The following is a 57,671-nucleotide window of genomic DNA, read 5'->3' on the forward strand; positions in this document are numbered from 1 at the left end:
AAGACGACGTCGGCACGCCCGGTCAGGCGGCCGAGCAGAACGCCCCACGCCGTCTGGACCAGCGTGTTCAGGGTGACGCCGCGCTCTCTGGCGAGCGCCGCGAGCGAAGCGGTGACGGGTGCGGGCAGCTCGTGCTCGGCCAGCTCCGGCACGATCGGCTGGCGCTGCTGGTCGATCGGGGCGAGCCGGGTCGGTTCGCCGAGCCCGCCGAGCGCCTCCGCCCAGGCCCGCTCGGCGGCGGTGCGGTCCTGCGCGGCGAGCCAGCCGAGGAAGTCGCGGTAGGCGGGCGGTGGCGCGAGCGGCTGCGTACCGGCCTCGTAGAGCGCGGAGAGCTCCGCGATGAGCGGCCCGCGGGACCAGCCGTCGAGCAGCAGGTGCTGGTGGGTGAGGACGAGCCGGTGCCGCTCCGGTCCGACGCGCACGAGGAGCAGCCGCAGCAGGGGCGCGACCGCCGGATCGAAGCGGCGCTCCTCCTCGGCGAGGCAGCGCTGCCACGCCTCTTCCCGCGCGTCGGTGTCCAATCCCGACAGATCCGCCTCGGCCCAGGGCAGCACGACACCGCGCGCCACGACGGCGACGGGACGGCCGGAGGCGAGGTGCCGGAACCCCGCGCGCAGGTTGGCGTGCCGCTGGAGCAGCGCCTGCCCGGCCGCGCGCAGCCGGAACGCGTCGACGGGCCCGTCGAGGTCGAAGACCATCTGGACCGTGTAGACGTCGACCCCGTCGGCGTCGAACGACGCGTGGAAGAGCAGCCCCGCCTGCAGCGGAGAGAGCGGCAGCACCTCCTCGGCATCGAGGGCGGCGAGTTCCCGGGCCTCGTCGTCGGTGAGGTCGGCGAGCACGGGTGCGGCGGCCCGCACGCTGTCGCCGCTGGTCACCCCGGCCGCCTCGGCGAGCGCGGCGGGCGTGCGGAGCTGGAAGACCTGCCGCGGCGTGATCGTCAGCCCGGCCGCACGGGCCCGGCTGACGAGCTGGATGGAGACGATGCTGTCCCCGCCGAGGGCGAAGAAGTCGTCGTCGGCACCGGCCGCGGGCACGCCCAGCAGGTGGGCGAAGAGCTCACAGAGCAACTGCTCCCCGGGGGTACGCGGGGCGCGGCCGACCGCCACCGCCGCGAAGTCCGGCGCCGGAAGTGCTGCCCGGTCGAGCTTGCCGTTGACGGAGACCGGCAGCGCGTCGAGGACGACGAAGGCCGACGGCACCATGTGGTCCGGCAGCTCCCGTGCGAGAAACGCCCGCAGGTCGTCGACTCCGTCGAGCGCGCGAATAGCACCAACTCTTGAAGAGTTGCGCCGATCTTGGTCCTCGGTGGGAGCGCCCGGGACGACATACGCCACGAGGTGCGCCGCGCCTGGGCGGTCCTGGCGGAGGGTGAGCGCCGCCTGGCGTACCCCCGGATGTCTGGTGATGACCGCTTCGATCTCGCCCAGCTCGACCCGCAGGCCTCTGATCTTGACCTGGCCGTCGGCGCGGCCGACGAATTCGAGGACCCCGTCGGCGGACCAGCGGACGACATCGCCGGTGCGGTACATCCGCTCGCCCGGCCCGCCGAACGGGTCGGCGACGAAGCGCTCCGCCGTCAGTCCGGCCCGGTGGAGGTAGCCGCGAGCGAGCTGCACCCCGGCGAGGTAGAGCTCGCCGAGGGCGCCCGGCGGGACCGGCAGCAGCCCGCTGTCGAGCACGTAGACCCGCGTGTTCCAGACCGGCTGCCCGATCGGCACCGAGCCGGTGCCGGTACCCGCGGCGGCAGGCCAGGCGGTCACGTCGACGGACGCCTCGGTGGGGCCGTAGAGGTTGTGCAGTCCGGCGCCGAGCACCGCGTGCCACCGTTCGGCGACGTGGGTCGGGAGCGCCTCGCCGCTGCAGATGACGCGCCGCAGCGAGCCGCAGTCGGCCGCCGTCGGCTCCTGGAGGAAGATGTCGAGCATCGACGGTACGAAGTGGACCGTCGTGATCCCGCGCTCCTGGATGAGCCCGGCGAGGTAGGCCGGGTCGCGGTGCCCGTCGGGGCGGGCGACGACGAGCGCGGCCCCTGTGAGCAGCGGCCAGCAGAACTCCCAGACCGAGACGTCGAACCCTGCCGGCGTCTTCTGCAGCACCCGGTCGTCGCTGGTCAGGCCATAGGTCTCCTGCATCCAGAGCAGCCGGTTGACGATCCCCTCGTGCGACACGACGACACCCTTGGGCACACCGGTCGACCCCGACGTGTAGATCACGTAGGCGGGGTGCTTCGGCCCGGCTGCGATGAGTTCCGCCTCGACGGTCTCGATCGGCGACCCGTCGAGCACGATCGTCGGCACGTCCAGCGTCACGCCGGGCGCGACGAGTGCCAGCACCGGCCGCGCGTCGGCGAGCATCGCGGCGATCCGGGCGGGCGGGTGGTCCAGGTCCAGCGGCAGGTACGCCGCCCCCGCCCGCTGCACCGCATGGATCGCCACCACCAGCTCGATCGATCGGGGCAGCGCGAGGGCGACGATCGATTCCGGTCCCGCTCCCCATGCGGCGAGGACCCTGGCGAGCCGCTCGACCCGCTCCCCGAACTCGGCATAGGTCAGCTCCGCCTCGTCGAAGGCGATCGCGAGGGCCTGCGGTGTCCTCGCGATCTGCGCGGCGAGCAGCTCCGGCACGGTCGTGGCGGGCACGGACCGCGCGGTGTCGTTCCAGCCCTCGACGATCGCTTGCCTGGCGGCGGGTCCGAGCAGGTCGATCCGGCCGACCGCCCCGTCCTCGGCGAGCGCCTCGAAGGCCCGCACGAGCTGAGCGGCGAGCTCCTCCACGAAGGAAGGCTCGAAGGCGTCCGCGCGGAACTCCAGCGCGAGTTTGAGCTGCTCGCCGGGCTCCGCGATAAGGGTCATCGGATAATGAGTGGCGTCGTGGCCGTCGCTGTCGGCGATCGGCAGCCCGCCGCTGCCCGGCTCGTCGCCGTCGGGGTAGTTCTCGAAGACGAGCAGCGTGTCGAAGAGCTCGCCGACCCCGGCCGCGCGCTGGATGTCGGCGAGCCCGAGCACCTGGTGGTCCATGAGCGCCGACTGCTCGTCCTGCAGCCGCGCCAGCATCGCCGCGATGGGCTGGGCGGGGTCGAGGCGTACGCGTACCGGCACGGTGTTGATGAACAGCCCGATCATCGACTCGACGCCCGGCAGCTCGGCCGGCCGCCCGGAGACGGTGGCACCGAAGACGACGTCGTCCCGCCCGGTGACCCGCGCCAACACCAGCCCCCACGCCGCCTGCACGACGGTGTTGAGCGTCACCCCTCGCCCCCGCGCGACGGCCCCCAGCCGTGCGGTCAGCCCTTCCGGCAGACAAATCTCGTTGATCAAGGGAAGACTCGCCATCTCGGGTGCCCGATCTGCGGCGAGTCTTCCCTTGATCAACGCGAATTTCAGGGGTGCGGCGTCGGCGAGAGCGCGGGTCCAGGCGCGGCGTGCCGCACCTGGGTCCTGTGTGGACAGCCAGGCCAGGTAGTCGCGGAAGGGGCGGATCGGCGCGGGAGTCACCCCCTCGTAGAGGGCGGACAGCTCCGCCACCAGCGGTCCCCTCGACCAGCCGTCGAGCAGGACGTGGTGGTGGGTGAGGACCAGGCGGTGCCGGTCGGCGCCCGTGCGGGCGAGCGCCATCCGGACCAGCGGCGCCGCGGTCGGGTCGAACCGGCCGCCTTCGCTCGCGAGCAGGTCGGTCCAGCCGCTCTCATCCGATGTGGAGAGGTCGACCTCGGTCCACGGGAGCACGACGCCGCGCGCGACGACCGCGACCGGCCGGCCGGACCGCAGGTGCCGGAACGATGCGCGCAGGTTGCCGTGCCGGTCGAGCAGCTCCTGGCCCGCCGCGCGCAGCCGCGCCGCGTCGATCGGCCCGGCCAGCTCGAACGTCATCTGGACGGTGTAGACGTCCGGGCCCGCCTCGTCGAGGAGGGTGTGGAAGAGCAGCCCCGCCTGCAGCGGCGAGAGCGGCAGCACCTCCTCCACGTCCAGCCCGAGCGCGATGAGCTCGGCGCGGTCCGCGTCGGTCAGGGTCACCAGCGACACCCCGGCCGCGGGTCCGGTCGCGCCGGTCACGACACCGGCCACCGGGATCAAACCCGCGGGGGTACGCCGCTGGAACACCTGCCGCGGCGTGATGACGAGACCGGCTGCTCGGGCCCGGCTGACGAGCTGGATGGAGACGATGCTGTCCCCGCCGAGGGCGAAGAAGTCGTCGTCGATGCCGACCTGCGGTACTCCGAGCACCTCGGCGAAGAGGTCGCAGAGGACGCGTTCGCGTGGCGTACGCGGAGCACGGCCGGAGGTGACCGCCGCGAAGTCGGGTGCGGGCAGCGCGTCCCGGTCGAGCTTGCCGTTGACGGAGACGGGCATGACATCGAGGGGCACGATCGCGGCCGGGACCATGTAGTCCGGGAGCAGCTTCGCCACGTGGGCCCGCAGCTCGGCGGGGTCGATCGGAGCGGCGGCAGGGACGGCGTAGGCGACGATGCGGCGTACCCCCTCGTCGCGGACGACCACCGCGGCCTGGCGGACCGACGGGTGAGCGGCGATGACCGCTTCGATCTCGCCCAGCTCGACCCGGAACCCGCGGATCTTGACCTGGTGGTCGACCCGCCCGGCGAACTCCAGCGCGCCCTGAGGCGTCCAGCGCACCAGGTCGCCGGTGCGGTACATGCGGCTGCCGCCCCCGGCGAACGGGTCGGCGACGAACCGCTTGGCGGAGAGGTCCGGCCGCCCCAGGTAGCCCCGGGCCAGCCCCGACCCGCCGAGGTAGAGCTCCCCCACGACACCCGCCGGGACCGGTCGCAGCCCGGCGTCGAGCACGTAGGCGAGCGCGCCCGGATCCGGGAACCCGATCGGCACCGAGCCCGCACCCGGCGAGCACTCCCAGAGCGTGGCGTTGACGGTCGCCTCGGTCGGGCCGTAGGCGTTGAACATCCGGCGCCCCGGCGCCCAGCGCTCGGCGAGGCGCGCCGGGACCTCCTCCGTGCCGACCAGCATGCTCACCCCGAGCGGCAGGTCGCAGTCGGCGGGCATCGCGGAGAGCACCGACGGCGGCAGCGCGAGCTGGGTGATGCCGTGCTTGCGGATGTAGTCGGTCAGCTGGTGGCCGGGCAGGCGCCGCTCGGCCGGGACGACGACGAGCGCGCCGCCGCCGAGCAGCGCCTGGCAGATCTCCCAGAACGCGAGGTCGAAGCTGGGCGAGGCGAACTGCAGCACCCGGCTGTGCTCGTCGACGCCGAGCCGCCGCACCTGCGTGGCGAGCAGCTTCCCGATCCCCTCGTGCGTGACGACGACCCCCTTGGGCCGCCCGGTCGACCCCGACGTGTAGATGACGTAGGCGGCGTCGAGCAGCTGCGGCAGCTGCGGCTCCGCCTCCGCATCGTCCTCGCCCGCCTCGTCGAGGAGCAGCAGAGACGTGCCCGCGGGCAACTGTCCGATGTGGTCGCCGGTGGTGATCACGCAGCCCGGCGCGGCGTCGTCGAGCATGTAGCCGAGCCGCTCGGCCGGGTAGTCCAGGTCCAGCGCCAGATAGGCGGCACCGGCGCGCATCACCGCGACGAGCGCGACGATCAGATCGGCGGAGCGCGGCAGCGCGACGGCGACGACCTGACCGGGACCGGCCCCCCGGGCGGCGAGCCGCCGGGCCAGCACCGTTGACTGCGCGTCGAGCTGGGCGTAGGTGAGCTCCACGTCCTCGCAGACGATCGCGACGGCATGCGGGCGGGCGGCGGCCTGCTCGGCGAACCGCACCGGGAAGGTGACCCGGTCGAGCCCAACGGTGCTGCCGTTCCACTCGGTGAGGATGCGGCCGTGCTCGGCGTCGCTGAGCACGTCGACCCGCCCGACCGGCAGGCTCGGGTCGGCGGCGATCGCGGTGAGCACGCGGCCGACGCGACCCAGCATCGCCGCCGCGGCCGGATGGTCGAGCACGTCCTCGCGGTAGCGCAGCTCCAGGTTGATCCGCCGTCCGGGCTCCGCGACGAGCACCACCGGGTAGTGGGTGGCGTCCACGTCCTCGGCCTCGCTCATCCGCAGCCCGGGGGCGGGCCGGCTCCAGCCGTCCTCGTCGAACGGATAGCTCTCGAAGACCATCAGCGTGTCGAAGAGCTCCCCGAGCCCGGCGGCGCGCTGGATCTCGGCGAGCCCGAGGTACTGGTGCTCCATCAGCCCCGACTGCTCGTCCTGCACCCGGCCGAGCAGGTCCACGATGGACTCGGCGGGGTCGGTGCGGACGCGTACCGGGACGGTGTTGATGAACAGGCCGATCATCGACTCGACGCCGGGCAGCTCCGGCGGGCGGCCCGCGACGGTCGCGCCGAACACGACGTCGCCGCGCCCGGTCAGCCGCCCCAGCACGATCCCCCACGCGACCTGGACCAGTGTGTTCAGCGTGACGCCGCGCTCGCGGGCCAGCACCGCGATCCGATCGCTCAGCGCCTCCGGCAGTGCCGTCTCCACCGACGCCGGCACGACCGGTTCGCGCGGCAGCTCGGTCGGCGCCAGCCGCGTCGGCTCCGCGAGCCCGGCCAGCGCGCGGCTCCAGGCAGCGCGGGCACCGTCGCGGTCCCACCGGGCCAGCCACCCCAGATAGTCCTTGTACGGCGTGACCGGCGGCAGCTCCCGTCCGGCGTAGAGGTCGAAGAGCTCCCGGACGAGCAGCGGCGACGACCAGCCGTCGAGGAGGATGTGGTGGTGGGTGATGACGAGCCGGTGCTCCTGCTCGCCCAGCCTCACCAGCGACATGCGCAGCAGCGGCGGCCAGGTCATGTCGAACCTGGTGTCGAGGTCCACCTGGGCCAGGCGCGCCACCTCGTCCCGCTGCGCGTCGACATTCAGAGTGGACAGGTCGTGCTCGGTCCAGGGCAGTGGGCAGCGGCGCGGGATCGCCGCCACCGTCTGGCCCTTGCCGGTGCGCCGGAAGCTGGCCCGCAGGTTGGCGTGCCGGTCGAGCAGCGCCTGCCCCGCCGCTCGCAGCGACGCCGCCTCCAGCGGGCCGCGCAGGTGCAGGGCACTGGAGACGGTGTAGATGTCGGGGCCCTGCTCGTCGAAGAGCGCGTGGAAGAGCAGCCCCTCCTGCAGCGGTGTCAGCGGCAGAACGTCCTCAAGCCCCGGCTTCGTGCTCACTGTGTCTCCCATTCGGACTCGAGGTCGGCGAAGTCCGCCGCCAGGTCGTCGATGTCGTCCTGGCTGAGGCTGACCAGCTCCAGGTCCGACGGTGTCCAGCCACCGGCGTCGGGGGTGACCGCATGCGTGGCGAGCGCGTCCAGGGCGGCGAACCAGCAGGCGGCGAGCTCGCCGACCGCCTGCTCGGTGAGGACTCCGTGCGGCCAGGACCAGGTCACGCTCAGGCGGGGTCCGCCGGGGTGGTCCTCGGTGACCGCGTTGACCTCCAACGGGTACTCCAGCGGCATCGCGTCGTCGGCGCCGCCGCCCCAGGCGTCCTGATCGGCGACCGGCTGCCACGGCGCCTGCCCGTCGTCCCCGCCCACGGCGAAGCGCCCCAGGTAGTTGAATCCGATCAGCGGCCTGGGCAGCACCGACAGGGCTGCGGCGGTCCTGGGGTGGAGGTGCCGCAGCAGGCCGAACCCCATCCCGTTGTCGGGAACGGTGCGCAGGCGCTCCTTCACCGCCTTCAGGGCCTGCCCGGCGGCCGGGCCACCGGCGAGGGCCTCGTCGAGGTCGGCGCCACCCACGTCGAGGCGGACGGGGTATTCGCTGGTGAACCAGCCCACGGTGCGCGAGAGCTCGGCACCCGCGACGAGCTGCTCTTCCCGGCCGTGCCCCTCCAGGGCGACGAGCCAGCCGTCCCGGCCGGACCAGCGCCGCAGGGCGAGCCCGAGCCCGGTCAGCAGCACGTCGTCGACGCCCGCGTGGAACGCCGCCGGAACGGTCGTGAGCAGCGGCTCGGTTCGTTCGGCCGGCAGCTCGACGGTGAGCTCTCCGGTTCCGCCGACCGTGTCGACCGCGGGATCCAGCGGGCGGGAGCCGAGCACGGGTGCCGCGCCGTCGAGCACCCCGGTCCAGTAGGCGAGCTGCGACTCGCGCAGCCCGGCGGCCTCGACGAGCCCCTGCGACCAGCGGCGGTATGACGTACCGGCGGGGGGCAGTTGTGGTGGAGCGCCACGGGACACCGCTCGCCACGCGTCGGCGAGGTCGGGCAGCAGGATCCGCCACGAGACGCCGTCGATCGCGAGGTGGTGCACGAGGATCAGCACCCGGCCGCCGATGCCCGCGCCCGCGTCGAACCAGACGACCTGGACCAGCACTCCGGCCCGCGGCGCGAGCCGGTCCCGGGCGTCGGCGGTCCGCGCGGTGACGAGCTGCCGCAGCTCGTCACCGATGAGGCCGGCCGCGTCGACCCGGGTCACGCAGGAGTCGGCGGTGAGCGCGCCCGGCGGCGGGATCTCCAGGGTGCGCTCTGCGGTCAGCCTCGCCCGGAGCAGGTCGTGCCGGTCGATGACGGCTTGGACGACGGCGTGCAGCCCGGCGAGGTCGAGGTCGGCCGGGGTCTGCAGCAGCATCGACTGGTGGTAGCCGTCGATCGGTCCGCCGAGCTCGCAGAGAGCGTGCATGACCGGGGTGAGCGGCGCGGTCCCCCACGCCGCCTCGGGCGCTTCGGTGACGGCGCCGTCGGCGATGCGGGCCGCCGCGGCGAGCCCGGCGGGTGACTTGTGGCGGAAGACGTCGCGGGGGCTCAGCAGCAGCCCGGCCGCGCGGGCCCGGCTGACGAGCTGGATGGAGACGATGCTGTCGCCGCCGAGGAGGAAGAAGTCGTCGTCGACGCCGACGCGCGGCAGGCCCAGCACCTCCGCGAAGAGCCCGCACAGGATCTCTTCGCGGGGCGTACGGGCCTCGCGCCCACCGGCCAGCTCCGCGAAGTCGGGCGCGGGGAGTGCGGCGTGGTCGAGCTTGCCGCTGATCGTGCGCGGCAGGGCGGCGATGGTGACGAAGGCAGCCGGAACCATGTAGTCCGGCAGCGCCCGCGCGACGAACTCCCGCAGCTCCCCCACTGCCGCGCCCTCCCCTGGCGCAACCTCCCCCGGCGCAACTCTTGAAGAGTTGGTGTTATCGGGGGGCGCGACGACGTAGGCGACGAGGCGTTTGACCCCGGGCGCGGCTTCGCGGACGACGACGGCGGCCTGGGCCACCGCCGGGTGCGCCGCGAGGGCCGCCTCGATCTCGCCGAGCTCGATCCGGAAGCCACGGACCTTGACCTGACCGTCGGCCCGCCCGGCGAACTCCAATGCACCGGTACCGGTCCACTTCGCCAGGTCGCCGGTCCGGTACATGCGCTCGCCGACTGCGCCGAACGGGTCGGCGGTGAAACGCTCGGCGGTGAGGGCGGGGCGATTCAGGTAGCCGTGGGCGAGCCCGGCACCGGCGATGTAGAGCTCGCCGACCACGCCGGGCGGCACGGGCTGGAGCGCGGCGTCGAGGAGGTAGGTGCGGACGTTGCCGAGCCGGTAGGGGGTGCGTGTCGCGCCGTCCCACCCGTACGCGTCGACGGCGGCTTCGGTGGGGCCGTAGAGGTCGTGGCAGGACAGGCCCGGCGTGTCGCAGACCCGCTGCCAGAGGGCCGGGTCGACGGCCTCACCGCCGACGAGGAGGACGCGCAGCGTACCGGTCTCCAGCAGGCCCTCGTCGACGAGCTGGCGCAGGTAGGTCGGGGTGACGTCCATGACGTCGATGCGGTGTGCGGCGGCGTAGGCGATGAGTGCCGTGGCGTCTCGGTAGGTCTCCTCGGACGGGACGTGGAGTTCGTGGCCGTCGAAGAGCCAGAGCAGCGGCTCCAGGGATCCGTCGAAGACGAACGACGCGTTGTGGAGTGCCTTGTGGGTGGGTCCGGCGGTTGGCATCAGGTGCAGCTGGTGCGTGGCGAACAGGTTGCTGATGCCGCGGTGCGGAACCACGACACCCTTGGGGGCGCCGGTGGAGCCCGAGGTGTAGATGACGTAGGCGGGGTCCCAGGGGGACATAGGCCTTGTCCGCTCGGCGTCGGTGATGGGAGTACAGGGGAGCCCGTCGAGGTCTTGCTCGTCGAGGAGCAGGTGGGGTGTGCCGGTGAACGCCGACGCCAGGGCCGTGGTGGTGAGGGTGAGGGTGGGGGCGGCGTCGCCGAGGATCGCGGCGATGCGGTCCTCGGGCTGGTCGGGGTCGAGCGGGAGGTAGGCGGCTCCGGCGGTCCAGACGGCGAGGAGGGCGGGGACCATCAGCGAGCGCGGGAGGGCCAGCGCGACCAGGTCGCCGGGGGAGATTCCCTTGTGGAGGAGGAGCCTGGCCAAGCGGTGGGATCCGGCGACGAGCTCTGTGAAGGTCCAGCTCCTGTCGGCGGTGACCAGCGCTGTGGCCGCAGACGTCTCGGCGGCCCGGGCCGAAAGAATGTCCACCAGGTTCATAGCACCAACTCTTGAAGAGTTGGTGCTGTGCGTCGGGGCGTTCCAGATGTGCAGGAGCTGGTGGCGTTCGGCGGGCGTGAGGATCTCGATGCGGCTGATCGGCGCGGCCGGGTCGTCGGCCACCTGGGTGAGGACGCGGAGCAAGCGGTCGACGAGGCGCTGGGCCGAGGCGGGGTCGAAGAGGTCGGTGCTGAACTCCAGCGAGCCGTGGGCGCGGTCCGTTGTGGACGCTTCGACGAAATCGAAGGAGAGGTCGAACATCGCGGCGGTATGCCCGACCGCCTCGGGGTGTGCCGTCAGGGCGCCCAGGTTCCAGGTGTCGTCGTCGCTGGTCAGGTACGAGACCATCACCTGGAACAGCGGATGCCGCGACAGCGACCGGACCGGGTTCAGCGCCTCGACCAGATGCTCGAACGGGATGTCCTGATGATCGAACGCAGCCAGGTCGGTGTCACGGACCCGGCCCAGCAGCTCCCGGAAAGCAGGATTCCCCGACGTGTCCGTCCGCAGGACCAGAGTATTGACGAAGAACCCCACCAGGTCGTCCAACGCCGCATCACCACGCCCCGCCACCGGAGTCCCGAGCGGGATGTCCGTACCCGCACCCAGCCTCGTCAACAACGTCGCCACCGCAGCCTGCACGACCATGAACATGCTGGTCGACGTCTCCCGGGCCACGGTACGCAGGCGGTGGTGGAGTGCGGGTTCGAGGGTGAACTCGATCAGGCCGCCGTGGTGGCTCGCCTCGGCCGGGCGGAGGCGGTCGGCGGGGAGGGCCAGCGCCTCGGGCAGATCGGCGAGGGTCTGCGTCCAGAAGGCGAGCTGTCGGGCGGCGAGGCTGCCCTCGTCGGTGCGGTCGCCGAGGAGGGTGCGCTGCCAGAGGGCATAGTCGGCGTACTGGATGGGGAGTTCTGTCCACTGCGGAGCGTGACCCGCGACGCGGGCAGTGTAGGCGGTCGTGAGGTCGCGCCGCAGCGGCACGTCGGACCACTCGTCGCCCGCGATGTGGTGCAGCAGGAGCAGCAGGACGTGTTCGTCGGGGGCGACCGTGAAGAGATGCGCCCGCAGGGGTGGCTCCCGGTCCAGGGCGAAGCCGTGGTCGGCGGCGTCCGCGAGGTGCTGCGGCAGCTCGCCGTCGGTGACGCGGGCGGTGTGGAGCGGGACCGGCTGCGGGTCGAGGATCAGCTGGTGCGGTGCGCCGCCGTGGTCGGGGAAGATCGTCCGCAGTGGCTCGTGCCGCGCGGTGAGATCGGTGAGCGCCGCCGCGAGCGCCGACTCGTCGAGCGCGCCGCGTAGGCGCCAGGCGATCGGGATGTTGTAGGTCGGGCTCGGACCTTCGAGCTGGAAGTGGAACCAGAGGCGTTGCTGCGCCGACGAGAGCGGCAGCCGCTCCGGGCGGGCGCCCGGGACGAGCGGCGGGCGGGCGGCGCTGGTGGCGCCGGCCGGCAGGTGGCGGCCGAGCGCTGCGACGGTCGGGGCGTCGAAGACCGCGCGGATCGGCAGGTCCGCGCCGAGGACGGAGCGCACGCGGCTGACCAGGCGCATCACCAGCAGCGAGTGGCCGCCGAGGGCGAAGAAGTCGTCGTCGACGCCGACATGGGGCAGGCCCAGCAGTTCGGCGAAGAGCCCGCAGAGCACTTCCTCCCGGGGAGTACGAGCAGCGCGGCCGCCGCCGAGAACGGCGCGGTCCGGTGCGGGAAGCGCGGCATGGTCGAGCTTGCCGCTGATCGTGCGCGGTAGGGCGTCCACGGCGACGACGGCAGCAGGGACCATGTAGTCCGGCAACCGCCCCGCAACGAACCCCCGCAGGTCGACCCCGATAGCACCGGTCCCGGACGCAGCGCCCGGCGGGGCGGCGACCACGTAGGCGACCAGTCGCTTCAACCCCGGCGTGTCCTCGCGGACGACGACCGCCGCCTGGGCCACCGCGGGGTGCGCCGCCAGGACTGCCTCGATCTCGCCCAGCTCGATGCGGAACCCGCGGACCTTGACCTGCCCGTCGGCCCGCCCCGCGAACTCGATCCTGCCGGAGGTCGTCCACTTCGCCAGGTCACCGGTGCGGTACATGCGCTCGCCGTTCGCGCTGAACGGATCGGCGATGAAGCGCTCGGCGGTGAGGGCTGGCCGGTGGAGGTAGCCCCGGGCCAGTCCCGCCCCGGCGACGTAGAGCTCGCCGACGACGCCGGGCCGGCACCGGTTGGAGCACCGCGTCCAGCAGATAGGTGCGGACGTTGCCAAGCCGGTAGGGGCTGCGCTCCGCGCCGTCCCACCCGTAGGCGTCGACCGACGCCTCGGTGGGACCGTAGAGGTCGTGGCAGATCAGCCCCGGTGTGGCGCAGACCCGCTGCCACAGCCCGGGATCGACCGCCTCGCCGCCGACGAGCAGCATCCGCAGCCCGGCATCGAGCAGCCCCGCCGCCACCAGCTCCCGCAGATATGTCGGCGTCACATCAACAACATCGATGTTCCGGTCCCTCACATAGGAGACCATCGCGGCATCGTCCCGGTAGGTGGCCTCATCGAGGACGTGCAGCTCATGACCGTCGAGAACCCAGATCAACGGCTCCCAGGACCCGTCGAAGACGAACGACGCATTGTGGGCCACCCGCGCCCGACCGCCGAGGGCTCCCATCAGGTGCTTCTGATGCGTGCCGAAGAGGTTGACCACACCCCGGTGCGGGACCACGACACCCTTCGGCACACCGGTCGAGCCCGAGGTGTAGATGACATAGGCGGCATCCGATGAGGACAGAGCCGGAGTGGCGAGTGGCGCGTCATAATGCCGGGACAGGGCAGCCGCCGTGTCGGGATCGTCGACCGGGACGGACTGCGCCGCACTCAGAGGCAGCAGCACGGAGAGCGCCGCCGTGGTCACCACCAGCGCCGGGTTCGCGTCGGCGAGGATGTGGCCGAGCCGGTCGGCGGGCTGGTCCGGGTCGAGCGGCAGGTAGGCCGCGCCCGACTTCAGCACGGCGAAGATCGCGGGAACCATCAGCGACCGGGGCAGCGCCAGCGCCACGAGACCGCCCGGCCCGACGCCCTGGGCGAGGAGCAGCCGGGCCAGCCGGTTGGACCAGGCATCCAGCTCGGCGAAGGACCACTCGGCACTGCCGCACACCAGCGCGATCGCCTCCGGCGACGCCGCCACCTGCACGGCCAGCAGGTCCACCAGCGTGCCCTTAGCACCAACTCTTGAAGAGTTGCCGCTATCGGGGAGCCTGTTACCACCAACGCTGGAAGAGGCGGACGGGGTGTTCCAGGCCTGGAGGATGTGATGGCGCTCCGCCGGACCGACGATCTCGATGTGGTGGATCGGTGTGGCGGGAGCGGCGGCCACGGTGGCGAGAACCCGGAGCAGGCGGTCGACGAGGTGCTGCGCCGACGCGGGGTCGAAGAGGTCGGTGTTGAACTCGATCGCGCCGCGGACACCGCCGCTCCGCGCATGCGCCGAGTCCTCGAAGAAGTCGAAGGAGAGGTCGAACATGGCGACGTTCTGCCCGACGGGTTCGGTGCCGGTCTCCAGCCCCGGGAGGTCGGCGACCCGGTCGTCGCTGGTCAGGTACGAGACCATCACCTGGAACAGCGGATGCCGCGACAGCGACCGGACCGGGTTCAGCGCCTCGACCAGATGCTCGAACGGGATGTCCTGATGATCGAACGCAGCCAGGTCGGTGTCACGGACCCGGCCCAGCAGCTCCCGGAAAGCAGGATTCCCCGACGTATCCGTCCGCAGGACCAAAGTGTTGACGAAGAACCCCACCAGGTCGTCCAGCCCCGCATCACCACGCCCCGCCACCGGAGTCCCGAGCGGGATGTCCGTACCCGCACCCAGCCTCGTCAACAACGTCGCCACCGCAGCCTGCACGACCATGAACATGCTGGTCGACGTCTCCCGGGCCAGGTCCCGCAGGTTCGGCAGCAGCGCATCGGGGATGACGAAGTCGATCGTGGCACCCCGGAATCCGGCGACCGGTGGTCGGGGGCGGTCGGTGGGGAGAGCCAGCTCCTCGGGCAGGCCGGCGAGGGTCTGCGTCCAGAAGGCGAGCTGTCGGGCGGCGAGGCTGCCCTCGTCGGTGCGGTCGCCGAGGAGGGTGCGCTGCCAGAGGGCATAGTCGGCGTACTGGACGGGCAACGGTGGCCAACCAGGGGCGCGACCGGCCGCGCGAGCGGCGTAGGCGGCGGCGACATCGCGCCGCAGCGGCACGTCGGACCACTCGTCGCCCGCGATGTGGTGCAGCAGCACGACCAGGACGTGCTCGTCGGGGCCGATCGCGAGCAGGTGCGCGCGCAGCGGGGGTTCGCGGTCGAGCTCGAAGCCGTGCTCCGCGATCGCGGCGAGGCGGTGCGGCAGCTCAGCTTCATCGATCGGTTCCGCGAGCAGTGTCACCGGTTGCGGGTCGAGAATCCGCTGGAAGGGCATTCCGTCGCGGTCCGGGAAGACCGTCCGCAGTGCCTCGTGCCGAGCGGCCAGGTCACCGAGCGCGGCCTGGAGCGCTGCGGCGTCCAGCGTTCCGCGCAGCCGCCACGCGATCGGGATGTTGTAGGTGGGACTCGGCCCCTCCAACCGGTAGAGGAACCACAATCGCTGCTGCGCGAACGACAGCGGTAGCACCTGCGGCCGCGGCCCCGCCGTCAGCGCCGGCCGCTCCGCCCCGGCGGCGCCGAGCAGCTGCGCCAGGGCCGCGACGGTCGGCGTGTCGAAGACCGCCCGGATCGGCAGCTCCGCGCCGAGCTCGGCCCGCACGCGGCTGACCAGACGCATCACCAGCAGCGAGTGCGCGCCGAGGGCGAAGATGTCGTCGTCGACGGTCACGCTGGTCAGCCCGAGGACCTCCGCGACCAAACCACAGAGCACAACCTCCCCGGGGGTACGCGCACCGCGCCCACCCGGCACCGTCCCCACCTCGGGTGCCGGCAACGCCCGATGGTCGAGCTTCCCGCTGATCGTGCGGGGCAACGAGTCCACCTCGACGACCGCACCCGGCACCATGTAGTCCGGCAGCCGAGCCGCGGCAAACCCCCGCAGCTCGCCGCTGATAGCACCAACTCTTGAAGAGTTGGTGCTATCAGCGCTGCCAAGCCCGTCCGCCGCGCCGCTCTCCGCCGCGCCGCTCTCCGCCGCGCCGCTCTCCGCCGCGCCGCTCTCCGCCGCGCCGCTCTTCGCCGCAACTCTTGAAGAGTTGGTGTTATCCGGGGCCGGGACCACGTAGGCGACCAGCCGCCTCAGTCCCGGAGCGTCCTCCCGGACGATGACCGCGGCCTGTGCCACCGCCGGGTGCGACGCCAGCACCGCCTCGATCTCGCCCAGCTCGATCCGGAACCCGCGGACCTTCACCTGCCCGTCGGCCCGCCCCGCGAACTCCAGCGCCCCCGCATCGGTCCACCGCGCGAGGTCCCCCGTGCGGTACATCCGCCCGCCGTCGGCGCTGAAGGGATCCGCGACGAACCGCTCCGCCGACAGCCCCGGCCGGTGCAGGTAGCCCCGCGCCAGCCCGGCCCCTGCGACATACAGCTCGCCGACGACTCCGACGGGCACCGGCCGCAACGCCGTGTCCAGGAGGTAGGTCCGCACCCCGTCGAGCCGGTAGGGGCTGCGATCCGTCCCGTCCCAGCCGTAGGCGTCGACCGACGCCTCGGTGGGACCGTAGAGGTCGTGGCAGATCAGTCCCGGCGTCGCACAGACCCGCCGCCACAACCCCGGATCCACCGCTTCGCCCCCGACGAGCAGCATCCGCAGCCCGGCATCGAGCAGCCCCGCCGCCACCAGCTCCCGCAGATACGTCGGCGTCACATCAACGACATCGACGTTGCGGTCCCCGAGGTAGGCGACCATCGCGACATCGTCCCGGTAGGTCGCCTCGTCCAGGACATGCAGCTCATGGCCGTCGAGAATCCAGAGCAACGGCTCCCACGACCCGTCGAACACGAACGACGCGTTGTGCGCCACCCGCGCCTTGCCGGGGAGGGCTTCCATCAGGTGGGCCCGGTGCGTGGCGAAGAGATTGACCACACCCCGGTGCGGGACCACGACACCCTTCGGCACACCGGTCGACCCCGAGGTGTAGATGACGTACGCGGCGTCCATTGCGGACAGCGGCCTGGCACGCTCCGCGTCGGTGACCGGCGCCTCGGACTGCGGGGCCGGTGTCACCTCGGCGTCCAACAGCAGGATCGGCACCGTGGTCTCGGGCAGGAACGCCGACAGCGCGGCGGTGGTGATCAGGAGGACTGGTTTCGCGTCGGTGAGAGTGTGGCTCAGCCGGTCGGCGGGCTGGTCCGGGTCGAGCGGCAGGTAGGCCGCGCCCGACTTCAGCACGGCGAAGATCGCGGGAACCATCAGCGACCGGGGCAGCGCCAGCGCCACGAGCCGGTCGGCCCCGACCCCGTCGCCGAGCAGCAGTCGGGCCAGCCGGTTGGACCAGGCATCCAGCTCGGCGAAGGACCACTCGGCACTGCCGCACACCAGCGCGATCGCCTCCGGCGACGCCGCCACCTGCACGGCCAGCAAGTCCACCAGCGTGCCCTTAGCACCAACTCTTGAAGAGTTGCGGCTTTGGGGGGTCGGCTCGTTAGGGCCAACTCTTGAAGAGTTGGTGCCGTGGTTCCAGGCGCGGAGGAGCTGGTCGCGTTCGGCGGGGGTGAGGATCTGGATGCGGCCGGCCGCCTGGTGCGGTTCGGCGGCGATCGACTCCAGGACCAGGCGCAGCCGGGCGAGCAGCGTGCCGGCGGCTGCGGGGGCGATGAGGTCGGTGCGGTACTCGAGGTCCAGGTGCAGCCGCGTGCCGGGGCGGGCGGTCAGCGTGACCGGGTAGTGGGCCGCGTCGCGTACCTCGGCGGCGGTGACGGTGACGCCTCGGATCGGTTCGGTGTAACCGCCGCCCAGGGGGTAGTTCTCGAAGACGGTCAGGGTGTCGAAGAGGTCTCCGGTCCCGGCGAGGCGCTGGATGTCGGCGAGCCCCAGGTGGTGGTGGTCCATCAGGCGCGCCTGCTCGGACTGCAGGCGCCCGAGCACCGTCGTGATGGGCTCGTCGGGTGCGACGCGGACGCGTACCGGGATGGTGTTGATATAGAGGCCGATCATCGACTCGGCGCCGGGGAGCGTCGGCGGGCGACCGGCGACGGTCGTGCCGATGACCACGTCCGTGCGGCCGGTGAGGGCGCCGAGCAGCACGCCCCACGCTCCCTGGACCAGGGTGTTGAGGGTGAATCCGTGGCGGCGGCCGAGGGCGACGAGCCGAGTGGTGAGGTCGGCGGGCAGGTCGGCGACGACCCGGTCCGGCAGCGTCGGCGGGCCGGCGGGTTCCCCGGCGAGCAGCGTCGGGCCGTCGAGCCCGGCCAGCGCGTCCTGCCAGGCTTTCGTGGCGGCGGTGCGGTCCTGCGCGTCGAGCCAGCTCAGGTAGTGCCGGTAGTCGACGACCGGCGCGAGCTCATGACCGGCGTAGAGCCCGAGCAGCTCGGTGATGAGCAGCGGCATCGACCAGCCGTCGAGCAGCAGGTGGTGGTGGGTGACGACGAGCCGGTAGGCGTCCGGGCCGACCCGCAGCAGCACCATCCGCAGCAGCGGCGGCTTCGCCGGGTCGAAACGCTGCGCCATCTCCGCCGCGAGCACGTCGGCGACCTCGCCCGGCGCCGGGGAGAGGGAGCGCCACGGCAGCTCCACCCTGCGTGGTACGAGCGCGACGGGCTGGCCGGTGGCGCGCTGGCGGAAGGCGAGCCGCAGGTTGGGGTGCCGGTCGAGCAGCGCCTGCCCGGCGGCGCGCAGCGCCTCGGCGTCGACGGAGCCGGCCAGGTCGATGGTGAGCTGTCCGGTGTAGACGTCCGGTCCGGCGGTGTCGCGGAGCGTGTGGAAGAGCAGGCCCTCCTGCAGCGGCGTCAGCGGCAGGATGTCCTGGAGACCCGGCTTGCTCACGGCAGGTCCCACTCCGCTTCGAACTCGTCGATCTCGTCCTGGCTCAGCGCCAGCGTCAGGTCCGACGGCGTGTGCCCGCCCGCGTGCGGCGCGGCGACGTGCGTGACGAGCGCCGCGAGCGCGTCGAACCAGCCCTGAGCCAGGTCGCGGATCGCCTCCGCGCCGATCAGTGCCTCCGGCCACGCCCACGTCACGCCCAGCTCGGGTCGGCCTGCGACATCCTGGGTGTACGCGTTGATCTCCACCGTGTACGGCGCGACCGGCATCGCTGCGTCGAACCCGCCCGCGAGCACTCCCGCGCCGGGAACCGCCGTCCACGGGCTCGACAGGTCGTCGGCGACGGTGAAACGGCCCAGGTAGTTGAAGCTGATCTGCGGGCTGGGCAGCGCCGACAGGATCGCCGAGCTCGCCGGGTCCAGGTAGCGCAGCACCCCGAAGCCGAGCCCGTGATCGGGCAGCGCGCGAAGCTGCTCCTTGACCCGTTTGAGGGCCTGCCCGGCGGCCGGTCCGCCGGCGAACGCCTCGACGGCGTCGATCGGACCGGGATCGAGCCGGACCGGGAAGACGCTGGTGAACCAGCCGAGCGTCCGGGTCAGGTCGGCGTTCGCCGCGACCTGTTCCTCGCGGCCGTGTCCCTCCAGTGCGATCAGCACCGAACGTTCGTCGCCGAGCCCGTGCCTGCGCCGCCAGCCCGCGACGGCGAGGGCGAGCGCGGTGAGCAGCACGTCGTTGACCCCGGCGTGGAACGCGGCCGGGACGGTGGTGAGCAGCGGCTCGGTCTGGTCGGCGGACAGGCGCACCGTGTGGTGCCGCACGGTGGCGAGGTCGGCGACGTGGTCGAGCGGCCGGGACGCGAGCGCCGGGTCGGGCCCGGTGAGCGCGGCGGTCCACAGCGGCAGCTCGGCGGCGCGCTCGGCTCGGGCAGCGTCGGCGACGAGGGCGTGCGACCAGCGCCGGAAGGAGGTGCCCGCACGGTCGAGCCGCGGCGTGCGGCCTTCGGAGAGGTCTGCCCAGGCGGCGGCGAGGTCGGCGGGGAGGATGCGCCACGAGACGCCGTCCACGATGGCGTGGTGCAGCACCAGCAGCAACCAGCCCGGCTGCGACTGTCCGGCATCACCCCAGACGAGCTGCGCCATCACGCCCGCCTCGGGCGCCAGCCGCCGGACCGCCTCCTCGGCGGCGGAGTCCAGCGCGAGCGTGGCCTTCGCGACGGAGAGCCCGGCGAGGTCCGTCCGGCTGATCCAGGATTCTGTCCGCACCTCGCCGCGCGGTGCGACGACGAGCTTCCCGGAAGCACCGGCCGTGGCGCGGACCAGCCGGGAGCGCAGCAGATCGTGCTTGTCCACGATGGACTGCCACAGCGGCACGAGGTCCGATTCGCACAGCCCGGCCGGGGTGGTGAGCAGCAGCGATTGGCTGAAACCATCGATCGGTCCGCCGCACTCGTCGAGCCAGCGCAGGATCGGCGTGAACGGGATCTCACCGACCCCGTCGTCCGGAGCGTCGACGGCGCCGCGGTCGAGCACGGTGACGACGGCGGCGAGTTCGGCGACGGTGCGGTGCTCGAAGACCTGCCGGGGTGAGCAGACGAGGCCTGCCTGGCGGGCACGCAGGACGAGCTGGATGGAGACGATGCTGTCGCCGCCGAGCGCGAAGAAGTCGTCCTCGATGCCGACCCCGGGCACGCCGAGTACCTCGGCGAACAGGGCACAGAGCAGCTCCTCCCGGGGGCTGCGCGGCGCGGCGCCCCCGGCGAGGACCGCCAGGTCGGGCACAGGCAGGGCCGCCCGGTCGAGCTTGCCGCTGGGCAGCACGGGCAGCTTGTCGAGCGGGACGAACGCGGCAGGCACCATGTAGTCCGGCAGCCACTGCTGCGCGTGGGTTCGCAGGGCCTTGACCAGCCCTGCCGGGTCGCGGTGTACGGCGGGGACGTTGGCGGAGGCGACGGCGGTGTCGAGGAAGGCCGATGGTCGGTAGTCACCGGTCGCGTCGAGACCGGCAGCGGTGAAGAGGATGTCGAGGGCGCCGCTCGTCGAGGCCGCGGACCAGGTCGCGATCACCTGGTAGCCGAGCCGCTCCCCCATCGCCCGGAACTCCTCGGGGTCCGGTGCGTCGACGCCGCCGGGCAGGTCTGCCGCGAGCCGCGCATTGGGTACGCCGACCACCCGCAGCCGCGCCGGCCGCCATCCGATGAGCAGCCCGGACAGCGCGTTGATATCGGCGATGTCATTGGCCCAGACCAATTCCGCCGCGGCTTCCTCGACCGGTGACGCGGCCGTGTGCAGCACGACGTCGTAGCGGTACCGGCTCAGCTCGTTGTGGTACACGGCCCGCTTGACCCGCAGGTCCACTCCCCGGATCGCGTCGACCTCGACGGGCAGTGCCGCGAAGAAGTCCGGGTCCAGCAGCAGCTCCGGCTCGTTGCCCAGTGCCCGCTCGGCGGCGGTCCGGATCGCGGCGGGGTCGGCGTCGGCGCCCTGTCGCCCGACCTCGATGGCGGTGCGCAGGCAGCCGAGCAGCCGCAGGTTGCGGATGTCGCCGAGGAAGATCCGCCCGCCCGGAGCCAGCAGCCCGACGGCCCGGCGCACCACGTCGACGAGGTAGTCGGCGCTGGGGAAGTACTGCGCCACGGAGTTGATGACGACGGTGTCGAAGTAGCCGGTGGGCAGCCCGGCGACGTCGTGCGCGGGCTGGGCGCGCAGCTCGACCCGCCCGGCGAGTTCGTCGATCCGGCTGACCGTGCCGCGCAGCGCGTCGATCGCCTCCTGCGAGAGGTCGAGCCCCCAGTAGGACTCGCAGTCGGGCGCGACCCGCGACAGGATCAGTCCACTGCCGACACCGATCTCCAGCACCCGCTTCGGCTGCAGCTCCCGGATCCGGGCCACGGTCGCGTCGCGCCACTCGCGCATCTGCGCCAGCGGGATCGGCGACCCGTCGTAGCTGGAGTTCCAGCCGGTGAAGTTCTCATCGAACCGCTCACCGCGCCCGGCCTGGTAGAGCAGCTCGTGCAGCCCTTTCCATCCGGCGACCTGCTCGTGCTCGCGCCGCTCGTCCCGTCCCGGGGTCGGTTCCTCGACGGCGGGCACGATGTAGGCGGCGAGCCGGCGGTCCCCGGGGCGGTCTTCGCGGACCACGACGGTGACCTGTCCGACGGCCGGGTGCCGGGCGAGCACCGACTCGATCTCCCCCAGCTCGATCCGGAATCCGCGTACCTTCACCTGGTCGTCGACCCGGCCGAGGAAGTCGAGCTGCCCGTCGGCGCGCCAGACGACGAGGTCGCCGGTGCGGTACATCCGCTCGCCGGGCGCGCCGAACGGGTCGGCGAGGAAGCGCTCGGCGGTGAGGTCCGGCCGCCCGACGTAGCCCCGGGCGAGGCCGGGCCCGCTCAGGTAGAGCTCGCCGGGCTGTCCCGCAGGCACCGGCCGCAGCGCGTCATCGAGCACATATGCGCAGGTGGCAGGGTCGGGGATGCCGATCGGCACGGACGAGCCGGGCTGCTGGCGGGCCGGGTCGCACTCCCCCAGCGTCGAGTTGACGGTCACCTCGGTCGGTCCGTAGGCGTTGAACATCCGCCGCCCGGCTGCCCAGCGCGCCACGAGCTCCGGTGAGACCCGCTCGGTGCCCGCCAACAGGACTCCGGTCGGCAGCACGCACTCGTCGGGCAGCGCGGCGAGCAGCGTCGGCGGCAGGATCATGAAGTTGACGTCGTGGGCGACGGCGTAGTCGGTGAGCTCCGGTCCCGGCACGCGCCGCTCGGCGGGGACGATGACGAGCCGCCCGCCGGAGAGCAGCGACAGGCATAGATCGAAGAAGGCGACGTCGAAGCTGGGCGAGGCGAACTGCAGGACCCGGTGCGGTCCCGGACCGAACCGCTCGCGCATCGTGGCGACGAGCTTCGCGACCCCGCTGTGCGACAGCAGCACGCCCTTGGGCCGCCCCGTCGATCCCGAGGTGTAGATCACGTACGCGGCGTTGAGCACCCCGAGCCCGGCTCGGTCCACATCGGAGATCGGCACTCCGGCCAGCTCCGCGGCGGCGGCATCGGTGTCCAGCAGCAGCGTCGGCACTCCGTCGGCGCCGAGCCGCTCGGCGAGTGCCGAGGTCGTGACGAGGCAGACCGGTCGCGCGTCGCCGACCATGTAGGCGAGCCGCTCGGCCGGGTAGTCGGGGTCCAGCGGCAGATAGGCCCCGCCGGCCTTCAGCACGGCGAGCTCCGCGACGATCATGTCAATCGATCTGGGTACGCCCAGAGCCACCACCCGTTCGGGCCCGACGCCACGGGCGCGAAGCGCGTGCGCCAGGCGGTTGGCCCGCTCGTCGAGCTCGGCATAGGTGAGGCGGGTGTCGTCGAAGACCAGCGCGGTCGCGTCGGGATCGCGGCGGACCTGCTCGGCGAAGAGATCCGGGAACGTGGCGAGGACCAGGCGCTCGTCCGTCGTGCTGGCGATCATCGCGCTGGTGGCGTCGCCGCGATCAGTCCACATGGTGAAGTCGCTCCCGAGTGTCTGTTCTCGACCGGCTGGAGTCGGCGGACGAAGCACGCCGCCTGTCGGAACTGTAAGGTAAGCCTTACCTAAACGCAACCGTCACTCAGGGCGACCAAGTCACCTCACGACGTTAGAACCAGGAAGCTTAGGCTATCCTAATTTTGGCTGTTACGATGCCGCGCATGACGCGCATCAATGCCAATGTCTCGCGCCGCGGTCTCCTCCTCGGCGCAGGTGCGATGGCCGCCGCCGGCCTGCTCGCCGCCTGCGGTGACGACACGGAGCCGACGACGGCGTCGAGCCCCGCGAAACCCAAGCCCACCGGCCCGTGGAGCTTCACCGACGACCGCGGCAAGACGATCAGCCTGCCGGCGTACCCGCAGCGGTTGGTGTGTCAGACCGGACCCGCGGCCGCGCTGTGGGACTACGGCATCGCCTCGGTCGGCCTCTTCGGACCGCAGACGCGCCCGGACGGCGGCCGGGAGCTGGAGACCGGCAGCCTGGACCTCGCGAAGCTCACCGCGATCGGCGGCGCCGAGTGGGGCGACTTCAACCTGGAGCAGTACGCCGCGCTCACCCCCGACCTGCTGGTGACCACGGTCTTCGACGACCAGCTCTGGTATGTCCCCGAGGAGAGCCTCGACAAGATCGGCAAGATCGCGCCGATCGCCGCACTGCAGGTCGAGTCGAAGAACCTGCCCGACGTACTCGCCCGCTTCCTCGACCTCGCCGTCTCCCTCGGCGTCGACCGGGAGTCGGAGCTCGTCAAGAAGGCGAAGGGCGACTTCGACAAGGCGTCCGAGGACCTGCGCGGCGTGCTCGCCGCGAAGCCCGGCCTCAAGGTGCTGGCGGTCTCGGCGACGAAGGACGAGATCTACTTCGCCAAGCCCAAGGACGTCACCGACCTGGACTACTTCGGCACGCTCGGCATGGGCCTGGTCCAGCCCGGCGGCCCCGACGACTACTGGGAGGTCGCGAGCTGGGAGAAGGCCGACCGCTACCCGGCCGATCTCATCATCTACGACGCGCGCGGCTACGAGGCGCTGCCGCTCGCCGAGGCACGGAAGGTGCCGACTTTCCAGAAGCTGCCCGCCGTGCAGGCCGACCAGGTCGCCGCGTGGAAGCACCTCGTGCCGCCGAGCTACCAGCAGGTCACGGTCGCCCTGAAGGAGATGGCCGAGACGATCAGCAGGTCACGGACCGACATCGTCGCCTGACGGAGGTGGACCGGCCGGACCTCCGCTCGATCGGGTCCGGCCGTCGGCCCTGCCGCGCCTGGTCAGGCGGGCGTGGCCTCCGCTGCCGGTCCGTTCATCGGGATGTTGCGCAGGTTGAGCACGATGATCAGAGCCACGCCCACCACCAGCGCGATGTCCGCCACGTTGCCCACGAACGGGCCGTAGTCGATGAAGTCCACCACGTGCCCCCTCGCGAAGCCGGGCTCGCGAAACAGCCGGTCCAGCAGATGCGTGAACGCACCGCCGAGCATCAGGCCGAACCCGACGGCCCAGGCCCGCGACGCGACCCGCCGGGCGACGTAGGCGATCACCACGACCGCCACCGCCGCGAACAGCGTCAGCACCCACGTGTATTCGGTGCCGAGCGAGAACGCGGCGCCCGGGTTGTAGGTCAGCCGAAGCCGCAGTAGCTCGCCGATGACGTCGATCGGCGCCCGGCCGGTCAGCGCCGCCACCGCCCACCACTTGGTCAGCTGATCGACCGCCACCAGGCCTGCGGCCAGGGCCAACAGCATCGGGAACAGTCGCGGCGTCCGGCTCGGCGACGCTGTCCGGTCATCGGCCGGCTGGCCCATCTTGATCTCCCTGCCCCAGTGCCTGCGACGTGCGGCTTGCCACATTAACCCATCGGCGGCACCGAACGCCTCTCCCGATCATGGGGGGATCCGCCCCTCCGCTGGCAGGATGGTGCGATGTTCACCGCCCGCCGTTCTCGCCACGACCTCGTTTCGGCCTCGCTCGCCGCCCGCCGTGACGACGAGCTGGCGGCGTTGCTCGATTCCGCGCCCATCGGGGCGGTGGGGGTGGGCGGCGGGGCGACGAAGCTCGACGTCGACGGCGTGCCGGTTTTCGCCAAGCGGATTCCGATCACCGACCGGGAACTGGCCCATCCGCACAGCACGGCGAACCTGTTCGAACTGCCGGCCTACTGCCAGTACGGCATGTACCCCCTCGCCGGCCCGGGCTTCGGCGCTTGGCGTGAGCTGGCCGCGAACACGATCGTCTCCGAAGGGGTCCTCGCCGGCGAGACGGAGTCCTTCCCGTTGCTTCACCACTGGCGGGTGCTACCCGGTCGCCCGCCCATCGCGTCCGAGCATCTGGACGTCGACGCCGTCGTCACCCAGTTCGACGGCTCGTCGGCCGTACGCACCCGCTTCGAGGAACTGGCCGCCGCCGAGTCCAGCCTCGTACTGTTTCTCGAGTACCTCCCCTTTGAGCTGTCGGACAGACTGACCGACCCGATCGGTATGGCCGAGACGTTCGAGCGGCAGTTGTTCGAGGTCACGGCGTTCCTGCGGAGCCGCGAACTGCTGCACCTGGACGGACACTTCGGCAACATGCGGGCCGACGACGATCGGATCTACCTCGTCGATTTCGGGCTGGCCACCTCGCCTCGATTCGACCTGTCGGACGCCGAGCGCGACTTCGTCGCGCGCAACACCGGCCACGATGCCGACTACGCGGCGATGCGACTGGTGAACTGGCTGGTCACCGAGGTGTGCGGGGTGCCGGTGCCGGATATTGGTGGTCCTGTTGCCCGCAACAGATATGTGCGCCGGTGCGCTGGCGGCGACATTCCGCAGGGCGTGCCGATGGCCGTGGCGGAGATCCTTGCCCGGCACTCCCCAGCGGCGGCGCGGATGAACGACTTCTGCTGGAAGCTGTTCGACGGCGACATCCACGCGGAGTACCCCGGCCGGTAGCACGGCTATACCGATCGCTGGAGGTGGTGCTATCGGTGCCGCCATCCCCGTAGTGGCGGCGATGACGGCGGGCCAGCCCGCGTCAGCTGCGCTGGGGCCTCGATCTCGATCTGACTCGTCAAGGCGAGCAGTCAGGGCCGGTGCGCGTGACGTTGACCGTGTCCTCCGGTGGCACAGGCAGGTCGTCAACCGAATAGCTCCCCGTCTGATCCCCACGCGCAGCGGCCATCTCGGTCAGCGTCTTGCTCTCGCCAGGAGTGAGCAGCAGGGCGTGCAGCTGATACGGCCCGGCCTGCTGAAGCCTGACATTGTTGATCCTCCACGTCTTCGTCGATACGAAGACCTGCGCCGACTCTGCAGCAGGGAAGAAGGGCCCGTCCCCCACCGCAATCCGCAGTACCTTTCCCTTGGGCACGGTTCCCCTACCTGAAACGGCGGAAAAGCATTCGCTCACAGTGCCGCCGTTGCCGTCCATCTTGATGACTGCAGGAGAGGGTGGGGGCAGCGGTCGCGAGGTGCTCCGGGTGGGGGCAAGGGCCGTCGTCGTGGTCACAACCGTGGTGGTAGGCGCGACTGGTTTCGGAGTCGCCGGTGACGACGGGGCACCGCCGGACGACACCGAGGGGGACGGGGAGCTCGCCGGGTCCATGGCGACAAGCGATCGGACATCGCCCACCGCCGCCCACAGCGCGACACCTGCCAGGATGAACGCCGTTAGAGCGGCCAGGAACTTCTGGCCCGCGGTCAGCGACTCGGTGAGCCTGTGAAGCCAGGAACGACGGGGCGGCTCGGTGGAGTCATGGCTCACGGTAGACAAGCATCGCGGAGCCTCCGATATAGAGGCACTGGATGATCGGCCTGATTTCATCCGGACGAGCTGATTGTCGAGCGTCACCATCCCGGCAACGGGCCTGGTTACGTACCCGCGCCGCACCAGGCGGCTACGTCGCAACGGTGAGGAGCTGCGCCCGTCAGGCGGGCAGGCTCTCTGCGAAGTCCGTCAGGTCGGCGGCCACGTGCTCGGGCTGTTCCCAGAGGACGAGGTGGCCGGTGTCGTCGTACACGACCAGTCGCGAGCCGGGGATGGCCGCCGCGAGGGCCTCCTGGTCTGCTCTGGGTAGCACCTCGTCCCGACCGCCCCAGATGATCAAGGTGGGTGCGGTGATCGTCGCGGTCTCGGTCGGCGGCACCGCAGCGGTCAGGCCGTCGAGTGCGCCGCGCCACACATGCGCGGGCATCCGGGCGCCGTCGTCGACCCGGTCCTGGATGTACCGGGCCGGGACGGCGTGGAAACGTGGGAACCACTCCAGCGACGCGGTCACCCACTCGCGGTCGACGGGGTCGGTGAGCCGGTCGACCGCATCGGCGAAATCCGGCCGCCCGTGCAGGCTGCGCGGTGATCCCACCAGGACCAGCCCGGTCACCCGACCGGGGCTGGAGACCGCCACCTGCTGCGCGACATAACCGCCGCTGGAGGACCCCAGCAGCACCGCCGAAGCCATACCCACCGCATCCATGAACGCTTCCACGTCGGCGGCGAAGTCCACCAGGGCATAGCCGTCGACCGGCGCACTGGCGCCGCCGTGACCACGCTGGTCCATCGCCACCGCGTGGATCGTCGCGGGCAGCAACGGCAGCATCCGGTCGAAGCTGCCCAACGATTCGCCCCAGGCGTGCAGGAGGACGACCGGCGCACCCGAACAATCCCCGTACGCGACGTAGGGAACCGTGACACCCGTCGACAGCTCGACCACATGACGGCGCAGGTCATGACCCACAACCCGATCGTATGCCCGGGCCCGCGACACAGGCGCCGATTGGGCGACATGACTCACGGTGGACGCGCACGGGAATCAGCTGCTCGGGACCCTCGCTCATATCAGAGGTGCCCGGCATACGCCGACCCGAGAAGTGACTGGCGGCCGGGCTCTGGGACGGTGGACGGATGGAGCCCGCGTTCGTACTTGTGCATAGCCTGCTGCTCGGTCCTCTGACATGGGCTCCGGTAGCGGCCAGACTGACGGCCGCGGGCGCAGGGACGGTGGTTCCCTCGCTGGTCGACGTGACCGACGCGGACGACCCGCCGTTCTGGCAACGCGTCGTCGACAGAGTCCACGACGCGGTCTCGCTGTTACCGCAGGGCCAACCGATCATCCTGGTCGCGCACAGCAACGCTGGTCCCCTCGTTCCGGTCCTCGTCCACGCGGCACGGCGTCCGGTCGTCGGCTGTCTGTTCGTCGAGGCACGACTGCCCTCCCGTACCGGGCCGACGCCTACCGCGTCGTTGGAGCACCTTGACTACCTACGCACCAAGGCAACGGAAGGCCGGCTGCCGCAGTGGACGACGTGGTGGCATGAGGACGACGTCGCGATGCTGTTTCCCGATCCGCAGACCAGGTTGATGGTTTCGGCCGAACAGCCACGGCTTCCGTTGAGCTACTACGAGCAGCACATTCCCGTACCTCACGGCTGGGACGATCGGCCGTGCGGGTATCTATTGTTCGGATCGTCGTACGACCACGTGGCGCAGGACGCCCGCGAACGCGGCTGGGAGGTCGACCGTATCCATGGCCGGCATCTGCATCAACTCGTCGATCCAGACGCGGTGGCTGCTCGCATCGTCGCCATGACCGGAAGGTGGGGCTTATCGGCTGACTGAGCCAACACGCCCCATGCCGCAACGAACGCGTTGCGGTGTCCGTGGGAATCCCCGCCTGGACAGGTCGGGCCCATGGGTTTCGCTGCGTCGTCAGTTCTCCACCCCATAGGAGGCGAATGCGTACACCCCTGGGCTTTGCTTTTCGATCTCCGCTGCCACCCGTGCTCCCACTCGCCGCCAGCCCTCCTCGTGGTCCTCTCGGATCTCGTCAGGCATCTGGACATATGCGTAGGAGGAGTAGAGCAGGACGCCCAATGCTCTCTGTTCCTCCTGGTCGTAGCCGTAGATCGACGGCTTGGCCGGCTCGCCGTCATCGCCGGTCACGCCCACACTGAGACAGGCAGCTCGAACAAGCTCGAAAACCCGAGCCTGCTCCTCCTCTGACAGCTCCGCGCGGTCCCGCCTGGATACGAAAAGCGCTGGGCCGTACGCAGACATGCACCCTCCAGACGATCCGTAGTACCTGGCTGACAGCCTAACGACGTCGTGATTCGATCCGCAGGACGAGGGTTTCAGCCCGGCAGGCAACGCTATGCTGCTTGATCGCAGGCGACCTACCGGAGTCCGCCCGCTGCTGTCGACATCGAGGACTCGCCGATGCCCCACGTGACGCTTTACGCGCTAGAGGAAGAGCTCACCGGTCGTGAACCCATCCTCATCGCCGAACTGACCTCCGCCGTGGTGTCCGTCTACGGCGAATGGGTCCGGAGCTCAGTGGATGTCAAGCTTGTCGGCGTACCTGCGGGACGATGGGCTCGCGGCGGGGTAGCGGTCGCTTCGGCTGCACCCTCGGTTACCTTCGGCATGCGCGAGGACGTATTCGCACGACCGGATGCGGCCGGCGTCATCGCCCGCCTCGTCTCCGCATTCACCGATGCGGTCACGGCCGTGTTCGGCGACGGTTGCCGCGACGAAATCCTGGTCGAATTGGTCGGCCAGCCCACGTCCAGATCCGGGCTCGGCGGCAAGGTCATCAGCTTCGGCAGCGCAAGCGACTATTGACCGGCCACGGTGGCCGGGTGGCGGTCACAGCAGGCCGTGCTCGCGTAGCTGGTCTGGCCGCAGGCACCCGGTCAGGTTGTGCTGCGGGAATGTCGTTGCGAATCGGGCTTGGGCGGCGAACGATCGGTGCCGTGTTGATCGTGGGTATGGATACCGAGATCCCGGCCGGTGGCGTCGTCGTCGTCATCGACGTCATCCGGGCTTTCACGACGGCTGCGGTTGCTTTCGAACGTGGTGTGGCGGAGATCGCGTGTGCGCCGTCGGTCGAGGTCGGCCGAAGTCTGCGGCGGCTGTACCCGGACCGTCTTCTGGTCGGGGAGACCGGCGGGCTCAAGCCTGCGGACTTCGACTTCGGGAACTCGCCGTCGGAGATGTCGATGGCCCAGCTTGCAGGCCGGCGGCTGATCCAGGCGACGTCGAACGGAACGCTCGGGCTCGCCCGGTGTCGGGCTCCGGCGGCGCTGCTCGCGGTGTCGGCGCGCAATGTCGGTGCCACGGCTCGATGGATCGCGAGCAACCACGCCGACACTCCGTGCACTCTCGTCTGCACCGGGCGGACGGCTGAGGACTGGGCCTGTGCGAGATACCTGGGCGGCCTTCTCGACGGCTCGGCCCCGGTGCGGGCGGACCTGGTCACAGGCATCATGGAAGGGGCCGCGGAGCATGCCCGCCGTTATGCGCGGCTGCCCGCGTCCGAACGCGTCGATCTCTCCACGGACCTCCACTTCTGCTGCGACGTCGATCGATCCGCATTCGCCATGGTCGGCGAAGTCCGCAACGACCACGTCGTCCTCGCCAGGGTGCCGTGCTGAATCGGCACAGCTTCCCGCATGCGAGGGGGCGGCGCTTCGCTGCTTGGTCGCAGGCGACCTACCGGAGTCCGCCCGCTGCCGTCTGACCTCGATGATGTGCCGACGACCGGCGCCGGCGCAGCTCAGCGTGTGGCCGCGTCGGTGATGATCGCCTGCAGCCGGGTCTGGCATTCGGCGACGAAGGCGGGATAGGTGTGCCAGTAGTACGAGATCCCGCTGGCACCGACCGCGATGGCCCAGGCGCGGGCGCGCGACCAGGTCACGTCGTCGAGATCCATGGCGTCCCAGTAGGCACGTCGAGCCTGGGGCGGCAAGTCCCACACCGTGGCGTGCTCGGCGTCGGGTAAGCCGATCGACAGGCCGCCGAAGTCGATGACCGCGTGCAGCCTCCCGCCCTGAACCAGCAGGTTGGCGGGTCTGAGGTCGCCGTGGAGCCACACCTCGGGTCCGGTCCGCTCGGGCAGGGCGAGCGCGGCACGCCACAATCGTTCCAGGCCCTCGACGTCGATCTCCGCGCCGACGGTTGTCCGGCAGTCCGCGAGGCACCTGCTGATCCACTCGTCGCAGGCACGCAGATTTCCCCCGCGATACCAGCTCAGCTTCCCCGTGCGGGTCTCCCCCATCAGTTCTACGGCGTGGAGGTCCTGTACGACGGCCGCCAGATCGGCGCCGAATGCCGCCCAGTCCTGGACGGTGCCGGGCTGGACCTCGTCGCCCTCTATCCAGCGGTAGACCGACCACGGCAACGGGAACGCAGCCGTGGCCGTACCGGCATGGAGAGGCTCCGGGACCGGGAACGCGAGCAGCGGCGCGAGCCGGGGAAGCCATTCCTGCTCCTTGCGCAGGGAGCGCGCCTTGTCCGCGGTTCGCGGCAGTCGCACGAGCAGATCGCCGCCCAGCCGGTACATGATGTTGTCGGTACCCGCGCCCGCCGGCGACAGCGGCAGACGTGCCCACTGCGGGCACTGTTCTTCCAGCAACGATCTGATGATCACCCGATCGACCGGGACCTCATCCTGGTGCAGCGTCACGCTGAGATCTTCCGCCGGATGTCGCGGGCGAACCAACGAGTTTCTGGTCGGCGCTGCCCGTTTCGCCGCCGTCCGTGGGACACCTTAACGGATCGCGTTCACTGAGCTGTCACACAGCGCCATGGTGATGTAGCGGAGCCATCACATACGGTTAAGTGATGCCCCTCGATGATGTTCGGCTCACACCCGGCACGACCGTGGTCATCCCGCCGATCCCCCTCCGACTCCCCCTGGCCAGGCACCCTGACCTGGAGGCGATCGAGCCGGTCTGCCGGGCTTGGATCCGGCCATACCTGCTGCGCTACTTCGGCGACGGCGACCGGACCGACCGCTACCTGCGGCAGGGGATGTCGAGCTGGGGCGGGATGTGCTACCCGCACGCCCTGCCGGATCGACTGCTGCCGCTGCTCAACAGCATGTACGCGTTGACCGCCCTCGACGACGCCTTCAGCCATCCCGACATCATCGCCAGCGTGGCCGAGAGCTCCCGGCTGCGCGACCGCGTCGTCGACATCCTGCACGGCGCCGCACCCACCGCCGACCTGCCCATCGGCGAGCTGCTGCGGGCCGCCCTCGACCGGCTCGAACCCGGCATGACCCCGGGGATGCGGCAGCGGCAGGTGCGGCACATCACCGCGATCGCCGACAGCATGGTCGCCGAGGTCCGGGCCCGCACCGACGACGAGGCTGCGCCGGAGCTGGAGACCTACCTGCGGGCGCGGATCACCAACTCCTTCGGCTACTGGGCGACCCTCATCACCGAGTACGCCATCGGCCAGGACCTGGGCCGGGAACTGGACGCGTCGGCCGACCTGCGCGACGCGCTGGACCTCGTCATCCGGCACATCAGCCTCGTCAACGACCTCTTCTCCTTCGCCAAGGAGTGGGAGGAGGGCGAGACGATGAACGCCGTCTGGATCCTCTGCGCCCGGGAGTCCCTGTCGCTGCAGCAGGCGGTGGACCGCATCGCCGAGGAGTCGATCCGCGCCGAGGCGGCATTCATCGCCACCGCCCGAGGGATCATCGCGGAGCGGCCGGAGCTGAGGCTCTACCTGACGGAGCTGGGCCACATGCTCACCGGCAGCATGCGCTTCCACCGGATGACGAGCCGCTATCACGGCTCCCAGCAGGAGATCGCCGGTGACTCCGCCGGGACCGACGCACCGACGACGCTTGTCATCCGCGCGATGGGCACGGTGCACCGCCCGCTGCCGAGGCCCTGACCCCGGTCGCGGCTACTCTTCGATCAAGAGATCGGGGAGGCGGCATGACGGTGTGGGGCAGGCAATCCAGGCGCGATCTGGGGATAACGGCGCTGGTGGAGGGATTCTTCGCGTCCGCGTGGTTCGGCTGGGGCGGCGGCGACGCACCAGCTCACTGGCAGACTCCGCTCATCGCGGGATCGATCGCCGCCGTGGCGCTCGCCGTCGTGGGGGCGATCGTCGGCTTCAGCAGCCCGGCGGCGACCGGGGTCGCGAGGGACCGGGCCGCCTCGCGCCGCTACGGCATCATCACCGGCGTCGAGTTCACCGTGGCCGGCATCGGCGCGGCGATCCTCGGCACGACAGGACAGGCGGAGTTCATCGCGCCCTGGATCTGCCTCGTGGTCGGCCTGCATTTCCTGCCGCTCGCCGCGGTGCTGCGGGATCGGCTGCTGATCCCGCTGGGCCTGCTGCTCTGCTGTGTCGCCGTGGCGGGGACGGCCGTCGGGCTCTTCGGCACGATCGCCGCGGATGCCGTCACGGGTGCGGGCGCGGGGGTGCTGCTGCTCACCTTCGGTGCGATCGCGCTGGTCACGGGCCTGCGTACCCCCAAGGGTGAGAGCACGCCCGTCTCAGCCGCAGGATGACGCAGGGGTCAGATCCTGCGTCGTCGGGCCAAGAACACCCCGGTCAGCACCAGCGCCGTGCCGATCGCCATCCCGACGGTCACGCTCTCGTGCAGGACGAGCGCGCCGAGCGTGATCGACACCACCGGCAAAAGGTAGGTGACGACCGAGGCGGCCGTCGGTCCCTCGTCCGAGATGAGCCGGTAGTTCAGCACGTAGGCCGCGCCGGTACAGAGCATGCCGTGGATCAGGATGCTCACCACGGCGTCAGCACGCCAGGTGATCGGCTGCAGACCGGCGAACGGCAGTGCGAACGCCAGCAGCACGGTGGCCGCGCCGAGCTGGCTCGCGGACAGCATCAGCGGCGGCACCCCCCGGTTCGCGAGGAAGCGTCCCATGTAGACATAGCTGACGCCGTAGCTCGCCGCTGCGGCCAGGCAGGCGAGTCCGCCCACGGTGGCGATCTCGCCCGCGGCCCGCCACGGCGAGAAGATCACGATGGTGCCGAGGAATCCGAGTGATATGCCCAGCGCCCGGTACACGGTGATGGCCCGATCGCTGCCGGCGAGGTAGGCGATGGCCACGGTCCACAGCGGGGCGGTCGCGTTGAGGACACCCCCGACGTTGGAGTCCACGGTCTGCACACCGATGCCGATGAGCAGGTAGGGGATCGCATTCGCGACCACGGCGGCGACGAAGAGGTGGCCCCACGTGGAGGCCGTGCGCGGGAACCGCAACCCGCGCGACAGCGCGATCGGCGTCAGCACCACGAAACCGAGCAGCACCTGCAGGAAGACGAGTTGCATCGGGCTGAACCCGCGCAGTGCCACCTTGACCCAGAGGAAGCTCGATCCCCACAGCAGCGCGAGCAGTGCGAGCCGACCGACGGCAGCGCGCTTCACACCCGATCCCCGGACGGCAGGTCCGGCGGGATCGGCCGCAGGTTCGGTGATCAGCCCGTCGAGCGGCCGTCGCTCGCCGTCCGTGCCCGCCATAGCCCCGCCCATCGCATCGAAGCTCTCGAAAGTCTCGCGCCACGATACCCATATCGGCGGGCGGGCGGGTCCAGCTCCGTTCGTCGATGCGATCGCGCTGGTCACGGGCCCGCGTGCCCCCGACCCTGAGCGCACGCCGGTCTCAGCCGCCGGGTGAGGCCTACCGGAAGGCCGAATTGATCATAGAATGGGCGTCATGCGATTTGGACATTTTGTACCCCAGGGCTGGCGCCTCGACCTGGCCGGCGTGCCCGTCACGGAGCAGTGGGCGGTCATGCGCGACCTCGCCGTCTCCGCCGACGAAGGCCCCTTCGAGTCGATCTGGGTCTACGACCACTTCCACACCGTGCCGGTCCCGACCGATGAGGAGACCTACGAGGCCTGGACGCTCATGGCCGCGTTCGCCGCGGTCACCAAGCGCGTGCGCCTCGGGCAGATGTGCACCTGCATGGCCTACCGCAATCCGGCCTATCTCGCCAAGGTCGCCGCGAGCATCGACGTCATCTCCGGCGGGCGGGTGGAGATGGGCATCGGAGCCGGTTGGTACGAGCACGAGTGGCTCGCCTATGGCTACGGCTTCCCGTCGGCGGGCGAGCGGCTCGCCAAGCTCGCCGAGGGCGTGGAGATCATGAAGCAGGCCTGGACGACCGGCACCTCGACGCTGCAGGGCAAGCACTACCAGGTCGACGGTGCGATCAACCGCCCGCTGCCGCTGCAGTCCGATGGCATCCCGCTGTGGATCGCCGGCGGTGGCGAGAAGAAGACCCTGCGCATCGCCGCGCAGTACGCCAGCTACACCAACTTCGACGGCTCGCCCGACGGGTTCAAGCACAAGTCGGCGCTGCTCGCGCAGCACTGCAAGGACCTCGGCACCGACTTCGACGCGATCACGCGGTCGGCCAACTACAACGTCATCATCGGCGAGACCGAGTCCGACGTGGCCGACAAGCTGGCCTGGGTGCGGGCCCACTACCAGCCGCTGATCCCGGCCGACCGGCTCGACGGCGTCGCCGAGCAGTACGCCTCCGGCCCGCTCGTCGGCACACCGGAGCAGATCGTGGCGAAGCTGACGGAGATGGATGCGCTGGGCATGACCTACGCGATCACCTACTTCCTCGACGCGGCCTACGACCGCAGCAGCATCGACCTGTTCGCCACGAAGGTCATCCCGGCGCTCGCCGGATGAGTCGTGGTGGAGCGGGTGTCACGGAGACCGACGTGACACCCGCTCCACCACGACTTTCACGTCTCCTCATCCGAAAGATGAGGGCAGTGTCCCGATCATGCCTCCGGATTTCCGCGCGACGGAACTCCGGATTGACGGCTCATCGGACAACGCCAAGCCTGACTGAGGAATGACCTGCTCAGGAGGGTTTGCGATGATCCAGCAAGACCATCAGTTCTCCACGTTGTCGACGGCGGGGCCGATCGAGGACCTGCTGGCACGGATCTGCGTGAAAGAGCCTTATTTCGCGTTGACCGATCTTCGCCGCGATGGCAGCCGGCTGATGGCGGGCATCCCCGTGCAGTGTCTGCCGGGTCTGGAGGCTACGCCGATCACCTCGGCGGAAGCCGGTCGTCACCTCGCCATTCTCGGCTCCTGCGCAGCCGCGGCGGTCAATCCGTCACCGCAGCGGCATTTCTATCTCGCCCGTGCTGCACAGTGCGAATGGATTCACCCGGAGCCCTGGTTGTTCACCGGTGAGCCCCTGGTCGGCCAGGCGACGGCAGAGTTCCTGTCGCGCAGGCTGGTCGCGGCGACGACGCTGCTGACCACGCAGCGCGGCACGCCGCTGACCGTTTCACCTGCGAGGCCACCGTCGACGAGACGCGCATCGCATTCAGCGAGACCCACCTGCGTCTTCCATGACTCGCGTCACGGAATGCAGCCCGCGCAGTGCGGCCACGGCTCCGGATCGCCGACGGCGGCGACCGGGATCGCGGTCGCCGGGGCGGCGGTCGGGATGCCGTGGCCGCCGGCGAGCAGCAGGAAGCCCAGGACGAGGCAGGCGAGCAGGGTACGAGTGGCGTTGGTCATCGACGCTCCGTTGAGTCGTGGGCGGGTCGGACGGGCGGCAGGTGGGCGGCGCGCAGGATGCCGAGCGCGAGCCCGAGCTGGAACCGGTTCTCCACGTGGAGCCGGTCCATCAGCCCTCGGATGATCTTCGTCACCGAGCGGACGCCGATGCGCAGCTCCCGCGCGGCCGAGGCGTCGGTGTGCCCCTGGGCCAGCAGGGCGACGAGGTTCTGCTCCCGGGGTGTGAGCGCGGTCGACGGCATGCGGTGCTCCTCCGGGTCGATCGCCGCGGCCCAGTGCCGCTCGAACTGGGCGAGCAGCGCCTCGACCAGCGGCGGCTGGGAGATCTCGAGGAATCCACGGTCGTGGTCGTGCGGGACGAGCGGGAACAGCGCCACCCGGCGGTCGATGACGAAGAGCTTGAGCGGCACGTCCAGGCTGTCGCGGCTCTCCATCCGCAGCCGCCCGAGTTCGCGGATCTCCGGCCGCAGCGCATCGCCGTCGAGCGGCGGCGGGCCGATCGTCCTGGTCGGGATGCCCCGGGCGTGCAGCGCCCGGTGGATGGGGAGCGCCGCCTGCGCCACCTCGACGTCCATCGACTGCTCGATGTTCATCGCGAGGTGCTCGTGGCGCTCTATCGCCACCAGTGCGGCGAGCCGGTCGCGGGCCGCCTGACGGGTCGGCAGGTGCTGGATCCCGTACCCCAGCATGGTGTTGCGGTCCGGCGCGAGACGGTGCAGGAGGTCGCGGTGGCGCTGGTGCTGGTCCTGGCCGTCGAAGGGGCGTGACCGGCTGCGCCGCAGGTCGGCGACGACCTCGGCGGGCGGCCGGGGGTGCCACCGCCGCTGCGGGTCGAGGGTGACCGCGTTGATCGCCTGCAGCTCGCCGAGCGCGTCGCGGACCCGCTGCCGGCCGAGCCCGAGGTCGTCGGCGATCCGCGCTGCGGTGCCCGCTCCGCGCGTGACGATGGCGCGGTAGACGAGATCCGCGTCGGGAGACCTGCCCCAGCGCACCAGCGACGGGATCGGCGCACCGGCGGAGAACCGCTGGTCGTCGGTCATCTCGACCCCCTCTCCCGACACCGTCCGGTCGGTCCGTCGAGACGGCCGACCGGTCGGCAACAGGCATCACCATAGCTCTTCATCAATATATAGACCATAGCCATTCATCGATGCTTAACATCCCCCGTTCACCCGATCCACACGGCGGGAGCAGCCGGACCGCGCCGGTGCGCGATCGCGCACAGCACCGGCGGGCCCGGAACAGGCACGACGGCCGCGACGGCGTGCGCGATCCCGCACGCCCACCTGTACATCGTTGACGGTCGATGGCAGTTGCCCCGACTCTTGGACCCCAGGCGGGCACCGCTGCCGCCGACCCGATGACCGATCGAGCACTCGTGGGGAGGTTCCCAATGAAGAAGATCACTGTGCGCAAGGCCGGCTCCGTCCGGCTCACCAGCGCCGCTTCCGCCCTCTACGGCGGCTGGCCGTGTGACGTCTAGCAGCCCCTCCCCGGGCCCGGCTCCGGCCGGGCCCGGGGAACGCGAGTGCCACGGACCGACTACCCGAAGGAGGCTGCGATGACCGCATCGGCCACCGAGAGCACCGGCTTCGACCTGGACCGGCCGGTCGCGCTGCATCCGCTGACCTACCTGGTCGAGGGCGACGAGGTGACGGTCGGATGCCAGGCGACCGACTCCTACGGCGTGCTGCCCGCCGACGGCGCCGCTCTCGTGCGGCGGCTCGCCGCAGGACTCTCCCCCAACGAGGCGGCCCGCTGGTACGCCGACACCTACGGCGAGCAGGTGGACGTCGTGGAGTTCCTGGACGCGCTGACCGAGCTCGAGTTCATCGACGGTGCGTCGGGCAGCGCCAGCGCGGCACCGCCCCTGCGGTGGCAGCGCCTGGCCAGGGTGATGTTCGGCCCGATCGGCTGGCTCGCCTACGCGAGCCTGATCGTCGCGGCGATCGCCGTGATGATCACGACGCCGGCGGTCCGGCCGAGCTATCACAACATCTTCTTCAGTCCCTATGTCACCGTCGTCGGGCTCGTGCTGCTGCTGGGCCAGATCCCCGGCCTGCTGATCCACGAGGGCTTCCACGCCCTCGCCGGGCGCCGCCTGGGCCTGCGCTCGTCGCTCGGCGTCGGCCGACGCCTCTACTTCGTCGTCTTCGAGACCAACCTCGACGGGCTCGTCTCCGTGCCGAGACGCCAGCGCTACCTCCCCATCCTCGCCGGGATCCTCGCCGACCTCGTCGTCCTCGCCGCACTGACCGTGCTCGCCGCAGCCACCCTGCGCGCGGACGGCACGGTGTCGGCCGCCGGCGGCGTCGCCCTCGCACTCGGATTCACCACCCTGCTGCGGGTCGTCTGGCAGTTCTACTTCTACCTCCAGACCGACCTCTACTTCCTCGTCGTGACCGTGCTCGGCTGCGGCGACCTGCAGTCGACGGCGAAGAAGATCCTGCGCAACAAGGTGTGGCGGCTGCTGCGCCGGCCCGACCGGGTCACCGACGAATCCACCCTGCCGCCCCGCGACCGCGCGGTCGCCCGCTGGTACGCCTGGCTGCTGCCCGCCGGATACGCCTTCTCCATCGGCACCCTGCTGCTCGTCATGGTGCCGACCGCCTGGCAGGTCTTCAGCCGCATCTTCGGACGCTTCGGCGGCGGCGAGAGCTGGGACACCCTCGCCGACAGCCTGGTCTTCCTCGCACTGAACATCGCCCAGCTGCTCGTCCTCGCCGCCCTGGCTATCCGCGACAGGCGCCGCCGCCGTGCCGCGGCCCGGCTCACCCACGTACTCACCTGACGGAGCCCGCCATGCCCGACACCCCTCGCCACCGCTGGATCATCGCTCCCCTGCGGGCTGACCGATCACGGCTCACCGCGACCCTCGACCTGCCCGCGAGGCTGCTGGCGACCGTGGACGCGCACCGGCGCATCGGCGGTCCCTACACCGCCGCGAGCACGGTGCTCACCACCCTGGTGCCGCAGATGCTGCAGCGCACGCCCGAACTGGTGCGGGCGCACGACATCGAGGTGCTCTCCGCCGCGCCCGACCTGCGCGGCGTCGTGCCCGCCACCCGGGAGACGCTGACCTCGCTCTCCGTGCCCGAGGAACGGACCCGGTTCTACTCCCGGCTGCGTACGCTGCGCATCGCCAACGGCCTCGTCGAGCTGCTGCGCGATCACGTGCTCTCCGGCGGCGAACCGAGGACGCTGGTGGTGGAGAACGCCGAGCACGCCGATCCGACCGACGCCGAGTGGCTCGCCGTGCTGCTCCGCCGGGTCGATCCGCGGGTGCTGACCCTGGTGGTCCGCACGTCCGGGGAGCCCGCGTCGGCGGTGCTCGGCGACGCGCTGCACGCCTACTGCGAGGCCACCGCCGGGGAGTCCACCGGGTCGTCGGCGGTCCTGCCGTCGAGCGTCGGCGAACGGGCCGCGCTCTACGTGGACGGCGACGCGACCAGCGACGATCCGGAGCTGCTGGCGGCGTACCGGCTGATCGGCGACGACGAGCGGGCGGCGCTGCACGACGCTCGCGCCACCCGGTTGGAGGCCGAGGGCCGGTTCTCGCCGCGCCTCGGGGCGATCCCCTTCCACCGCGAGCGCGGCGCCGATCCGGAGAACCTCGCCGCCGGGGTGCTGCGCGCGGCGCTGAACTACTGCATCACCATGGGCTTCTACGACGCGACCATCGACTTCGGACAGCGCGGCCGCGACGTCGTCGACTGGCAGGTGCGCGACAAGTACTGGTGGGCCTTCACCACCAAGATCACGATCTCGCTCGCGGCGCTCGGCCGTCCCGACGAGGCGAAGGCGCTCTATGACGAGGCCCGGGTCACCTCCGTGGACCCCGCGATCCACATGGGAGCCGCCTACGCCACCGCGATGCTCTACACCCGGCACTTCGACACCGACCGGCAGAGCCACACGCTGGCCAAGGCCTGGATCAACCAGTCGATAGCCTTCGCGTCACTGCTGCCAGACCCCGAGGCGACCGCGATGCAGACCGTCTTCCACCAGAACGGGCTCGCCCTCATCGAGGTGCACCTGAAGAACCTGCCCGAGGCGCTGCGCCTGGTCACGGAGGGCCTCGCCCGGCTCGACCGCGAACTCGGCCCCGACAAGCAGCTGCTGCACCGGTCCGTGCTGCTCTACAACCGGGCCCAGGTGCTCGCCGGGCTCGGCATGCTCGACGAGGCGCTCGCCGAGTACACCGCCGTGATCGTCGCCGACCCGCACTACGCCGAGTACTACCTGGACCGGGGCAACATCCTGCGCCGGCTCGGGCGCGACGACGAGGCGCTCGCCGACTACGAGACCGCGATCCGGATGAGTCCGCCCTTCCCCGAGGTGCACTACAACCGGGCCGACATGATGCTCGCCGCGGGTGAGATCGAGGCCGGACTCGCCGGGCTGGGCTACGTCATCGAGCTCGACCCGGCCTTCCTCGACGCGTACGTCAACCGCGCCGGCATCTTCGCCGAACTCGGCGACCACGACGCCGCCGCCCGCGACGTCGCCACCGGCCTCGCCCTCGACCCCGACAACCCGCACCTGCACTGCGTCCGGGGCCAGCTGCACGCCGAGAAGGGCGAGTACGCCGAGGCGACAGCCGCCTTCGACGCCGCCCTCGCGCGGGATCCCGCCCTGCAGGCCGCCTGGGCCGGGCGGGCCGCGGTCCGGTTCGACCAGGGGGACCCGGCTGCGGCAGTGGCCGACCTGACCCGGGCGATCGAGATCGGCGACGACGCGGCGCTTCGCTACAACCGGGCCACCGCATACCAGGCGACCGACCGCCGCGCCTCGGCCGTCGCCGACCTGCGACGCGCGCTGGAGCTCGCACCGGACGACCCCGACACGGCGGCGCTGCTCGCCGAACTGAGCGCGTCATGACCTCGATCGCCCAGGCACCGATGCCGGGTGACGCGCAGGCCCGCACGTCTCTGCGCCACACCCTGTCGAGCTACGCCACCGGTGTCGCCGTCGTGACCACGGTGGACACCGGCGGCGAGCCGGTCGGGCTGACCGTCAACTCCTTCACCTCGGTGTCACTGGACCCTCCGCTGGTCCTGTGGTGCCTCAACCGCGACTCGGCGAGCTACCCGGCCTTCCTTGCCGCGGGCGGCTACGCCGTGAACGTCCTCCGCTCCTCCCAGGAGGGCGTCGCCCGGCGATTCGCGGGTTCACGCCCGGACCGTTTCGCCGGGCTCGCCTGGCGCCTCGGCCACGCCGGCCAGCCGGTCCTCGGCGGCGCGCTCGCCCACCTGGTCTGCCGTACGCACCGCCGGTTGACGCTAGGCGACCACCTGGTCCTCGTGGGCGAGGTCATCGCGCACGGAGCCGCCGGGGGGAGCCCGCTCGTGTTCCACGACCACCGCTACCTGACGAGCACACCTCCGGCGTGAACCTCAGCGGACCGCGCCGAGCAGCGCCGCCGCCTCCGGGGCCGGCAGCGGTTTCGCGAACAGGTAGCCCTGGCCGAACTGGCAGTCGAAGCGCAGCAGGTGGCCCCGCTGGGACTCGGACTCGACGCCCTCGGCGATCAGTTCCAGGCCGAGCTTCTGTCCCATCAGGACGATCGAGTGGACCAGCTCGCTGCTCTTGAGGTCGACACCCAGGCGGGAGACGAACGATCGGTCGATCTTCAGCGCGTCGATGGGCAGGCGGTGCAGGGCTTCCAGCGAGGAGTAGCCGGTGCCGAAGTCGTCGATGTAGACCGAGCAGCCCAGCCGGTGCACCTCCTCCAGCATCGTGCGGGCTTGGACGACGTTGCGCATGACGACGCTCTCGGTCAGCTCCAGCGCGAGACTGCCGCCGTCGAGGCCGGATTCCCGCAGGCAGGCGTCGATGTCCTCGATCAGGGCACCGGTCCAGAGCTGCCGGTGCGAGACGTTCACCGTGATCCGCAGGTCGGCGCGGCCGGTGGTGCGGCGCCACTGCGCGAGCTGGCGGCACGACTCGGCGATGATCTGCCGGCCGAGCGCGACGATCAGGCCCGTCTCCTCGGCGATGGGCAGGAAGTCGTTGGGGGCGATCAGGCCCCGGTCCGGGTGCCGCCAGCGGGCGAGCGCCTCGAAGGCATGGACCCGACCCGTCGCCAGGTGCACGATCGGCTGGTAATGCACCTCGATGCCGCCGTGCTCGATCGCGTGGCGCAGCTCGGTCTCGATCTGCAGCCGCTGCACCGCCCTGGTCCGCATCGCCGTGTCGAAGACGGCGTAGGAGCCCTTGAGCTGAGATTTCGCGGAGTACATCGCGATGTCGGCATCGCGGAGCAGTCCCTCGGCGTCGGCGGTGCCGCCGGTGGACAGGGTGATGCCGATGCTCGCGCTGACGACGACCGCCTGGTCCTCCAGGTGGAACGGCGGGACCAGCGCGATCTGGAGCCGGTCGGCGACGTCGACGGCGGTCTGCAGGCTCTCGACGCCGTCGAGCAGGATGATGAACTCGTCACCGCCGAAGCGGGCGGCGGTGTCGGAGTCGCGGAGGTTGTCGGCGATCCGCCCGGCGACCTGCACCAGCAGCCGGTCCCCGACCGCGTGCCCCAGGCTGTCGTTGACGACCTTGAAACCGTCGAGGTCGAGGAAGAGCACGGCGAACTGGTCGCTGGCCCGCCGCCTGGCCCGGGCGATCGCGCGGCGCAGCCGGTCGAGGAAGAGGGTCCGGTTGGGCAGCCCGGTGAGGTTGTCGTAGAGGGCTGCCGTCCGCAGCTGGTCCTTGCGGCGGCGCAGATCCCGCAGCACCTTCTCGTAATCGAGGGTCGCCGACAGCAGCGCCGCCCAGTGGTTGACCGGCTCGCGGCCGGTGGCGACCTGCGGTTCGGCGGTCTCGACGATCGCGAGCAGGCCCCAGTCGCTGTTGTCGACCTTCACCGGCACGACGAACACCACGCCGTCTGGCCGCTGCCCGGCGATCTCCAGCAGGTGCGCGGGCGGGAAGCTGCCGACACCGAGAGCCGTCGGCAGGACCGTGTCGGGGCTGCGCTCCCGCACGAAACCGCCGACGATGTCCAGCACCGCATCCCCGCCCGCCGACCGCGCGTCGGTCGACCACAGGCCGAGGCTGCCCGCGCGGGCCGGGGTGCGTTCGAGCCAGTCCAGGCGACGGGGGTCCTCCCGGTGGCTGCGCAGCAGGTGGGTGCTCACGTCGTAGTGCCGGCGCAGGGTGTCGAGCAGGAAGTCGCTGTCGTCGAACTGGGCCCGGCCGTGGATCTGCATCAGCGTCAGCATCACCGACTCGACGACCGCCCCGCTGCGGCGGAGACCGTCGGCGTCGGCGTCGGCCGCCCGCCCGTGGTCCCAGATGGTGCTCGCCATGTCCATCAGGATCTCCGGGCGGCCGGTGGCGCGGGCCAGCCGGTCGACGGCCGCGCAGAGCTCGGCCTGCCCGTCGCCGATCCCCGTCGTCGCCGCGGCGGCGATCACCTCCACGTCACGGACGACCCGCTCCGACGCGACCTCTCCGGCGACGGGCGAGACGTCGGCACGCAGCCGCCGGATCAGCTCCGCCAGGTCGGCCGGGCGGGCGGCGGAACCGGGTGCGCAGCCGCAGGACTCGCGCAGGACCATCGCCGTGGGCACGTAGTGGTGGCCGGTCTCGGTGGTCTCGCTGCGGATCCGCTTCATCAGCTCGGCGACGGCGACCCGGCCCAGCATCTCCACCGGCTGCCGGACGGTGGTCAGCCTCGGCCTGGCGTACGCCGCGACTCGTTGATCGTCGAAGCCGGCGACCGCGAGGTCCTCGGGGACCCGGACCCCCGCGGCGCTCAGGACGCCCATGAGCCCTATCGCGTTGGAGTCGGTGGCGACGAAGGCGGCCGTGGCGGTGATCCCGACGGTGAGCATCCGGTACGCCGCCGCGACGCCACCGGTCTGCAGGTTGTCGTCGGCGGCGAAGACCAGCCCGGGGTCGGGCTCGATGCCGTGCGCGCGCAGCGTCTCGCTGTAGGCGTCGAAGCGCTCGACGATGTCGTTGGCGCCGAGGAATCCCACGAACGCGATCCGCCGGTGGCCGTGCCCGATCAGGTGCGCCACGACCTTGCGGACGCCGGTGACGTTGTCGGGCAGCACCACCGGGCAGTCGAGGTCGTCGAAGTCGTGGCTGATGACCACGACGGGCTTGCCGGCCTGCTGGATCGACTTGAGGTAGGCGGGGGTCGCGGCGCGCAGGATGACGATGAACCCGGCTGCGTGGTCCCAGGCGAGCGGGTGCCGCAGCTCCGGCGGCTCCAGGACCTCCTCCTGGTCGCTGCCGGCGTCGCAGGTCTGTATCGCGATGACGTTGGCGCCGGCCTGCGGAGCCGACTGGGCGATGCCGGCGATGACACCCCCGTAGTACCACCCGCCCAGGAAGGGGGAGAGTACTCCGAGCGTGACTTCCCTGGACACGTCGCCTCCTCGCACAGGCGTTGGCCGGCGGCGGTGCCACCCGCGGTGAGGTGCGAGAGCGGGCGAACGCCCGGCCCAAAGCGACATGTTATGCCATCGGGCGCACTATTACACCGAGATTGCGGAATCGAGCGCCTGCCAATCGGTGATCGGCGCCAGGCGCGGATCGGCAGGCGCTAGGCCTCGCCGAAGACCTCCAGGTGCCGCTGCCGGGCCTGGATCAGGTGCTCGCGCATCGCGGCCTCGGCCCCGTCGGAGTCGCCCGCGCTGATCGCCGACGCGATCCGCGAATGCTCGTCGCCCGTCGTGCCCGCCTGCCCGAACGGGAAATAGAGCCGGTGGATGTGCAGGTGGGAGTGGAGCCGCGCGATCCCGTCGCGCAGCAGCGGGTTGTCCGCCGCCCCGGCGATCAGGTCGTGGAACTGGGCGTCGACCTTGGTGAATACGGCGTGCGCCTGCCACCCGTCGGCCTCGGTCGACTCGGGCACGACCATCGATCCGGCCTCGCGCAGGATCTGCTGCCGGGTGTCGTCGTCGGCCCGTTCCGCCGCCCACCGCGCCGCCGCGCCCTCCAGGACCAGGCGCATGTCGAACATGTCCATGAACTCGGCGCGGGTCAGCAGCGGGCTGACCGTGTAGCCGACGAGCGCGCGCTTGCGCACGAGCCCGTCGGACTCCAGCCTCGCCAGCGCTTCCCGGACGGGGGTGGCGGAGACGTCGAGCTGCCGGGCGAGCGCGTCTATATTGATGCGGTCGCCCGGTGCGATCGAGTGCTCGAGAATGAGCGCGGTGATCGTCTCGTAGACGTCGTCGCCCAGGATCGAACGGCGCAGCCGCGGGATCGGCGCGGGAGAGGTCATGAGCGTACTTCCCTTCCGCCAAGATTCAACCGACACAGCTATATCCAATACGATAGCGAAGTCACTGCCAGGCCTCGCCGTCCGGAAAGGCGTATCGCGCCAGCGACTGGGCACGCATCTGCGCCGAGAATCCGGCGGTCCGCGGCACCAGATAGGACCCCTGGTAGATCACGACCGGATCGATGAAGTGCTCGTGCAGGTGGTCGACGTATTCGATGGCCCGGTCGGCGAGGTCGCCGGAGACCGCGATGTAGTCGAATATCGACAGGTGCTGGACCAGCTCGCAGAGCCCGACACCGCCCGCGTGCGGGCAGACCGGTACGCCGAACTTCGCCGCCAGCAGCAGGATCGCGATGTTCTCGTTGACCCCGCCGACCCGGCACGCGTCGAGCTGCACGAAGTCCACCGCCTCGGCCCGCAGGAGCTGCTTGAAGATGACCCTGTTGGCCACGTGCTCGCCGGTGGCGACCGGTACCCGTTTCCCGCCGGGACCGGCGGTGGCGAGCGCGCGCCGGATGTCGGCATGGCCGAGGATGTCGTCGGGGCTCGTCGGTTCCTCTATCCACCATGGATCGAACGGCGCGAGCGCCTTCATCCAGGTGATCGCCGCGTCCACGTCCCAGCGCTGGTTGGCGTCGACCGCGATCCGGATCGACGGTCCCACAGCGGCCCGGGCCAGCGCGAATCGACGGATGTCGTCATCGAGGTCGGCGCCGACCTTCAGCTTGATCTGGCCGTAGCCGTCGGCCACCGCCTGCTTGGCGAGCCGGGTGAGCTTCTCGTCGTCGTAGCCGAGCCAACCCGGCGACGTGGTGTATGCGGGGAACCCGTCGCGCAGCATCTCCGCCATCCGCGCCGACCGGCCCGGCACCGCGGCGGTGAGGATGTCGAGGGCCTCGTCGGGGGTGAGAGCGTCGGAGAGGTACCGCCAGTCGACGGCGTCGACGATCCGCTCGGGGCTCATCTCGGACAGGAACCGCCAGACCGGCTTGCGCACGGCCTTCGCGGCGAGGTCCCAGGCGGCGTTGATGACGGCTGCGGCGGCAAGGTGGATGACGCCCTTCTCCGGCCCGAGCCAGCGGATCTGCGAGTCGTGCGTCAACCGGCGGGCGAATTCGCCGAGGTCGTCGACGTCCTGCCCGATCACGAGCGGAGCGAGCGCGTCGATCGCGGCCCGGCAGACCTCGTTGCCGCGGCCGATGGTGAAGGTGAAGCCGTGCCCCTCGAACTCGGAGTCGGTCCGCAGCACGACGTATGCCGCCGAGTAGTCCGGGTCGGGGTTCATCGCGTCGGAGCCGTCGAGCTCGCGCGAGGTCGGGAAGCGGATGTCGAAGGTGTCGACGGCGAGGATCTTCATGCGGGCTCCTTCAGTGACGCCGCGACCGGGGCATGGATGAGGCGGATGATGCGCTGGCTCATCGCGGCGTAGTCGCGGTCGTTGGGCAGCTCGCCGAGGATCGTCCGATCGCCCATGACGGCGACCCGGTCGGCGAGCGTGATCACCTCCGGCAGGTCCGACGAGATGAGCAGGATCGCCCGGCCCTCGCTCGCCAGTCGGGCGATGAGCTCGTGGAACGCCGCCTTGGTCCGCACGTCGATGCCGACGGTCGGCTCGTCGACGATGAGGATGTCGCACTCGGCGGCGAGCCACTTGGCGAGGCTGACCTTCTGCTGGTTGCCACCCGACAGCTGCCCGGCGAGCTGCTGCGGCGAGGCGGCCCGGATGCCGAGCAGCTCGGTGTAGTCCGCGACGACCTTACGCTCGGCCTGGTCGGGGATGAGCCCGGCCTTGGCCAGGCGCCGCCACACGGTCACGGCGACGTTGCGGGTGATGGGCTGCTCCAGGAAGAGCCCTTCCTCCTTGCGGTTCTCCGAGACGTAGCCGATGCGGTGGCTGCGCAGCGCCTCGCCGACGTCGCGGATGCGTACGGGCTTCCCGTGCACGGCGACCTGCCCTGCGATGATCTCGTCGAGGCCCAACACGGCTCGGGCGAGCTCGGTGCGACCCGCCCCGACCAGCCCGTAGAGGCCCAGGATCTCCCCCGGCGCGACGGCGAGCGACACGTCGCGGTGGCCGTGGCGCGTGCTGACGCCGCTCAGGCTCAGCGCCGGCGTCTCGCGGCCGCCGGCGACGCGATCCGCGAGCGCCACCGACCGATATTCGCGCCCCACCATGAGGTCCACGATCTGATCCCGGGTGTACGCCGAGAGCGCCTCCGCCTCGGCCACGCTGTGTCCGTCGCGAAGGACCGTGACGGTGTCCGCGACCGCGAACACCTCCTCCAGCTTGTGGCTGACGAGTACCACGGCGTGCCCGGTGGCGGTGAGCTTGCGGACGATGGCGTAGAGCCGGTCCGCCTCGTCCCCGGTCAGCGACGCGGTCGGTTCGTCGAGCAGCAGCACCCGGCTGTCGACCGAGAGCGCCTTGGCGATCTCGACGAGCTGCGCCTGCGCCACGGAGAGCCCGGCGACCTTGGCGTCGGGGTCGAGCTGGAGGTCGAGCAGGTCGAGGCAGCGCTGCGCCTCGGCGCGCATCCGGCGCCGGTCGACGAGGCCGAAGCGCCGGGGCAGGTGCTGCAGCGCGATGTTCTCCGCGATGCTGAACTCGGGGACCAGGTTGCGCTCCTGGTGCACCACCCCGATTCCGGCCCGTAGCGCCTCGATGGGGCTGCCGAGCTGCACGGGCGCGCCGTCGAGCAGGATCCGCCCCGCCTCTGGTTTGTAGACGCCGGTGAGCAGCTTGACGAGGGTGCTCTTGCCGGCGCCGTTCTCGCCGAGCAGAGCGTGGACGCTGCCCGCCCGGACGGCGAGGGTGGCCCCGTCGAGTGCCCGGACGCCGGGGAAGGTCTTGGTGAGTTTCTCGGCGAGCAGCATCATGAGGTCCTCCCCGGGGCAGTGCGGCGGGTGATCTTGCCGCGCAGCGCTCCCGCAAGCACCACGCCGAGCACGACCGCGCCGACGATGAGGTCGACCCAGCGCCGGTTGATGCCGAACTGGGCCTGGGTGACGTCGACGAGCCGGATGATGAAGGCGGCGAGGCAGGTGCCCAGGACGCTCACCACTCCCCCGGCGAGCGCGACGCCGCCGATGATGGGCGCGGCGAAGCTGGGCAGCAGCAGGTCGTCGCCGATGGTGGCGTTGACGGAGCCGGACTGGGCGAGGGTGAGGACGGCGGCGACCCCGGCGAGCAGCCCCGACAGGGCGTGCGCGATGAGGATCGACCGGGGGTTGGAGACACCGGACAGGCGGGCCGCGAACGGGCTGCCGCCGCTGGCGAGCAGGTGCCGCCCGGCCACGGTGCGGGCGAAGAAGAGCCAGACCAGCACGGCGACGACGGCGGCGGCGAGGAAGACGAGCGGCAGGCCCAGCAGCGATTTCTGCCCGAACCACTGCAGGCCCGGCGAGTAGTCCTGGTAGGTGCCGGGCCCGTGCACGCCGTACCGGAGGCCCTCGATGATCGTCATGGTCGCGAGCGTGACGATGAAGGCGTTGATCCGGGTGAAGACGACGAGCAGCCCGTTGCCGAGCCCGACGAGGGCGCCGAGCGCGATCGCGGCGAGGACCGCGACCGGCGTGGGCAGCCCGACTTCGATCATCAGCCAGGCGCCGATCATCGCGCAGTAGCCGGTCAGCACGCCGACCGAGAGGTTCATCTGCCCGATAGCGAGCACCACCATCTGCGCCAGCCCGATGACCATCGGTACGGCGAGGAAGCGGAAGAACGCTCCGAGCGTGTCGGCGGTGAGCATGTTGCCCTGGGTGGCGATGGAGAGCGCGACGAACCCGATGACGGCGAGCGCGACGAGGGTGAACTCGGCGGTCCGCACGGTGCGACGGCTGCGTGTGGCGACGGAGGGGGTGGCGGTGGTGGCGGTCATGCTAGGACACCCCGCTTCTCGGCGACGGTGTGGCGCAGCCGGTCGAGCGAGAGCGCGACGAGCAGCACGAGTCCGATGTAGAGCTTGAGCTCGTCGACCTGGAACTGCAGCAGGTTGAGCCCCTTGTAGATGACCTGGGCGATCGCCGTGCCGAGCACGGTGCCCAGGACGCTGACGGCGCCGCCGGCGAGCAGCGTGCCGCCGAGCACCGGTGCGAGGAACGACGGCAGCAGGAAGCCGTCGCCGATGCTGGCGGAGAAGGCGCCGTTGTTGGCGGAGAGCAGGAACCCGGCCAGCCCGGCGAGCAGCCCGGACAGGGCGTGGGCCTGCACGATGCGGGACCGCACGGGGATGCCGGAGAGCTCCGCGGCCTTGAGGTTGGCGCCGGTCATCAGCACCTCCCGGCCCAGCCGCGACCAGCGGAAGATGAGGCCGACGACGAGGACGGCGATGAGCGCGAAGGGTACGACGAGCGGCACGTGCGGACCGCAGACGTCGCCCATGCAGTAGTCGGCGAGGGTGTCGGTGCGCAGCGCCCGCATCCCGTCGGGCTGCCCGGCGAAGGCGACCGCGTCGGTGAAGGTGGCGTAGAGCAGCGAGACCAGGCCGATCAGGGCGAAGTCCAGCGCGAGGGTGACGACGAAGGAGTTGACGCCGGTGCTGGCGATGATGAGGCCCGCGAGCGCCCCGAGCAGGGCGCCGACCGCCAGCCCCACCCCGAGGGTGACGAGCAGCGGCGCGTCGAGCCGGTCGTGCACGAGCCCGGCGGCGAAGACGCTCATCGCGGCCATCCGGCCGACCGCCATGTTCATGTGCCCCAGCGACAGCACGGAGAGCTGGGCGAGGCCGACGACGACGTAGACGCTCATGTCGGCCTGCATCGGGACCAGCGTGAGCTGGGTGTTGAGAAATGCCGGCCGCAGGCTGGTGAAGAGGGTCACCAGCACGATCAGCAGGACGACCAGCCCGATGCGGGGGTTGGCCCACAGCGGTAGTCGCCGCTGGCCGGTGTCGGTCTCTTCCTTCACTGCGCTCCGATCCGAGGGGTGGTGCGGAGCCGGGGCGGGCGGGCACCCGCCCCGGCCGTTTGCGGGTGCTACTTGCAGGAGAGGTACTTGCTGTCGAAGTCGGCCTTGAGGGAGTCCGTCTTCGCCTGGCGGTCGTTGTCGTAGGTGTCGGCGTTCGCCTTGGTCACGACGAACGAACCCGAGTCGATGATGACGCCGGGGGTCGTCATCGTGCAGCCCCCGGAGAGCTTCATCAGCGCGTACGCGCCGACGTAGCCCTGGCCGAGCGGGTTCTGCAGGACGGTGGCGGCGACCGAGCCGTCCTTGACACCGGCGATGATCGTCGGGTCGTCGTCGATCGCGATGACCTTGATCGGCAGCTTCGTCAGCTTGACGCCCTCAGCTGCGGCGACCGCCGGGTTGTATGCGGTGGTGACGATGCCGTTGACCTGGGCACCCTTCGCGGCGAGCAGGTCGGCGACCGCCTTCTGCGCGCTCTGGAGGTCCTTGTCGATGTCGGTGATCGTGTCGAGCAGGACGACCTTGCCGCCGGTCTCGTCGACCGCCTTCTTCACGCCGGCGATGCGGCGCTGGGTGTTGGCGTCGACCTTGTTGCCGGTGAGGTGGACCAGGTTGCCCTGGCCGCCCATGGCATCGACGGCCGCCTTCGCCGCCTTGTAGGCCGCCTGCTCCACGTCGGTGGAGAGGCAGAAGTCCGCGCTGTTGGTGTCGCCCGCCGGGCAGGAGGCGAGCGAACCGACATGGAAGCCCTGGCGCTTGAGGTTGTCGAACGTGGCGTTGATGTTCTCCGGGGCCACGCCGAAGATGCCAAAGGCGTTGTAACCCTGGGCGGCGAGCGACGTGAGCACGTCGTTCTGCTTGGTCTGGTCCCAGCCGGCGGTCTCGTTGAAGGTGACGTCGCCCAGGCCGAAGGCGCCCTTGGCCTTGTCGCCGGCGCTCTTCCACGGCTGGAAGTAGGGGTGGGCTCCGCCGGGGACGAGAGCCACCTTGACCTTGTCGGCCGACAGGGTCTTGGCCGACGTGTCGTCGGCCTCCTTCTTGGTGCAGGCGGCGGCCATGGTGACCAGGGCGACCAGAACTACGGTGGAACCCAGCCGAACCATCGATCTCATAGTGATGCCTCTCGGGACGGCTCCCTGAGGGAGGGAAGATCCTATAGGATATTTCATCGATGATTGCGTACCGAGAGATCTCCGTCAAGCCCCAAATTTCCAGGATGTAACGGCCAGGTAACGGCTGTCTCCCTTCACTGTGGAGACATCGAGGCGACAACCGTTCGCGACATCCAAGCGGTTGATGTCTGGTGTGGAGAATCGAGAGCGGGCCTTCGGACGCCGAATCGGCGGCGGACCTGGTGGCACTGCTCAATGAGATCCGGACCGGGGCGGGGCTGAGCTTTCGGGACGTCGCACGGCGAGCCCGGCAGGCCGGCTACCCGCTTCCGGCGACCACCGTCTGGGACATGCTCTCCAAGCCGTCGCTGCCGAGAGTGGAGGTCATGCGGGCGTTCCTCGCCGCCTGCGGAGCCACGCAGGCGCAGGCCGAGGAGTGGCTGGCGGCCCGGGCACGGCTGTCCAGGGCACCGCAGCCGGTCTCGGCGACACCGGTCCAGCCCCGGCAGCTGCCCTGGAACGTCGACGGGTTCGTGGGCCGCGCCGGCGAATGCGCCCAGCTGGACAGCCTGAGCGAGCAGCGCCGCCTGGTGGTGGTCACGGGCCCGCCGGGGGTCGGGAAGACGGCGCTGGCGCTGCACTGGGCGCACCGGGCCCAGGAACGGTATCCCGACGGCCAGCTCTACCTCGACCTGAACGGTTACGGTGAGCGGCGGCGTACCCGGCCGACGCAGGCCCTGCGGCGGCTGCTCGTCGGCCTCGGAGTCCCGGTGGGTCAGGTCCCGCCGGACGTCGAGCACGCCTCGTCGGCTCTGCGCTCGCTGCTCGCCGGCCGACGTGTCCTCCTTCTGCTGGACAACGCGGCCGCCGCCGATCAGGTCCGGCCGCTGCTTCCAGGCACGTCCGACTGCCTCGTCCTCGTCACCGCCCGGACCGCGCTGACCGGCCTGGTCGCGGCCGAGGGCGCCGCCGTGCTTCCCGTGCCGCCGCTCGCCGACGGCGATGCCCGCGAACTGCTGGACTCCATTCTCGGCGGGCTCGAGCCGGCCCAGGCGACCCGGCTGGCCGAGGCCTGCGGGCGCCTGCCGCTGGCGCTGCGCATCGCCGCCGCGACGCTGGCCCGCTCCTCGGGGGCGTCGCTGATCGAGCGCCTCGACCGGTTGACCGGGCACGATCGGCTCCGCCAACTGCGCACGCACGGTGACGACCGCTCCGCCGTGGCGGTCGCCTTCGACTCGTCCTACCAATCGCTGCCCGAGTCGGCGCGCGCCGTGTTCCGGCTCCTCGGTTGTCTGCCAAGCAGTTCGGCAGGGGTGGACGAAGTGGCTGCCGCGCTCGCCGTCGACCGGGTCGCGGCGGCCGACGCCCTCGACATCTTGATCGAGGAGAACCTGGCCGCCGACCGCGACGGGCGGTTCGGGCTGCATGATCTGCTCCGCGTCTACGCCCGCGACCTCGGCCGCGACGCCGACGCGCTGCGCCGGGCGTACACCTGGCATCTGGAGCGGGTGAGCGCCGTGGCCGACCTACTCGACCCGCAGGGTGCGAGCCCGTCGGACGGCGAGCGGGAGATCTTCTCGTCGCTGGAGACGGCCCTGGCCTGGCTCGACAGCCAGGCGCTCAACCTCGAGGCGATGGTGCTGGAGGCCGAGGAGCTCGACCTCGCCCCTTTCGCATGGCAGCTCGCCGACGCACTGCGGATCTACCAGCTGTCCGCTCGGACTGCCCTGGCCTGGCCCGAGATCGGCGCCGCCGCGCTGAAGGCAGCCCGGGGCCACGGCGACGTGCGCGCGGAGGCTGCCGCACGGCTGGTGCTGGGCAACGACTCCGATCTGCAGGGGCGTACCCGCGAAGGACTTGAACACTTCCTGGAGGCGCTGCGCCTCGCCGAAGCGGCGTCCTGGCGCGAGGGGCAACGCGCGGCGCTGGACCGGGCCGGCGTCATGTACTCGCGCCTCGGGGAGCTCGATCTGGCCGGGGAGTATCTGAGCCGAGCCGTGGACCTGGCCCGGGAGATGGGCCTGCCGGGCACCGAGGCGGTCCGGCGCAACAACCTCGCCACGGTGCGGATCGGGCAGGGCCGACTCGACGACGCGTTCCAGCTCCTGGAGGAGGCGTTGCGCCTGCATCGGCTCGTCGATTCGCGCCGCGGACAGGCGGCCGTGCTGATCAACCTGGCGATCGTGCGCAGTCAGCGAGGCGAGGCAGAAGCCGCGCTCGCCGACAGCGCGCTGGCCTGGCGGATCTTCGACGAGATCGGCAACCCACTCGGCGCGCTGGCGGCCATGAAGACCGCCGCCGACATCCACAATGGAGCCGGGAATCATCAGACCGGCCTGCCGCTCGCGCTGATCGCGCTGGCGTCGGCCCGCCGAGCCGGGAGCCTGCAGTGGGAGGCGAGCTGCGTCATCGGGCTGGCCCAGGCGCGACTGCGTCTGGGCCGATACCGCCTGGCCCGGCTGCTGTTCCACCGGGGGCTGCGGCTGGCCCGCCGAATCAACCTCCGCCGGGCCGAGATCGAGGCGCTCACCGGGCTGGCCGATGCCGCGACACGATTGGGTCTCGCCGTCGACGCTCGGACCTACGCGAGCCACGCCTCGCGGCTGGCGCGGCACGGCGGCTTCGAACCGCCCGGCCCGAAGCCCAGGGGCCGGGCATAGCCGGTCCCTGGGCTTCAGCGGCGCACGGTGCTATCGGTAGAACCGCGCCGTGCGCCATCCGGTACGGGTGCTGGAATTGTGGAGGCAACCGAAACGCGTGACCGGTCAGAACGAGAGCCCGGGCCCGCACCAGCCGTCGCGGTTGTTGAGTTCGTTGACGAGGCAGCCCTTGAAGACCGTGCCGGACGGCGTCCGGTCCAGCATCGGCGTCCAGACCATGTTCCCTGGCGACACCTGCTGGTTGCGGTAGTAGATCGACCCGCCGGAGGGGTACGCCCGGATCTCGGCCCACCTCGGCAGCTGCCACACCGAGCTCAGCGTCATCTTGGTCCAGACCGACAGGCACCGGTAGCCCGACGTGTGCACCGTGATGCGCGTACCGTCCGAGCCGGTGGTGTCGGAGACCGTCGTCGCGTCCAGGTCACAGCCCATCTGGTCGGGCCACAGGCCGGTGCAGCTCCAGCCGTGGCAGCCGGACTCGGTGAAGAACTGCGCCGCGGTGTGGTTGCAGTTCCAGATCTGACCCTGCTGCGGGGCTGCGAAGTTGGAGTTCGGCACGTCTACGCACCACTTCCGGTCGCTGTGGGTGGCCAGCTCGAAGCCGCCGTCACGCCAGATGGGGAACCACCGCTGCGAGGCGGATCCGTCGCAGTTGCGGACCTTCAACTGGTTGCCGTAGCCGGGATCGCCGTCGAAGTCCAGGCACAGGCTCTGGTCGTATCCGGCGTGGTAGTAGAACCCGCCTTCGGACGCCGCCTGCATGGCCCAGATCTGGTTGGTGTGCGCCAGCGCCGGGCCGAGCTGGACTCCCCAGCCATCGCCCCTGTACTGGTCGACCTCGAAGACCAGGCGGCGGGAGTTGAGGTTGATGTTCTCGGTGCCGGCGAAGATCGAAGCCCTTCGCCAGGACGTGGGGATGCCGGTGTCCCAGCCGGGATCGGCGTGGGCGGCCGGTGCGACCACCGCCAGTCCGGTGAGGGCGAGCACGATGGCGCCGAGCAGGGCTGCGGCACGCTTGAGCAGAGACATTCTTCTCCTTAGGCCGGGCAGATGTAGGTCGACAGCGGTGCCGACCCGTCTGCGACGATGTACGGGATGGTCAGGTACTTGCTGCCGGGATGAACCGGGGGCTGGCCGGGGATCGCCTGCGGGGTACCCCAGCTCGTGAAGTTGCACCGGCTGCCGGAGACCAGCTGGCTGATCAGCCTTCCTTCGGCGAGGTTCTCCGGACCCGGGATCATCCGCAGCGAGGTCGAGCTCTCGGAGAACTGTTCGATGCCTTTGGTTTCGTAGAAGTCCCAGGCGCCTCCGAGCCGGCTGGCATAGAACGGGTACTCGTCGCACTGGAACTCGGCCTCGGGGTAGTCCTTGCGCGGAACGGGGCAGACGTTGGGCCGGTAGGCGTTGTTGTTCATCCAGCTCTTCGTGATGCCGTGCAGGGCCTTTTTCTGCGCCCCGGAGGTGTAGTTCAGTTCGACCCAAGCGGGATTGCGTTGCAGCGCGAAGTCGTCGTTTTCGGCCGCGCCCCTGGCGTCGTTCGTCGTCGGCACCAGGATCGCGTCGGTCATGCAGGGATCGCCGACGACGCCGCCCCGGAACGTGTAGTCCAGGCAGAGCTGAGCGATGACCGCAGCCTGTGGAGCTGTGAGCGTGGTCCACTGCGGCATATCTGTCCGGGATTGCGCATAAGCCTCGATGTGGGCCTGGATCTGGGACGCCGTGCTGTGCCCGCGCAGCTGCGTGTTCACCAGGTCGGCCAGCTCGACGTGGCCCGGGACAGTGGGGTGGAAGCTCGCCTTGCAGGGAACCTCGATGCCGCCGTTGAAGCAGCCCGGGATGACGGGGTAGGTCCAGGGCGCGGGAACGGGCAGCGTCGCTGGGCCGCAGGGCCACCGGTTGACACCGTCACGCCAGCGCTGGGTGGTGTTGACATAGCTGATCTTCGCGATGCCCTCGGCCTTCACCTCCCGCACCGCCTTCCCGATCGCGATGGTGAGCAGGTCGGCGAAGGTGTTGAGGAAGTTCAGCTTGTCGGGTGTGAGGAGCGCGCACGTGTTGATGGTGGCGAAGTCCTCGAACAGCTGCGGATAGGCCAGGACGACGATCGTCGCGTTCGGCGCCTTGGCATGGATCGCGTGGTAGGCCGCCTTCAGATGGGTACCGAGCTGCTCGCGGATGAGGGCCTTCTCGTAGACCTTCATCGGGTCCGGATCGACGACACCGTTGCCGCGGGTCAGGTGGTAGGCGTCGTCGAAGCAGAGCTGCAGCGACAGGGCGCAGCCGCGGATCACCTCGGTGAATCGGGCGTCGTTGCCGCCGACGCTCAACGTGACCAGGGTCGTGTCTACATCCAGGTAGCCCTGCTCGACCTGCGGCAGCTCGCCGTTGTAGAGGAACCTGCGCTCGTCGGTGCCGGCGGGCATCCCCCAGTCGGTGTGACCCGCCGCGTCGCCGGGCGAGGGCGGACTGTTGTAGGCGGTCCGCGTGATGTTGGTGGTCTTCGCCCCCGAGCAGGCGATGAAGGCGAAGTTGGCATTGCCCGCTGCGGCCTCCTGCTCGATGGTGGTGCTGTGGCCGGGCACCTTGACCTGCGACGGGTAGGCGTCGCGCTGCGCGCGATGGCAGGTGTTCGATTCGGGGTCGCCCTCGGGGATGTCGGTTCCCGCCCGGTAGGGCGCCAGGCCCTCGCCCGACGAGTACGAGTCGCCCATCGCCACGTAGCTCGCCGACGGCTGGACCGAGGGGACCAGCGCGACCGCGTCCCAGGCCACGGTGTGGTCGCCGTAGCCGTCGACGGTGTAGGTGCTCAGGCTGACCGCCGGGATGCCGTCGAAGCGGAAGGTGCCCAGGTCCCACCAGGTGTTGCTGGTGCTGCGCTGCGGGATGACGCGGAAGCGGGTCTGGCCGTTGCCGAGGTCGATGTCGTAGCGGGCCAGTCGCTCGGTGGCGCCGACGTCGGGCAGTGCCACCTTCACCCGCAGATAGCCGTGGACCGCCTGCGTCGCCCGCCAGGTGCCGGTGACCCGCATGCGCGGCTCGCCGAAGGGCGGGCTGTAGCCGGCCCCCCGTCCGAACGACGAGTAGAAGTGGCCCTCGAAGCCCGCCCCGAACTGATGGGTGTCGGCTTTGGAGGGGTAGTTGCCGGCGGCGTCGGCCCCGAAGGTGAACGTGAACGATCCGCCGTCGGTGAACGGCCGCCCGCAGTTGGGGCGTTCGATCGGGGCGTTGGCGGGGATGTCGTCGATGACGACGGTGCCCGGCGGCAGACCGTTGACATCGCACCTGGGCGGGTAGGAGGTCCCGTCGTCCTGGTAGGCGTAGCCGGGGTCGAAGCGCAGCAGTTCGTAGCCGCACGTCTGGACGCAGTCGGCCTTCCACGTCGTCCCCCGGTGGTACCAGCACTTCAGGTCGTACTGGCCGGACGGGTTCTGGTGCGCGCAGGGGCCCGCCGGCTCGCCCACGACCCCCGGGTCGTCGGGCAGGTAGTGCCCGCCAGGCACGCAGTTGTTGGTGGTGTCGCAGAACTGGTTCACCGGCGGCTTGACCTGTCGGCGGTTGATCGGACCACCGTCCGGGCCGCCGTTCCACACCGCCGGGCGGAACGCCGCCACCGTCACGCCCGGCGCCTCGGGCAGCTCGATCGGGTGCCCGGCGAAGCCGAGCACCTTCTCCGGG

34 protein-coding genes (2 of these 34 only partly in view) are annotated in these 57,671 nt (G+C 70.9%); 12 read left to right on the forward strand and 22 right to left on the reverse strand.

The window, feature by feature from the left end; translation table 11 throughout:
• The 4 genes in view from F4553_RS08490 to F4553_RS08510 are tightly spaced (each overlapping or abutting the next) and all read right to left on the reverse strand, a layout consistent with a single transcriptional unit that may run on beyond the window.
• Positions 1 to 7,109: the 5' portion of a non-ribosomal peptide synthetase gene (locus F4553_RS08490; protein WP_184834223.1), read on the reverse strand. It extends 3,943 nt beyond the left edge of the window; the window shows 7,109 of its 11,052 coding nt (coding positions 1-7,109); its start codon is at positions 7,107 to 7,109; its stop codon lies beyond the left edge, outside the window.
• Entirely contained in the window at positions 7,106 to 12,448 is a 5,343-nt protein-coding gene (locus F4553_RS40825) for a non-ribosomal peptide synthetase (protein WP_376776258.1), read from the reverse strand. The genes F4553_RS08490 and F4553_RS40825 overlap by 4 nt, the downstream gene beginning before the upstream one ends.
• Positions 12,432 to 18,290, reverse strand: coding sequence for a non-ribosomal peptide synthetase (locus F4553_RS40095; protein ID WP_221469819.1), 5,859 nt, complete (start codon positions 18,288 to 18,290; stop codon positions 12,432 to 12,434). Before F4553_RS40095 ends, F4553_RS40825 begins: the two co-directional genes overlap by 17 nt.
• A complete protein-coding gene (locus F4553_RS08510; RefSeq protein WP_184834225.1) occupies positions 18,287 to 22,774 on the reverse strand; it encodes a non-ribosomal peptide synthetase in 4,488 nt (1,495 codons plus the stop codon). Before F4553_RS08510 ends, F4553_RS40095 begins: the two co-directional genes overlap by 4 nt.
• A 185-nt stretch (positions 22,775 to 22,959) precedes the next feature.
• Between F4553_RS08510 and F4553_RS08515 the strand changes: the two genes are divergently transcribed.
• Positions 22,960 to 23,994 (forward strand): ABC transporter substrate-binding protein, encoded by a 1,035-nt coding sequence (locus F4553_RS08515; RefSeq protein ID WP_184834227.1) that lies wholly within the window; start codon positions 22,960 to 22,962, stop codon positions 23,992 to 23,994.
• A gap of 62 nt (positions 23,995 to 24,056) precedes the next feature.
• Here the strand turns inward: F4553_RS08515 and F4553_RS08520 are convergent, their stop codons facing one another.
• Positions 24,057 to 24,590, reverse strand: coding sequence for a signal peptidase II (locus F4553_RS08520; protein WP_221469820.1), 534 nt, complete (start codon positions 24,588 to 24,590; stop codon positions 24,057 to 24,059).
• 117 nt (positions 24,591 to 24,707) lie between these two features.
• Here F4553_RS08520 and F4553_RS08525 point away from each other — a divergent pair, with 117 nt between their 5' ends.
• On the forward strand, positions 24,708 to 25,718 hold the full coding sequence (locus F4553_RS08525) for a protein kinase family protein (RefSeq protein ID WP_184834229.1): 1,011 nt from the start codon (positions 24,708 to 24,710) through the stop codon (positions 25,716 to 25,718).
• 118 nt (positions 25,719 to 25,836) lie between these two features.
• Here F4553_RS08525 and F4553_RS08530 read toward each other — a convergent pair whose 3' ends face one another.
• Entirely contained in the window at positions 25,837 to 26,193 is a 357-nt protein-coding gene (locus F4553_RS08530; RefSeq protein WP_184834231.1) for a hypothetical protein, read from the reverse strand.
• Between the two features lie 496 nt (positions 26,194 to 26,689).
• Positions 26,690 to 27,496 (reverse strand): alpha/beta fold hydrolase, encoded by an 807-nt coding sequence (locus F4553_RS08535; RefSeq protein ID WP_184834233.1) that lies wholly within the window; start codon positions 27,494 to 27,496, stop codon positions 26,690 to 26,692.
• A 167-nt stretch (positions 27,497 to 27,663) separates the two neighbouring features.
• Between F4553_RS08535 and F4553_RS08540 the strand changes: the two genes are divergently transcribed.
• Positions 27,664 to 28,377 carry an alpha/beta fold hydrolase gene (locus tag F4553_RS08540; RefSeq protein ID WP_184834235.1) on the forward strand — a complete coding sequence of 238 codons (714 nt, stop codon included), beginning with the start codon at positions 27,664 to 27,666 and terminating at the stop codon, positions 28,375 to 28,377.
• A gap of 90 nt (positions 28,378 to 28,467) precedes the next feature.
• Here F4553_RS08540 and F4553_RS08545 read toward each other — a convergent pair whose 3' ends face one another.
• A complete protein-coding gene (locus F4553_RS08545) occupies positions 28,468 to 28,815 on the reverse strand; it encodes a hypothetical protein (protein WP_184834237.1) in 348 nt (115 codons plus the stop codon).
• Between the two features lie 159 nt (positions 28,816 to 28,974).
• Between F4553_RS08545 and F4553_RS08550 the strand changes: the two genes are divergently transcribed.
• Complete coding sequence (locus F4553_RS08550; protein WP_184834239.1) at positions 28,975 to 29,379, forward strand: tautomerase family protein; 405 nt, start codon at positions 28,975 to 28,977, stop codon at positions 29,377 to 29,379.
• A 146-nt stretch (positions 29,380 to 29,525) separates the two neighbouring features.
• Positions 29,526 to 30,191: a 2-phosphosulfolactate phosphatase gene (locus tag F4553_RS08555; protein WP_184834241.1), complete on the forward strand. Its 666-nt coding sequence runs from the start codon at positions 29,526 to 29,528 to the stop codon at positions 30,189 to 30,191.
• Between the two features lie 122 nt (positions 30,192 to 30,313).
• Here the strand turns inward: F4553_RS08555 and F4553_RS08560 are convergent, their stop codons facing one another.
• Positions 30,314 to 31,222: an aminoglycoside phosphotransferase family protein gene (locus F4553_RS08560; protein WP_184834243.1), complete on the reverse strand. Its 909-nt coding sequence runs from the start codon at positions 31,220 to 31,222 to the stop codon at positions 30,314 to 30,316.
• Between the two features lie 158 nt (positions 31,223 to 31,380).
• Here F4553_RS08560 and F4553_RS08565 point away from each other — a divergent pair, with 158 nt between their 5' ends.
• Complete coding sequence (locus F4553_RS08565) at positions 31,381 to 32,445, forward strand: terpene synthase family protein (RefSeq protein ID WP_184834245.1); 1,065 nt, start codon at positions 31,381 to 31,383, stop codon at positions 32,443 to 32,445.
• 44 nt (positions 32,446 to 32,489) lie between these two features.
• Positions 32,490 to 33,071, forward strand: a complete 582-nt coding sequence (locus tag F4553_RS08570) for a hypothetical protein (RefSeq protein WP_184834247.1) — start codon at positions 32,490 to 32,492, stop codon at positions 33,069 to 33,071.
• An 8-nt stretch (positions 33,072 to 33,079) separates the two neighbouring features.
• Here F4553_RS08570 and F4553_RS08575 read toward each other — a convergent pair whose 3' ends face one another.
• Positions 33,080 to 34,045, reverse strand: a complete 966-nt coding sequence (locus F4553_RS08575) for a DMT family transporter (RefSeq protein ID WP_184840532.1) — start codon at positions 34,043 to 34,045, stop codon at positions 33,080 to 33,082.
• A 196-nt stretch (positions 34,046 to 34,241) separates the two neighbouring features.
• Here F4553_RS08575 and F4553_RS08580 point away from each other — a divergent pair, with 196 nt between their 5' ends.
• On the forward strand, positions 34,242 to 35,231 hold the full coding sequence (locus F4553_RS08580; RefSeq protein WP_184834249.1) for an LLM class F420-dependent oxidoreductase: 990 nt from the start codon (positions 34,242 to 34,244) through the stop codon (positions 35,229 to 35,231).
• 489 nt (positions 35,232 to 35,720) lie between these two features.
• Here F4553_RS08580 and F4553_RS08585 read toward each other — a convergent pair whose 3' ends face one another.
• The 3 genes from F4553_RS08585 to F4553_RS40830 are packed head-to-tail and all read right to left on the reverse strand — an operon-like array spanning position 35,721 to position 37,123.
• A complete protein-coding gene (locus F4553_RS08585) occupies positions 35,721 to 35,900 on the reverse strand; it encodes a hypothetical protein (protein ID WP_184834251.1) in 180 nt (59 codons plus the stop codon).
• 21 nt (positions 35,901 to 35,921) lie between these two features.
• Complete coding sequence (locus tag F4553_RS08590) at positions 35,922 to 36,083, reverse strand: hypothetical protein (protein ID WP_184834253.1); 162 nt, start codon at positions 36,081 to 36,083, stop codon at positions 35,922 to 35,924.
• A complete protein-coding gene (locus tag F4553_RS40830; RefSeq protein WP_246466239.1) occupies positions 36,080 to 37,123 on the reverse strand; it encodes a helix-turn-helix transcriptional regulator in 1,044 nt (347 codons plus the stop codon). The genes F4553_RS08590 and F4553_RS40830 overlap by 4 nt, the downstream gene beginning before the upstream one ends.
• Positions 37,124 to 37,644: 521 nt before the next feature.
• Here F4553_RS40830 and F4553_RS08600 point away from each other — a divergent pair.
• The 3 genes from F4553_RS08600 to F4553_RS08610 are packed head-to-tail and all read left to right on the forward strand — an operon-like array spanning position 37,645 to position 41,476.
• Positions 37,645 to 38,874, forward strand: a complete 1,230-nt coding sequence (locus tag F4553_RS08600) for a hypothetical protein (RefSeq protein WP_184834255.1) — start codon at positions 37,645 to 37,647, stop codon at positions 38,872 to 38,874.
• Between the two features lie 11 nt (positions 38,875 to 38,885).
• Complete coding sequence (locus F4553_RS08605; RefSeq protein ID WP_184834257.1) at positions 38,886 to 40,964, forward strand: tetratricopeptide repeat protein; 2,079 nt, start codon at positions 38,886 to 38,888, stop codon at positions 40,962 to 40,964.
• Positions 40,961 to 41,476 carry a flavin reductase family protein gene (locus F4553_RS08610; protein WP_184834260.1) on the forward strand — a complete coding sequence of 172 codons (516 nt, stop codon included), beginning with the start codon at positions 40,961 to 40,963 and terminating at the stop codon, positions 41,474 to 41,476. The genes F4553_RS08605 and F4553_RS08610 overlap by 4 nt, the downstream gene beginning before the upstream one ends.
• A gap of 3 nt (positions 41,477 to 41,479) precedes the next feature.
• Here F4553_RS08610 and F4553_RS08615 read toward each other — a convergent pair whose 3' ends face one another.
• The 7 genes from F4553_RS08615 to F4553_RS08645 all read right to left on the reverse strand — a co-directional run bounded on the left by F4553_RS08615 (position 41,480) and on the right by F4553_RS08645 (position 51,327).
• Positions 41,480 to 44,458: an EAL domain-containing protein gene (locus F4553_RS08615; protein WP_184834262.1), complete on the reverse strand. Its 2,979-nt coding sequence runs from the start codon at positions 44,456 to 44,458 to the stop codon at positions 41,480 to 41,482.
• A 176-nt stretch (positions 44,459 to 44,634) separates the two neighbouring features.
• The gene (locus F4553_RS08620) at positions 44,635 to 45,318 is read right to left on the reverse strand and encodes a GntR family transcriptional regulator (RefSeq protein ID WP_184834263.1); all 684 of its coding nucleotides are present in this window, start codon (positions 45,316 to 45,318) and stop codon (positions 44,635 to 44,637) included.
• Between the two features lie 61 nt (positions 45,319 to 45,379).
• Positions 45,380 to 46,675: an enolase C-terminal domain-like protein gene (locus F4553_RS08625; RefSeq protein WP_184834265.1), complete on the reverse strand. Its 1,296-nt coding sequence runs from the start codon at positions 46,673 to 46,675 to the stop codon at positions 45,380 to 45,382.
• Positions 46,672 to 48,195 (reverse strand): sugar ABC transporter ATP-binding protein, encoded by a 1,524-nt coding sequence (locus tag F4553_RS08630; protein ID WP_184834267.1) that lies wholly within the window; start codon positions 48,193 to 48,195, stop codon positions 46,672 to 46,674. Before F4553_RS08630 ends, F4553_RS08625 begins: the two co-directional genes overlap by 4 nt.
• Positions 48,192 to 49,196 carry an ABC transporter permease gene (locus F4553_RS08635; RefSeq protein WP_184834269.1) on the reverse strand — a complete coding sequence of 335 codons (1,005 nt, stop codon included), beginning with the start codon at positions 49,194 to 49,196 and terminating at the stop codon, positions 48,192 to 48,194. Before F4553_RS08635 ends, F4553_RS08630 begins: the two co-directional genes overlap by 4 nt.
• Positions 49,193 to 50,224 carry an ABC transporter permease gene (locus F4553_RS08640; protein ID WP_184834271.1) on the reverse strand — a complete coding sequence of 344 codons (1,032 nt, stop codon included), beginning with the start codon at positions 50,222 to 50,224 and terminating at the stop codon, positions 49,193 to 49,195. Before F4553_RS08640 ends, F4553_RS08635 begins: the two co-directional genes overlap by 4 nt.
• A gap of 68 nt (positions 50,225 to 50,292) precedes the next feature.
• Positions 50,293 to 51,327, reverse strand: a complete 1,035-nt coding sequence (locus F4553_RS08645; RefSeq protein WP_221469821.1) for a sugar ABC transporter substrate-binding protein — start codon at positions 51,325 to 51,327, stop codon at positions 50,293 to 50,295.
• A gap of 251 nt (positions 51,328 to 51,578) precedes the next feature.
• Here F4553_RS08645 and F4553_RS08650 point away from each other — a divergent pair, with 251 nt between their 5' ends.
• A complete protein-coding gene (locus F4553_RS08650) occupies positions 51,579 to 53,996 on the forward strand; it encodes an ATP-binding protein (protein WP_221469822.1) in 2,418 nt (805 codons plus the stop codon).
• Positions 53,997 to 54,101: 105 nt separating this feature from the next.
• Here the strand turns inward: F4553_RS08650 and F4553_RS08655 are convergent, their stop codons facing one another.
• Positions 54,102 to 55,025: a ricin-type beta-trefoil lectin domain protein gene (locus F4553_RS08655; RefSeq protein ID WP_184834277.1), complete on the reverse strand. Its 924-nt coding sequence runs from the start codon at positions 55,023 to 55,025 to the stop codon at positions 54,102 to 54,104.
• An 8-nt stretch (positions 55,026 to 55,033) separates the two neighbouring features.
• Positions 55,034 to 57,671: the 3' portion of a GDSL-type esterase/lipase family protein gene (locus F4553_RS08660; RefSeq protein ID WP_184834279.1), read on the reverse strand. It continues 2,000 nt past the right edge of the window; only the last 2,638 of its 4,638 coding nucleotides appear in the window; its start codon lies off the right edge, out of view; it ends in the stop codon at positions 55,034 to 55,036.

This window comes from Allocatelliglobosispora scoriae, assembly GCF_014204945.1.
Lineage (GTDB): Bacteria > Actinomycetota > Actinomycetes > Mycobacteriales > Micromonosporaceae > Allocatelliglobosispora > Allocatelliglobosispora scoriae.

Coding starts and splice junctions, on each gene's coding strand:
- F4553_RS40825 (WP_376776258.1), bottom strand. CDS start 12,448: ATGTACCGCACCGGTGACCTGGCGAAGTGGACGACCTCCGGCAGGATC.
- F4553_RS08510 (WP_184834225.1), bottom strand. CDS start 22,774: ATGTGGACTGATCGCGGCGACGCCACCAGCGCGATGATCGCCAGCACG.
- F4553_RS08515 (WP_184834227.1), top strand. CDS start 22,960: ATGACGCGCATCAATGCCAATGTCTCGCGCCGCGGTCTCCTCCTCGGC.
- F4553_RS08520 (WP_221469820.1), bottom strand. CDS start 24,590: ATGGGCCAGCCGGCCGATGACCGGACAGCGTCGCCGAGCCGGACGCCG.
- F4553_RS08525 (WP_184834229.1), top strand. CDS start 24,708: ATGTTCACCGCCCGCCGTTCTCGCCACGACCTCGTTTCGGCCTCGCTC.
- F4553_RS08530 (WP_184834231.1), bottom strand. CDS start 26,193: ATGGACGGCAACGGCGGCACTGTGAGCGAATGCTTTTCCGCCGTTTCA.
- F4553_RS08540 (WP_184834235.1), top strand. CDS start 27,664: ATGGAGCCCGCGTTCGTACTTGTGCATAGCCTGCTGCTCGGTCCTCTG.
- F4553_RS08545 (WP_184834237.1), bottom strand. CDS start 28,815: ATGTCTGCGTACGGCCCAGCGCTTTTCGTATCCAGGCGGGACCGCGCG.
- F4553_RS08550 (WP_184834239.1), top strand. CDS start 28,975: ATGCCCCACGTGACGCTTTACGCGCTAGAGGAAGAGCTCACCGGTCGT.
- F4553_RS08555 (WP_184834241.1), top strand. CDS start 29,526: ATGGATACCGAGATCCCGGCCGGTGGCGTCGTCGTCGTCATCGACGTC.
- F4553_RS08565 (WP_184834245.1), top strand. CDS start 31,381: ATGCCCCTCGATGATGTTCGGCTCACACCCGGCACGACCGTGGTCATC.
- F4553_RS08570 (WP_184834247.1), top strand. CDS start 32,490: ATGACGGTGTGGGGCAGGCAATCCAGGCGCGATCTGGGGATAACGGCG.
- F4553_RS08575 (WP_184840532.1), bottom strand. CDS start 34,045: ATGGCGGGCACGGACGGCGAGCGACGGCCGCTCGACGGGCTGATCACC.
- F4553_RS08580 (WP_184834249.1), top strand. CDS start 34,242: ATGCGATTTGGACATTTTGTACCCCAGGGCTGGCGCCTCGACCTGGCC.
- F4553_RS08590 (WP_184834253.1), bottom strand. CDS start 36,083: ATGACCAACGCCACTCGTACCCTGCTCGCCTGCCTCGTCCTGGGCTTC.
- F4553_RS40830 (WP_246466239.1), bottom strand. CDS start 37,123: ATGACCGACGACCAGCGGTTCTCCGCCGGTGCGCCGATCCCGTCGCTG.
- F4553_RS08600 (WP_184834255.1), top strand. CDS start 37,645: ATGACCGCATCGGCCACCGAGAGCACCGGCTTCGACCTGGACCGGCCG.
- F4553_RS08605 (WP_184834257.1), top strand. CDS start 38,886: ATGCCCGACACCCCTCGCCACCGCTGGATCATCGCTCCCCTGCGGGCT.
- F4553_RS08610 (WP_184834260.1), top strand. CDS start 40,961: ATGACCTCGATCGCCCAGGCACCGATGCCGGGTGACGCGCAGGCCCGC.
- F4553_RS08620 (WP_184834263.1), bottom strand. CDS start 45,318: ATGACCTCTCCCGCGCCGATCCCGCGGCTGCGCCGTTCGATCCTGGGC.
- F4553_RS08625 (WP_184834265.1), bottom strand. CDS start 46,675: ATGAAGATCCTCGCCGTCGACACCTTCGACATCCGCTTCCCGACCTCG.
- F4553_RS08630 (WP_184834267.1), bottom strand. CDS start 48,195: ATGATGCTGCTCGCCGAGAAACTCACCAAGACCTTCCCCGGCGTCCGG.
- F4553_RS08635 (WP_184834269.1), bottom strand. CDS start 49,196: ATGACCGCCACCACCGCCACCCCCTCCGTCGCCACACGCAGCCGTCGC.
- F4553_RS08645 (WP_221469821.1), bottom strand. CDS start 51,327: ATGGTTCGGCTGGGTTCCACCGTAGTTCTGGTCGCCCTGGTCACCATG.
- F4553_RS08655 (WP_184834277.1), bottom strand. CDS start 55,025: ATGTCTCTGCTCAAGCGTGCCGCAGCCCTGCTCGGCGCCATCGTGCTC.